Raw genomic sequence first — 44,595 nt, 5'->3', positions numbered from 1 at the left:
GTTCAGCATCGCCATCACATCCGGAATACGCCGTAGGAAACGGGCTCGAGCGGGGCCTGCGCGCACACCGACAGCGCCAGCCCCAGCACGGTTCTGGTGTCGGCGGGATCGATGACGCCGTCGTCCCACAACCGGGCGGTCGCGTAGTAGGGGTTGCCCTGACTTTCGTACTGCTCCCGGATCGGGGCCTTGAACGCTTCCTCGTCCTCAGCTGACCAGGGCTGCCCACTGCTGTCGAGCTGATCGCCGCGCACCGTCGACAGCACCGACGCCGCCTGCTCGCCGCCCATCACCGAGATCCTGGCGTTCGGCCACATCCACAGAAACCGTGGCGAGTACGCCCGGCCGCACATCGAGTAGTTGCCCGCGCCGTAGGAACCGCCGATCACGACGGTGAGCTTCGGCACGCGCGCGCAGGCCACCGCGGTGACCATCTTCGCGCCGTGCTTGGCGATGCCGCCCGCCTCGTAATCGCGGCCGACCATGAAGCCGGTGATGTTCTGCAGGAACAACAGCGGGATGCTGCGCTTGTCGCACAGCTCGATGAAATGCGCGCCCTTCATGGCGGATTCGCTGAACAGCACGCCGTTGTTGGCGACGATGCCCACCGGGTGCCCGTGGATGCGCGCGAACCCGGTGACCAAGGTCTTGCCGTATTCGGCCTTGAACTCGTGGAAGCCGCTTTCGCCCTCGGGTGTGCCGTCGACCAGGCGATGGATCACTTCGCGCACGTCGTAGGGGGTGCGCAGGTCCACCGGCACCACGTCGTAGAGCTCGGATTCCGGCGCGGCGGGCGCGATGACGGGCCTGCGGTCCCACGGCGCCGGCGTGCGCGGACCGAGGGTGGCCACGATCCGGCGCACGATGCGCAGCGCGTCCCGGTCGTCCTCGGCCAGGTGGTCGGTGACGCCCGAGGTGCGCGAGTGCAGTTCGCCGCCGCCGAGTTCCTCGGCCGTGACCACCTCGCCGGTCGCGGCCTTCACCAGGGGCGGGCCGCCGAGGAAGATGGTGCCCTGGTCGCGCACGATCACGGCCTCGTCGCTCATCGCGGGCACGTACGCGCCACCGGCGGTGCACGAGCCGAGCACCGCGGCGATCTGCGGAATACCCTTGGCGCTCATGGTCGCCTGGTTGTAGAAGATGCGCCCGAAGTGCTCCCGGTCGGGGAACACCTCGTCCTGGCGCGGCAGGTAGGCGCCGCCGGAGTCGACCAGGTACACGCACGGCAAGCGGTTCTGCGTCGCGATCTCCTGGGCGCGCAGATGCTTCTTCACCGTCATCGGGTAGTAGGTGCCGCCCTTGACCGTCGCGTCGTTGGCCACGATCACGCATTCGCGCCCGGACACCCGCCCGATCCCGGTGATGATCCCCGCGCCGGGGGATTCGTCGCCGTACATCCCGGTCGCCGCGAGCGGGGAGAGTTCGAGGAACGGGCTCCCCGGGTCCAGCAGCTGGTCCACCCGCTGTCTGGGCAGCAGCTTGCCGCGCGCGACGTGGCGCTCGCGCGCCTTCGCGGGCCCGCCGAGCGCCGCGGCGGCCAGCCGGGCGCGCAGGTCGTCGACCAACGCCGCGTGCGCGGCGCGATTGCCGACGGCCTCTTCGGTAACGGTCATCACGCCATCCTGTCGTCCAGTTAGTCGCCGATAACTAAAATTCAGGTTAGTGTTGATTAACCGAGATGTCCAGATCGGCGGAAAGGATCGCGTGTGACCAGTGCCGAATCCGTCGCGCCCACGCGTCGTGAGCAATTGAAGGCGCAACGCAGGGCGCAACTGCTGGAAGCGGGGGCGCGGTTGATCGCCGATCGCGGCTTCCTCGGCATGCGCTTGGACGACTTGGGCGCCGCCGTCGGCATCAGCGGTCCCGCGGTCTACCGGCATTTCCCGAACAAAGAGGCGCTGCTGGTGGAGCTGCTGGTCGGGGTGAGCCAGCGCCTGCTCGACGGCGGCAAGGCGGTGGTGGCGGGCACGAACTCCGCCGAACGGGCGCTCGCCGGGCTGGTCGACCATCACCTGGACTTCGCCCTGGGTGAACCGGAACTGATCCGCATCCAGGACCGCGACCTGGACAACGTGCCCGCCGCCGCCCGCCGCGAGATCCGCCGCACCCAGCGCCAGTACGTGGAGATCTGGGTGGGTGTGCTGCGCGAGCTGCATCCGGAGCTACCCGAGGAGACGGCGCGGGTACAGGCCCACGCCGCCTTCGGCCTGATCAACTCCACCCCGCACAGCGCGGGCAACGCGACCGCGGCCCGCGCCCGTCCGGTGCTGCGCAAGATGGCGTTGACCGCCCTCGGGTGAGCGCGCCCTCATCGCGCGCTCCACCCGCCGTCCATCGTGTAGGCCGCGCCGGTGACCATGCCCGCCTCCGGCGACGCCAGCCAGCTCACCAGCGCCGCGACCTCCTCCGGCTCCACGAGGCGCTTGATCGCGCTCTCGGTGAGCAGGATCTTCGCTACGACTTCCTGCTCGGGCACGCCGTGCGCCCTGGCCTGGTCGGCGATCTGCTTGTCCACCAGCGGCGTGCGCACGTAGCCCGGGTTGACGCAGTTGCTCGTCACGCCGTGCGGGCCGCCCTCCAGGGCGGTGACCTTCGACAGTCCCTCCAGTCCGTGCTTGGCCGTCACGTAGGCGACCTTGTACTCGGAGGCGCGCAGCCCGTGCACCGAGGAGATGTTGACGACGCGCCCCCAGCCCTGCCGGTACATGTGCGGCAGGGCCGCGCGCACCAGCAGGAACGGCGCCTCGACCATCAGCGTGAGCAGGTCGCGGAACCGTTGCGGCGCGAAATCCTCGATCGGGCTGACATGCTGCACTCCGGCGTTGTTCACCAGGATGTCGACGTCGAGTTCCAGCTCCTCCAGCGCCGCGACGTCGAGCAGATCCACCGCCCACGACTTGCCGCCGAACTCGCGGGCCACGGCCTTCGCGCCGACGTCGTCGACGTCGGCCACCGTGACCGTGGCGCCGCGCGCCGCGAGCGCACGGGCGCACGCCGCGCCGATGCCGCTCGCGCCGCCGGTCACCAGGGCGCTGCGCCCCGCCAGATCGCTCATCGCACGGTCACTTCGGTTCGTGCGCCCAGGCTCGCGGCGTCGGCGTGGTCGATGCTCTCCAAATCGAGCCCCTTCGTCTCTCGTGCGAAGAACACGGCGATCGCGCTCACCGCCGCCGCCCCCGCCAGGTACCAGGCGATCGGCACCGCGGAGTGATAGGTGTTCAGCAGCCGCACCGCGATGATCGGCGCCAGCGAACCGGCCACGATCGAGGTCACCTGATAGCCGAGGGACACCCCCGAATAGCGCATCCGGGTGGGGAACATCTCGGCCATGATCGCGGGCTGCCCGGCGTACATGAAGGCGTGGAAGACCAGGCCGATGATGATGGCGGACATGATGACCACGTTGTGGCCGCTGTCCATCATCGGGAAGGCGAAGAAGCCCCAGGTGCCCGCGGTCAGCGCGCCGATCAGATAGACCGGTCGCCTGCCGAACCGGTCGGACAGGTTGCCCACCACCGGGATCGTCGCGAAGTGCACTACGTGCGCGGCCAGCAGCCACCACAGGATCACTTCGGTGTCGGCGTGCACCTCCACCTTCAGATAGGTGATGGTGAACGTGACCACCAGGTAGTACATGACGTTCTCGCCGAAGCGCAGACCCATCGCGGTGAGCACGCCGCGCGGGTAGCGGCGCAGCACCTCGACCACGCTCAGCGAGGTCGCCTTGATCTGCTCGGCCTCCTGCTGGGCGGCGACGAAGATGGGCGCGTCGGTGATCTTGGTGCGGATGTAGTAGCCGATCAGCACCACCACCGCCGACAGCCAGAACGCCACCCGCCAGCCCCAGCCGAGGAACGACTCGTCCGACAGCGTGGAGGTGAGCACCAGTAGCGCGACCGTCGCCAGCAGGTTGCCCACGGGCACGCCCGCCTGCGGCCAGCTCGCCCAGAAGCCGCGGCTGCGGCTGGGGCTGTGCTCGGCGACCAGCAGCACCGCGCCACCCCATTCGCCGCCGACCGCGAAGCCCTGGATGAAGCGCAGCGTCACCAGCAGCGCGGGCGCCCAGTAGCCGATCTGCCCGAAGGTGGGCAGGCAGCCCATCAGGAACGTCGCGCTGCCCACCAGCACGAGACTGAACTGAAGCAGCTTCTTGCGGCCGTACTTGTCGCCGAAATGCCCGAACACCACGCCGCCGAGCGGACGCGCCGCGAAACCGACGGCGTAGGTGACGAACGCGGCGAGGATGGCGTCCAGATCGCTGGTGCCCTTGGCGAAGAACACTTTGCTGAACACCAGCGTGGCGGCGGTGCCGTAGAGGAAGAACTCGTACCACTCCACGACCGTGCCCGCCATGGACGCCGCCACCACGCGGCGCAGGCCGCTGGTCGCGCCCGCATCCTTCGCCGGTGTCGCTCCGGCGCTGTGCTCCCTCATCGCACTTCTCCTTCGTGCCCGGGGCCACACTTCGGTTCCCGATGTGACAGCCCCCACAATGCTTGGCTGCACCGAGTATTAGTGCAGACGAATCGCGCCGCAATGACCATTTGTGCAGTGCGTCTCTGCAAAGATGCAGATATGCGCCCGGCCACCCCAGGTCGTCCCAGCGCGGACGACCTTCTCGTCCTGCTGGCTGTCGGGCGTTCCGGCCGATTCGTCACGGCCGCCGAAGAACTCGGCATCAACCACACCACCATCTCGCGGCGCATCGCCGCCCTGGAGCACACCCTCGGCGGCCGGGTGCTCACCCGGGTGACCGGCGGCTGGGAACTGACCGATCTGGGCAGGGCGGCGCTGGCCGCGGCCGAGGCGGTGGAGTCGGCGGTGAAGTCACTGGCCGCGGACGCGGGCGGCGACCGGGTGCTGGAGGGCGTGGTCCGGATCTCGGCGACCGACGGCTTCAGCGCCTACATCGCCGCGCCCGCCGCCGCCGAGGTGCAGCGGCGGCATCCGAAAATCTCGGTCGAGATCGTGGCGACCACGCGCCGCGCTTCGCAACAGCGCTCCGGCCTGGACCTCGAGATAGTCGTGGGGGAGCCGCAGGTGCACCGCGCCACCGCCACGCACTTGGCCGACTACTGTCTCGGCCTCTACGGCTCCCGCGAGTACCTGCGCGAACACGGCGCGCCCGCGACGATCGATGAGCTGGCCCGATATCCGCTCGTCTACTTCATCGATTCCATGCTGCAAGTCGACGATCTCGACCTGGCTTCCAGCTTCGTACCCGCGATGCGCGAATCCGTCACTTCGACCAATGTTTTCGTGCATGTGGAAGCCACGCGCGCCTCGGCCGGTCTGGGCCTGCTGCCCTGCTTCATGGCCGACCGCCACACCGATCTCGTTCGCGTCCTGGCCGATTCGGTGACGGTAACCCTCGGCTACTGGCTCGTCGCCCGCACCGAAACCCTCCGCCGCCCGGAAGTGGCCGCCGTCGTCACCGCGATCCGCGCCATGGTGGCCGATCAGCGCGACACCCTCCTCGGCCGCCGTCAGTTACCACCTCCGGGGCGGCTCCTCTGAAGTCTTGATCATGCCGTGCGGGCGAGGGCGTCGAATCGGAGGCGGAAGTGTTCGGCGTCGTCGCCGCGTGTGCGGTTGGCGGCTGTGCGGACAGGGCGCAGTTCGGCCAGGAGGCGTGGGGAGTTGACCGGGCCTTCCAGCAGCGTGAGGGCGGTGTGGGCTTCGGTGATGGCCGAGGTGGTGTCGCCGAGGCCCGCGAGGGCGGCGGCGAAGTAGGCGCGGTACGAAGCTTCGTCGCGGGGGAAACAACTTCCGTGGGCGACGCTCTCGCGGTACAGCTCGGTCGCTCGGCCGTGGTGCCCGAGCATCCGGAGTCCGCGCGCCTCGTGGGCGCGCAATTCGGCCTCGTTGACGTGCCCCAACCATGCCGGGTCGTCCGGGCTGTCCAGCCCACGGTCGGCTTCGCGCCAGACTCGCGCCATCGCGCGGTCGAACTCCTGCTCGTCGCCCACGGCCGCGTACGCGGTTGCCTCCTCGGCGGCCTTCAGGGCATTCATGCGCGCCGACGGTATGTCCTTGACGAGTTCGGTGGAACGCCGTGCGAGGCGGACGGGCTCGGCGAGCGAGGCGGGGAAGGCGGAGAGATTCGCGAGGTCGCCGAGGGCAGCGGCCAATAGCGCGTTGTCACCGCACTGTTCGGCAAGCAGAACCGATTCCGTCAGGTGGCGTCGAGCGATGCCGGGTCGATTACTGTCGCGAGCCAGCCAGGCGACGGTGTTCGACAGCCATCCCGTGGCACTCAGCAATTCGGCGCCGATGCGGTCGCCGTACGACCTGGAGTCGAGTAGACGCCGCACGGAAGCGTATTGCCGCGAGGCGTAGTCGTATATTCCGCCGCCTCCGCGATGGTTGTCGTGCTCCCACAGCCGTTGGGTGAGCACGCGGATATAAGTGACATGCCCGGCGCCGACTCGGAGAGGTTCTGCCGCCCTGGTGGACGGTATGGAGACACCCGCCGCTGCCGTTATGGTCGCTGCCAGGCCGAATTGTCTGCGGTCCACGTCATCGACTCCTTCGCCACCCCCATAGTCGATGGTCCCCGGATCGGGTGTCGCGAGCAAGAGAGGCAGCAACGCAGAGCGGGGGATACCGAGTGCGTCCATGGCGCGGACCAATTCGCGGACGTCGAAGATGGTCCCTACTTCTCCGCGTTCCACCCGGCCCGCGTGGGTGCGGTCCCAATGCAGGAGCGCGCCGAAGTCGGCTTGGGACAGGCCCATTTCTTTGCGGACGAGAGCGAGCGCTTGACCGGGCTGCCCTCGAGCGAGCAATTCGCGGAATCGCGGTGACTTCCACGCGCCGTCGGTCTCGTTGTCGATCACGATCCGCCCCCTCACGAGATCTCCTGTGATGAGCAAACTTTAAGCGCGATCGCGCAGGTGGTGCGGGGCAACCGCAGATATCGCACACCTGCTGTCGCGCGCTTGACAGCGTCGCGATGTTCGGCCCGTTCCTCGAGGCTCGAGATGCGCGCGCCGCCGGGGTGATGCCGTGTCGGCACGGCACTCCGGGACGCGGTGAGCCGCGAACGGTGGCGAAAGCCCCCGGCGGCGGGCGCACCCATCGAACGAGAGGTGATCATGAAGCCGAAAGTGGTCGGGTATCTGCGCCGCGATATCTCCGGGCGTCGTGCGCGCAGGCACGAAATGGAGATCCGCGCGCTGGCGAAGGCGTCGGGTTTCGATCTGGCGCGAACGCTGGTCGCCGGCCCCGCCGCGCCCGCGTCGCTCGACGCGCTGCTCACCGTGATCGGCCGCGTCGGCGCGATCGCGGTGATCACCCCCTCTGTGGGCCATCTGGAAGACCGCGCGGACGTGATCATGGGGGTCCGCGGGCTGATCACCCTCGATTCCAGGCACATTCCACCGCAGGTCAGAGGACGGCCGACCGCACCGTGGCCCGGTCCTCGCACGGGCGGTCGAACGGGCGTCTGAGGTGATCCACGCGCCGTGTGGGTTGGCAAGCTTCGCTTTCTCGCGGTCTGCTGGTACGGTTCAGTTCATTGAATGATCGTTCAATCAATGGAGTGGCGTGGGAAGTCGACGAGAACAGGCGCAGTGGCGGCGCGAGCGCCTGCTCGACGCGGCGTTGGAAGTGTTCGCCGACAAAGGGATCGACGGGGCTTCGGTCAAGGACATCGCGGCTGCCGCCGGGGTCGCGCCCGGCCTGCTGTATCACTATTTCGCCGGGAAAGAGGCGCTGGTGACCGCGTTGTTGCGGGAGCGCGGATTCTCGCGGCAGTTGCGCGAATCGCTGGAGCGGGCGGAGGGCGAGCCGGCGACCGAGGTCTTGCCCCGGGTCATGCGCGAGTTCGACGGCGTGCTGGCCGCCAATGCCAAGCTGATCAGACTGTTTTTCGCCGCCGGGCATTCGCATGAGAACGTGCGGGCGGTGCTGGCGGAATTCGTCGGGGAAGGGCAGGCCGTGATGGCCGAGTATCTGCGCTCCCGCGTGGTCGCGGGGGAATTGCGTGACCATGACGCGCGCACGACCGCGACCGCCCTGTTCGCGACTCTCGCCGTCGGGCGCAGCACCGGCATCCCGGTCGATGTCGCCGAGCTGGTGGGTCTCGTGCTCCACGGACTTGTTCGTAGCGCGCCATTCGAAGAAGGAGAGATCGCCGGTGCATGACATGAACGTGCAATGCTGCGTGGTAGGCGGCGGCCCCGCCGGGATGATGCTGGGCACGCTGCTCGCCCGGCAGGGTGTCGAGGTGGTGGTGCTGGAAAAACACGCCGACTTCCTGCGCGATTTCCGTGGCGACACCATCCATCCGTCCACTCAGGAACTCATCCACGAACTCGGCTGGCTGGACGAATTCCACCGCCTCCCGCACAACACCATGGATCGCGTCACCGTCGCGGTCGGCGGCACGCCCGTGACCTTCGCGGATTTCCGGAAGCTGCCGGTCCGCGGCCCGTACATCGCGTTCATGCCGCAATGGGAATTCCTGAATTTCCTGGCGACCAAGGCCGCGGCCTTCCCCGGCTTCCGGCTCCTGCAAAACACGAAAGCAGTCGATCTGCTCATCGAGAACGATCGCGTCCTCGGCGTGCGGGCGACCACCGACACCGGAAGCTTCGAAATCCGGGCCGATCTCGTCGTGGCCGCGGACGGCCGCCACTCACGCATGCGAGAATCGGCCGGTTTGCGGGCAGCGGCGAGTTCGCCACCGATGGACGTCCTGTGGTTTCGGCTGTCGCGGCGAGCGACGGACCAGGTCGAGTTCTTCCAGGGCGGCAAGGGGGCGATGGTCGCCATCGATCGCGGCGACTACTGGCAAGTGGCGTACACGATTCCCACGAACGCCTATGAAGATCTACGCGCACTCGGCATCGGCGAGCTACGCGACAGAATCAGCGCGCTCGCCCCCGCATTGCGCGACCGCGTTCACGAACTCGGCGATTGGGACGACGTTCATCAGCTGACGGTCCGTGTCGACCGGCTCACCAGGTGGTATCGACCGGGCTTGCTCTGCATAGGCGATGCCGCCCACGCCATGTCACCGGCGGGTGGCGTCGGCATAAACCTGGCCATCCAGGACGCTGTCGCAACCGCGAACATCCTCGGCCCGAAACTGCTCGCGCACAACCTGACCGACGCCGATCCGCCTCGCGTGCAGGCCCGCCGCCAACTGCCCGTCAGACTGACCCAGCTGTTCCAGTTGGCCATTCTGCGCGACCTCTACCCCAAAAATCTGCACGACGACACCGCCACCCACGTCCCGCCGATCTTCCGCCTTTTCCGGCGGCTGCCGGTGCTGCGCCACGCGGTTGGCCGATTCATCGGAATCGGCGTTCGCGCGGAACACATCCGCCCCTGAACGCCGCCCCAGACGAACCCGGGGCGAGATCGAGGTCTCCGTTCTTCGCGAGCGGTCAACAATCGACGGCGGGCGATCGACCGAAAACCGACGATCTGCCGACACTCTTCCCGATCATCTGCCGACGGACTGCCCGACGATCTGCCGATAGTTCCGATCGGCGAATCAGGACCGCCACGGTCACCATGGCGGTCGACTCCGAGGTTGGAAAGCGGACCAGCCATCAGTGGTCGGTGCCCGCGCAACCGCGCCGAGGGGGTCGACCGGTCTGCGGGTGTGGCCGCCGCTCGACCGTGTTCCGGGCTTCCGCCGTGTCTCGGCGACGGCTCGGATCGGAGTGTGACATGTCACCGGCTCCGGGCGGAAAAGGGGTTTCCCGCGCTCTCGATCGGTCAACAATCCATGCGGCGGACCGCCGGTCGGGGGCGCGGACGCCGATGTCGATCGAATTCATTGCCCGGCATGAGGATCGCGCCCGGCCAGGGCGCAGAAGGAGGATAAGTGCGATCCATCCGAGCCGGTCTCATCGCCGTGACGCTCGTTGCCGCCACCGTGGCCGGGGCGAGTTCGGCGCATGCCGATGAGACCCTGCCCGGCGCACCGAAGGACGAGATCATCACGGTGGACGTCAATCTGCTGGGTTGCTCCCTCGGCGCCGGACTCGGCCTCGATCTCCTGCTGGCGCTCACCGCGGGCAACGGTTCCAGCACCACCATCGGTTCCGGGCTGGCGACCCGCCTGCGCGCCGCGGGCTGCCTGCCCTGGCAGCGCTGATCCACAGCGGAATTCGACAGCATGCCCCCTGATCCGCACGTCAGCGGCGGGGGCACGGCTTTCGTCGTTTCACCGGACGGTCGAGAGTGCAGGACTATGGGGACGTGAGTACTCCTGCACCCGGGCCTGTCTTCGACGTGATCGCCGTGCTGAACGGCGTGGTGGACCTGCGCTCCTATCCGCGCCGGAACCTGGTCCTGAGTTCGCCGCTGCGGTTGGAGTTCCGCACGCTGGGGGACAACACGTCCACGGTCTTCGAGCCGGTTGTCCACCTGCTCAATGGCATCGAACTGCTCGAATCCCAGGGTTGGGAGTTGGTCAGTGTGATCGAACGGAGCGTCGACAGCTCGGGCACCAGGGAGTGCTGCGTGATGGCGTTCATGCGCCGCACCTGATCCGGACCGGTCGGCCGGACGTCTCCGGGCCGGCGAAATCTTCCGGAGCAGTGGTCCGACCGCTGATCGGGTGCACGGCCGCGCATGGGTCATCCGGCCTGAGGGTGCGGGCGCGAGTCGATCGTGTCGCGCGCCCGTGCCCACACCTCCTGGGCGTCGAACCGGACGGCCTGCCACGAGTCGGTGGCGAGGCCGACTCGCCCGCGCCACTTCCGCATGATGTCGGCGTGCACCGGCCAGCGCACGAACCGCCGCATGTCCTTTTCGGTCTCCCACACCGAGATGGAGCCGCCGCGCAATTCCGATGGCCGAGCCCACAGCCACAGGCCGACCGCGCCGTGCATCACGGGCCAGTTCCGGCTCAATCGCATCCCCGTCTTGTAGATCTCCTGAACGTCTTCTTCGGAGCCGGCCAGGAAGTCGGTCACGCTGACGAACACCGAATCTGCGCTGTCGTGCCGGGGACCGGCTCGCCAGGGCATGAGCACCGTGCCCTCGGAAAACGGCTGTTCACCTGCCGCGCCGTGCGGGTCGGCGGGTCCCGGTAAAGAATTAGTAAGCATTTGTAGATGATATGCGCCTGCATACTAATTGTGCACCGCTGGTGGTCGGGTGCAGCGAGCAGTGCCAGCTCTAGGCGATTTCTGGGCAGTGACCGGCGAAGGGGCTACGGCCGATTCGGGGTGCTGTCTCGGTGGCGCTCGAGGACGCCGATTGCATAGATAGGTATTGCATAGGCGAATCTACGGATGTGGGGTCGGTACGTATTCGATGAGACTGGTTGCCGTGCGGCAAGCACATCTGAGGTGACAGCGTCGTCACCTGAACCCGCCCTCGACAACGGCGTCGGTAGGCCGACAAGGGAGTCGGCCGCACAGGCGGGAATCCGGACCAACCAAAGACTTGTCCTGATGTCCATCGATCCGTTTCGTCGCGTGTTCTGTGGCCCACCGCGGCCTAGGGTGTGCGGATGGCCTCTCTTTCCGATCCCGAAGTGCGCGATTTCCTCGCCCACGGCACCCGTACCGGCAAGGTGGCGTTCGTGGCCGCCGACGGTAGGCCGGTGGTGACTCCGGTGTGGTTCGTCCTGGAGGGGGACGAACTGGTCTTCAACACCGGTAAGTCGACCGCGAAGGGTAAGGCGTTCGCCCGTGACGGGCGCGTCTCGGTGTGTGTCGACCTGGAGGAGCCGCCGTACGCCTCGGTCCAGTTGCAGGGCTCGGTCACGCTCTCGGAAGATCCCGAGGAGCTGCTGCGCACAGCCACCGAGATCGGCGGCCGGTACATGGGCGCGGACCGCGCCGAGGAATTCGGCAAGCGCAACGGCGTCCCCGGTGAACTCGTCGTCCGCCTGCGCCCCGACAAGGTGATCGCCCACTTCGACGCCACCGCTTGAGCGGTCGGGTCGGCCGAGGAACGCATCTCGCCGGCGGGCAGCGGCAGCGGTGGACATCTCCGGTGTCGCGCTGGACCGCGGTGCTCGGTGCTCGGCGGTCAATACACTCGCGCGCATGACCGTGCACTTCATCGGGGCCGGGCCGGGCGCGGCCGATCTGTTGACGGTGCGCGCGGTGGAACTTCTCCGCGCGTCGCCGGTATGCCTGTTCGCGGGGACATACCTGGACCCGGACGTGCTGGCGCACTGCGCGCCGGATGCCGAGCTGGTCGACACTCAACAGCTGGATCTCGACCAGATCGTCGAGCACTTGGTGCGCGCGCACCGAGCGGGCCGGGACGTGGCCCGCCTGTGCTCGGGCGACCCGTCGCTGTATTCGGCGCTGACCGAGCAGACCCGCAGGCTCGACGCGCACGGCGTGCCGTGGGACGTCACGCCCGGCGTCCCCGCATACGCCGCCGCTGCGGCCGCGCTGGGCGCGGAGCTGACGGTGCCGGAGCTGGTGCAGTCGGTGGTGCTGACCCGCACGCGGGCCCGCTCCACCGCGATGCCGGCGTCCGAGGCGCTGGCGAACTTCGCGGCCACCGGCGCCACCCTCGCGCTGCACCTGGCCATCACGCGCGTCCGCGAACTGGCCGCCGAACTGGCCGCCGAGTACGGCGCGGATTGCCCGGTCGCCGTCGTCTATCGCGCCAGCCAACCCGGGCAGCTGATCCTGCGCGGCACCCTGTCCGACATCGCCGGCCAGGTGGAAGCCGCGAAGCTGCGGCAGGCCGCGGTGATCCTGGTGGGGCGCGCGCTCACGCCCGCGGTGTCGTGCGCGCAATCCCATCTCTACGACCCGGCGCGCGTACGCGGGTCCGCGGGTGCGGAGCGCTGAAGGCGACGGCCCTGCGCTGGGCCCCGGCGGTAATGACGGCAGGCGCCCCAGGCGGCTGTCCTACGTCGGCGCGGAAGTGTCGGAATGGGGCAACGTGACTCATGTGAGAACCGCAACAGCACCCTGGCAAACCCGCTGCAACGCATCTGCCTGCGATGATGTCGGATAGCTATAGAGCATGGTTGGTCGGGTGCCGGAGGCGACGGTAGATTGATCCGGTGATTCGCACAGAAGGTCCCGGCGGAGCCGGTCGGTGGGTCCTGGGCACGGTCGAGCTCATGTAACAAGCCCGGCACGTTGGACAGATAGTTCAAATGAACATTTTTTGCCTGATTTGATGTGAGAACTGAACCTGGAGACGCAGGCGCCACGCTCGGATAGGTGCGCGTCCCCTCCGGGTGTGGTCGGGGAGCGCTTGCGTGGTGTTCCGGAAGCGAGGTTACGGTTGGACCGGCTGGATTTCGGCGGAAACGGCGAAACTGGTGGCGAACAGGCACGCGCTTTGTCTGAGGGAACGCCCCATCTGTCGAGTGCGTTCCCGTTGTCCCCTGCTCAGCTGGGCATCTGGTACGCGCAGCATGTGGACCCGCAGGTTCCGATCAACATCGCGCAGTACGTGGACCTGCACGGCGACCTCGATCTGGAGGTGCTGCGCGAAGCGCTGATCCAGGCATCCAACGAACTGGGTTCGGGCTTCCTGCGCATCATCGAGCACGACGGCCAGCCGTACCAGTACATCGACTACTCCATCCCGGACAGCGACAAGGTCTACTACGTGGACCTGCGCGGTGAGGCCGACCCCGAGGCCGCCGCGATGGCGTGGATGCGCGCCGAATACAGCCGCCCGCTGCGTCTGACCGAAGACCGGCTGATGCGGATCGCGGGTCTGCAACTCGCCGACGACCGCTGGTTCTGGTACCTGCGTTCGCATCACATCGCGCTCGACGGCTTCGGCGCGGTGACCAACGTGAGCCGGATCGCCGAGCACTACACGGCGATCCTCAACGGCACCGAGGCGGCGCCCGCCAAGGCCGTCGATCTGCGCACGCTCTACGACCAGGAGATCGCCTACCGCGACAGCTCTCGCTTCGACTCCGACCGGGCGTACTGGGCCGAGCAGGTCGCCGGCCTGGAGGAGGGCTCCAGCCTGACCGGCCGGTCGGCGCCGCCCGCGCCGCTCAACGGAATCTCCAGCGCCTCGCTGTCCGACGAGCAGAACGCGCTGCTGGAGGCAGCGGTCGCGCGGCACGATTCGTCGCCCGCCGGGCTGCTGCTGGCCGGTTTCGCGGCGTACCTGGCGCAGTGGAACGGCGTCGAGGACGTCATTCTCAGCCTTCCGGTGACCGCGCGCACCACTGCCGCGATGCGCCGCTCCGGTGGCGTGTCGTCGAACATCGTGCCGCTGCGGCTGCACGTCGGCCACGACACGACGGTGGCCGAGCTGCTGCGGCAGGTTCAGGTCGCGGTCTCCGGCGCGCTGCGGCACCAGCGTTACCGCCATGAGGACATCCGCCGCGACGCGGCCGGTGACGGTGTGGTGACCACGGAGTTCTTCGGGCCGTGGGTCAACATCATGCTGTTCCAGAACGAGATCGTGATGGGCCCGGTCGAGGGTCAGATGCACGTGTTGTCGACCGGCAGCATCAGCGATCTGGGCGTCAACTTCTACCAGTCGGTCGCGGGCACGCGCTCGCACATCGACTTCGAGACCAACCCGAACCTCTACACCGAGGACGAGGCGCGCCGCCACCACGGCCGCTTCCTGGAGTTCTTCGACCGCTTCCTCGCCGCCGAGGTGGACGAGACGGTATGGAACCTTCCGGTCACCACCTCCGATGAACGCTCGCTGACCCTGCTGGAGTGGAACGACTCCGAGCAGGAGGTCCCGGAGACCACGCTGGCGGCGCTGCTGGACGCGCAGATGGCGCTGTCCCCGGACGACATCGCGCTCGACTTCGAGGGCGCCACGCTCACCTACGCGGAGTTCGACGCGCGGGTCAACCGGCTGGCCCGCTTCCTGATCGCCGACGGCGTCGGCCCGGAATCGCTGGTCGCGCTGGGCATGCGCCGCTCGCTGGAGCTGGTGATCGGTATGCACGCGGTGCTGAAGGCCGGTGGCGCGTACGTGCCGATCGATCCGGATCACCCGGCCGAGCGCACTGCCTACATCCTCGACAGCGCCGCGCCGGTGTGCGTGCTGACGCACTCGGCCGACGAGCTGGAGTTGCCGGAATCGGTGCGCCGGGTGGCGATCGACACCCTGGACACCTCGGCGTACTCGCCCGCCCCGGTCACCGACGCCGAGCGCCTCGCGCCGCTGCGGCCGGACAACACCGCCTACGTCATCTACACCTCGGGCTCGACCGGCCGCCCCAAGGGCGTGGCGGTCACCCACCACGCGATCGTCAACCAGCAGCTGTGGATGCTCGACGAGTACCGGCTCACCGCGGCGGACGTGTACCTGCAGAAGACCGCGACCACGTTCGACGTGTCGCTGTGGGGCTACTTCCTGCCGTTGCTGGTGGGCGCGAAGCTGGTCATCGCGTCGCCGGACGGGCACCGCGACCCGCTGTACGTGGCGGAGATGATCGCCCGGCACGGGGTCACCGTGACCGACTTCGTCCCGTCCATGCTCACGGTGTTCGTCGCCCACGCCACCCCGGCCCAATGCGCCACGCTGCGCGCGGTTTTCGTGATCGGCGAGGCGCTGCCGCCGGAGACCGCCGCGGGCTTCCGCGCTATCACCGACGCGGGCCTGCACAACCTGTACGGCCCCACCGAGGCAGCGGTCTCGGTGACCTACTGGGAGGCGACGGCCGCCGACACGGTGACCGTGCCGATCGGCATCCCGGAGTGGAACGTCCAGGTCTACGTGCTGGATTCGCGGCTGCGTCCGGCCGCGATCGGCGCGCCGGGTGAGCTGTACCTGGGCGGGCGTCAGCTCGCCCGCGGCTACCGCGGCCGTCCCGACCTGACCTCGGACCGCTTCGTCGCCAACCCGCTGTCGGACAGCGGTGAGCGGATGTACCGCACCGGCGACCTGGTGCGCTGGAACGACGCGGGCACGCTGGAATACATCGGCCGCACCGACTTCCAGGTGAAGTTCCGCGGTCAGCGCATCGAACTGGGGGAGATCGAGACCGATCTGCTCGCCCATCCCGCGGTCAGCCAGGCCGTGGTGCTGGTGACGGACACCGCGACCGGTCAGCAGCTGGTGGCCTACGTGGTCCCGGCTCCCGGCCACACCGTGGACCCGGTTGAGCTGACCAGGTTCGCCGCCGAGAAGCTGCCCAGCTACATGGTGCCCGCATCGATCATGGTGCTGGACGCCTTCCCGTTGAACACCAGCGGCAAGCTGGACCGCAAGGCCCTGCCCGAGCCGGTGTTCAGCGCCGACGCCGGCGATTTCCGCGCGCCGCGCACCCAGGCCGAGCAGATCGTGGCGGGCATCTTCGCCGACGTGCTCAGCCAGGACCGTATCGGCATCGACGACAACTTCTTCGATCTGGGCGGCAACTCGCTGGTCGCCACCCAGGTGGTGGCGCGCATCGGCGCTGCCTTCGGCACCCAGATCGGGGTGCGCGCGCTGTTCGAGACCCCGACCGTCGCCGGGATCGCGGCGCGGGCGGAGAACGCCGCTCCGGTCGGGGATTCGCGTCCGCCGCTGGTGGCCCAGCAGCTCCCGGAGCGGGTGCCGCTGTCGCTGGCGCAGCAGCGCATGTGGTTCATCAACCAGTTCGACCCCACCGTGCCGACCTACAACCTGCCGTTCGTGGTGCGGTTGCGCGGCCAGGTGGACTTGGCGGTGCTGCAGTCGGCGCTGCTGGACGTGGTCGAGCGGCAGCAGTCGTTGCGCACGATCTTCCCCGAGTCCGGCGACGGCGGTTACCAGCAGGTGCTCCCGGTCGACGAGGTCGATCTCAGCATCCAGGTGCAGCCGATCGACGAGGCCGAATTGCGCGGCGCGCTGACCGAGTTCGCCGCGCAGGGCTTCGACGTCTCGCGTGAGCTGCCGATCCGGATGCGGGTGTTCGCGGTCACCGGCGGGCGCGGCAACGGCACCGCCGACTACGCGGTGGCGTTCGTGGTGCACCACATCGCGGCCGACGGCTTCTCCTTCGGCCCGCTGGCGCGCGACGTGGCCGCCGCCTACCTGTCCCGCACCGCGGGCGAGGCGCCCAGCTGGGCGCCGCTGCCGGTGCAGTACCAGGACTTCAGCGTCTGGCAGCGCGAGTTGCTCGGCGCGGAGTCCGATCCCGCGTCCATGGCGGCGCGCGAGATCGCCTACTGGCGCGGGGCGCTGGCGGGCCTGCCGGATCAGCTCGACCTGCCCGCGGACCGTCCGCGCCCGCCGGTGCAGAGCTTCCACGGCAGCCGGGTGAGCTTCGACATCGACGCCGAGCTGCACCGGCGGCTGGTCGCGCTGGCCCGCGCGCAGGGCGTCAGCCTCTTCATGGTGATGCACGCCTCGCTGGCCGTGCTGCTGGCCCGGTTGTCCGGCACCAGCGACATCGCCATCGGCACGCCGGTCGCGGGTCGTGGCGAGCAGGCGCTCGACGACCTGATCGGCATGTTCGTCAACACCCTCGTGCTGCGCTCGGAGGTGGACGGCAGCGAGCCGTTCGCCGAATTCCTCGGCCGCACCAGGGAAACCGACCTGGCCGCCTTCGCGTTCGCGGACGTGCCGTTCGAGCGCCTGGTGGAGGTGCTCAACCCGACCCGCTCGCAGGCGCGGCACCCGCTGTTCCAGGTGATGCTGTCGTTCCAGGAGATGTCGCACGCGACCCTGGAACTGCCCGGTCTCTCGGTCACCGCCGACGAGCTCGAGGTCGACATCGCCAAGTTCGACCTGCAGTGGACGGTCACCGAGGAGCGCGGCGCGGGCGGCGAGCCCGCCGGTATGGGCGCGGTCATCTCCTTCGCCACCGACCTGTTCGACGCCTCGACCGTCGCCGAGTTCGGTCGCCGCTACCTGCGTGTGCTGGAAGCCGCCGTCGCCGCGCCCGGAACCGCCGTGCGCGACATCCAGATCCTCGACGAGGCCGAACGCGCCCGGGTGCTCACCGAGTGGAACCACACCGCGCACGAGGTCCCCGCCGCGACGGTGCTGGACCTGTTCTCCGAGCAGGTGCGGGCCCGGCCCGACGACCCCGCCGTCGTCTTCGACGGCGGCGTTCGCGGCGCGGACGAGTTCGGCGCGCCGGTCGAGCTGACCTACGCCGAGTTCGCCGCGCGCGTGAACAGCTTGGCGCGCAAGCTCATCGACACCGGCGTCGGCCCGGAGACGCTGGTCGCCGTCGGCATCCGCCGGTCGGTGGACATGCTGGTGGCGATCTACGCCACGCTGACCGCGGGCGGCGGCTACGTGCCGATCGATCCCGATCACCCGGCCGAGCGCACCGAATACGTGCTCGACAGCTCCGCGCCGGTGTGCGTGCTGACCACCACCGCCGACGACGTCACCGCCGCGGGCATCCCGGTGCTGGCGCTGGACACCCTCGACCTGAGCGAGTTCGACGACGGACCGGTCACCGACGCCGAGCGCCGCGCCCCGCTGCGCGCCACCAACACCGCGTACGTGCTCTACACCTCCGGCTCCACCGGACGCCCCAAGGGCGTCGCGGTCAGCCACGCGTCGGTGGTCAACCAGATCGCCTGGATCACCGCCGAGTACCGGATCGGCCCGGCGGATGTGATCCTGCAGAAGACGCCGGTCACCTTCGACGTGTCGGTGTGGGAGCTGTTCGGCACGCTGGCCGTCGGCGCCCGCATGCTGATCGCCGCGCCGGACGGCCACCGCGATCCTATGTACCTGTCGGAGATCATCGGTCGGCACCGGGTCACCATGACCTCGTTCGTGCCGTCGATGCTCTCGGTGTTCGCCGGGTCGGCGTCCACGGCCGAATGCGCTTCGCTGCGCGCGGTTCTGGTCGCCGGTGAGGCGCTGCCGCCCGCGACCGTCACCGCGTTCCGGCAGTTCTCCACCGCCGCGGTGCACAACCTGTACGGCCCCACCGAGTTCACCGTGCACGCCACCGCCTGGCACCTCAACGAGGTGGCGCCCACCTCGGTGCCGATCGGCCGCCCGGTGTGGAACGCGCAGACCTATGTCCTGGACGAAGGTCTCGCGCCCGTTCCGGTCGGTGTGCCCGGCGAGCTGTACCTCGGCGGTGTGCAGACCGCCCGCGGCTACCACGGCCGTCCCGACCTGTCCGCCGAACGCTTCGTCGCCGACCCGTTCGGCCCGCCCGGCTCCCGCCTGTACCGCACCGGCGACCTGGTGCGCTGGGTGCAGCCCCGCGATCCCGAGGTGGGCAGCGCGGGCGTGCTGGAGTACATCGGCCGCACCGACTTCCAGGTGAAGTTCCGCGGCCAGCGCATCGAGCTCGGCGAGATCGAGACCGCCCTGCTCGACCACCCGGCCGTCACGCAGGCCGTCGTGCTGGTCATGGACACCGTCGCGGGCGATCAGCTGGTCGCCTACGTGGTCGGCACCGGTGGACCGGTCGACCTGGACAACATCAAGAACGCCCTGCACCGCACGCTGCCCGCGTACATGGTGCCCTCGGCGATCGTGGTGCTCGAGGCGTTCCCGCTGAACGCTTCCGGCAAGCTGGACCGCAAGGCGCTGCCCGCACCGGTGTTCGAGGTGCGCGAATTCCGCGCGCCCACGACGCCGATCGAGGAGATCGTCGCGCAGATCTTCGGCGAGGTGCTCGGCATCTCCCGCGTCGGCGTGGACGACGACTTCTTCGAGCTGGGCGGCAACTCGCTGATCGCCACCCAGGTGGCCTCCCGCCTCGGCATCGCGCTGGACACCAGGGTGCCGGTGCGCATGCTGTTCGAGGCGTCCACGGTCGCGGCGCTGGCCGCGCGGGTGGAATCGCACGCCGGTGACGGCGCGCGCAAGGCGCTGGTCGCCCGGCAGCGTCCGGAGCAGGTGCCGCTGTCGCTGGCACAGCAGCGCATGTGGTTCCTCAACCGGTTCGACACGTCCTCGGCGGTCAACAACATCCCGGTCGCCATCCGGCTGTCCGGCGATCTGGACATCGCCGCGCTGCAGGTCGCCGTCATCGACGTGATCGATCGGCACGAGTCGCTGCGCACAGTCTTCCCGGAGACCAGGACCGGCCCGGTGCAGGTGGTGCTGGACGCCGCCCAGATCGTGCCGGACCTGACCCCGGTGCCGGTGACCGAGCACAACCTGATCGACCACCTGGTCGAGCTGGCCTCGATGGCGTTCGACGTGACCAGCGAAGTGCCGCTGCACGCCCGGCTGTTCGAGATCAGCGAGACCGAGTACGTGCTCGGCATGGTGGTGCACCACATCTCCGCCGACGGCTGGTCGATGGGCCCGCTGGCCCGCGACGTCATGGTGGCCTACGCCGCCCGCACGTCGTGGGAGGCGCCGGCCTGGTCGGCGCTGCCGGTGCAGTACGCCGACTACGCGCTGTGGCAGCGCGAGGTGCTCGGCTCCGAGGACGACCCGAGCTCGCTGATCTCCTCCCAGATCGGCTACTGGACGCGCGAACTGGCCGATCTGCCGGACGAATTGGTGCTGCCCTCGGACCGGCCGCGCCCCGCCGTCGCCTCCTACCGCGGCGGCACCTACCCGTTCGTGATCTCCGGCGAGACCCAGCGCGCCCTCGTCGAGCTGGGCCGCAGGCACAACGCCTCGCTGTTCATGGTGCTGCACAGCGCGCTCGCGGTGCTGCTCGCCCGGGCCAGCGGCACCAGCGACATCGCCATCGGCACCCCGGTCGCCGGTCGCGGCGAGGCCGCCCTGGACGACCTGATCGGCATGTTCGTCAACACCCTCGTGCTGCGCACCGAGGTGGACGGCGCGTCCAGCTTCGCCGACCTGCTCGCCCGCGCCCGCGAAACCGACCTGCACGCGTTCGCGCACGCCGACGTGCCGTTCGAGCGGCTGGTCGAGGTGCTCAACCCGGCCCGCTCGCAAGCGCGGCACCCGCTGTTCCAGGTGATGCTGACCTTCCAGAACACCCGGCAGGCCAGCCTGGAGCTGCCCGGGCTCTCGGTCAACGGCATCGACTACGACGCCCGGCTGGCCAAGTTCGACCTGCAGCTGACCCTGTCGGAGACCCAGGACGAACAGGGCGACTCGGCGGGCATGTCGGCCGAGTTCTCCTACGCGCTGGATCTGTTCGACGAACCGACTGTCGCGGCCTTCGCCCGCCGCCTCGACCGCATCCTCGCGGCCGTGACCGCGGACCCGAACGTGCCGATCGGCGACATCGACCTGCTCGCGCCCGAGGAGCGGGCGCGGGTGCTGGTGGACTGGAACGACACCGGGCACCCGGTGGACCAGCTCGCGACGCTGGTGTCGCTGTTCGACGCGCAGGCGGCGGCCACGCCCGACGCGATCGCGCTGGACTTCGAGGACGAGCGGCTGACTTACGGTCAGTTGCAGCAGCGGGCCAACCGCATCGCCCGGCAGCTGATCGGCGCGGGCGTGGGCCCGGGATCGCTGGTGGCGCTGGCGCTGCGGCGTTCGACCGAACTGGTCGTCGCGATGTACGCGGTGGTGCAGACCGGCGCGGCCTACGTGCCGCTGGACCCGGACCAGCCCGCCGACCGCGTCAACTACATCATCGAGACCGCGCGGCCGCGGATGATCCTGTACCGCTCCGCGGACGGCTTCGGTCTCGACCCGCAGCCCGCGGTGACCGCGCTGTCGGTGGAGGGCATCGAAGGCGTGCCCGGTTTCGCCGCGACCAGCGGCGCGCCGATCACCGACGCCGAGCGCACGCAGCCGCTGCGGCCGGAGAACATCGCGTACGTCATCTTCACCTCCGGTTCCACCGGACGCCCGAAGGGTGTGGCGGTCTCGCACGCGGCGATCGTCAACCGACTGCTGTGGATGCAGCACGAATACCCCATCGGCCGCGACGACGCGGTGCTGCAGAAGACGCCCGCCACGTTCGACGTGTCGGTGTGGGAGTTCTTCTGGCCGTTGCAGACCGGGGCCAGGCTGGTCATCGCGCGCCCGGACGGGCACCGCGACCCGGTGTACCTGTCCCAGGTCATCGCCGACAAGCAGATCACGACAGCGCATTTCGTGCCGTCCATGCTCTCGGTCTTCGTCTCCACGCTGGGCAACGAGAACGGTGACGGCCTGCCCGCGCCGCGGTTGCGGCAGGTCTTCGCCTCCGGTGAGGCGCTGCCCGCGCAAACGGCACAGCGTCTGCGCGAGCTGACCGGCGCCCGATTGCACAACCTGTACGGCCCCACCGAGGCCGCCGTCGACGTGACCTATCACGAGGCGACCGAAGCCGACACGGTGTCGGTGCCGATCGGGCGCCCGGTGTGGAACACCCGCGTCTTCGTGCTCGACAGCCGTCTGCACCCCGTCGCACCGGGTGTCGCGGGTGAGCTGTATCTCGCGGGCGAGCAGCTGGCGCTCGGCTATCTGGGCCGCCCCGACCTGACTTCCGACCGGTTCGTGGCCAACCCGTACGGCGCCCCCGGCACTCGGATGTATCGCACCGGCGACCTGGTGGCCTGGACTCCGAACGGTGAGCTGGACTACTTGGGCCGCACCGACTTCCAGGTGAAGCTGCGCGGTCTGCGCATCGAACTCGGCGAGATCGAGTCCGCGCTGCTGGCGCAGCCGGGCGTCGCGCAGTCGGTCGTCGTGCTGCGCGCCGACGCGCACGCCGGCGACCAGCTGGTGGGTTACCTGGTCTGCGAGCCGTTCGCGACGGTCGACACCGACGACGTGAAGGCCGCTCTGGCCGCCGTGCTTCCGGGTTACATGATCCCGGCCGCGCTGGTCGTGCTGGACGCGTTCCCGGTCAACGCCTCCGGCAAGCTGGACCGCAAGGCGCTGCCCGCGCCGGTGTTCGAGGCGCGGGTGTTCCGCGCGCCCTCCACGCCGATCGAGGAGATCGTTGCGGAGCTGTTCGCCGATCTGCTCGGCGTGCCGCGCGTCGGCGTGGACGACGACTTCTTCGAACTCGGCGGCAACTCGCTGGTGGCCACTCAGGTGGTCGCCCGGCTGAGCGCGGCGCTGAACACCGAGGTCGGCGTGCGCGTGCTGTTCGAGGCACCGACCGTGGCCGCGCTGGCCGCCCGGATCGAGTCGCACGCGGGCAGCGGTGCGCGCCAAGCGCTCACGGCACAGGTCCGTCCCGAGCACCCGCCGCTGTCGTTGGCGCAGCAGCGCATGTGGTTCCTCAACCGTTTCGACGCCGACTCCGCCGCGAACAACATCCCGGCCGCGGTGCGGCTGGAAGGCGCGCTGGATCTGGACGCGCTGCGCGGCGCGATCGCCGACGTGGTCGGTCGGCACGAATCGCTGCGCACGATCTACCCCTCCCGCGACGGCGTCGCCTACCAGCGGGTGCTGAACGCAGGCCGGGCCATTCCGGAGCTGGACGTGGTCGAGGTGGCCGAAGGGCAGCTGCTCGGCGCGCTCTACGAATTCGTCGAGCGCGGCTTCGACGTGACCACCCAGCCGCCGGTGCGCCTGCGCGCCTACCGGCTCGGTCCCGACGACTACGTCCTGGTCGTGGTGGTGCACCACATCGCCGCCGACGGCTTCTCCATGCGTCCGCTGGTACGCGACCTGATGACCGCGTACGTGGCGCGCACCTCCGCGGCCCAGCCGGGCTGGCCGCCGCTGGCGGTGCAGTACGTGGACTTCGCGCTGTGGCAGCGCGACACCCTCGGCTCCGAGGACGACCCGACCTCGCTGATCTCCGAGCAGCTCGACTACTGGCGCGAGACGCTGGCCGGTCTGCCCGACGAACTGCGGCTGGCCGGTCGTCCGCGGCCCGCCGTCGCCTCCTACGGCGCGGGCACGCACCGGTTCCGCGTGCCCGGCGAGTTGATCGAGGACCTGAACCGGGTCGCGCACACGCACGGCAGCACGCTGTTCATGGTGGTGCACAGCGCCTTCGCCGCCCTGCTCGCGCGGTTGAGCGGCTCCGACGACATCGCCGTGGGCATCCCGGTCGCCGGTCGTGGCGAGCAGGCGCTCGACGACCTGGTCGGCATGTTCGTCAACACGCTCGTGCTGCGCGCCGAAGTGGACGCCGCCGAGTCGTTCGCCGACCTGCTCGCCCGGGTCCGCGAGCGCGACCTGCAGGCGTTCGCGCACGCCGACGTGCCGTTCGAGCGGCTGGTCGAGGTGCTCAACCCGGCCCGCTCGCAAGCGCGCCACCCGCTGTTCCAGGTGATGCTGTCGTTCCAGAACCTCGGCCGCACCGCGCTGGAACTGCCCGGGCTCACCGTCTCCGAGCTGGGCATCGACCAGCCGACGGCGAAGTTCGACCTCCAGCTCACGCTCAGCGAGGTCCCCGGCGCCGAGGCGGCGATGGACGCCGAACTCGTCTACGCCACCGACCTGTTCGACGGCGTCTTCGCCGGTACCTTCGCCGAGCGCTTCGTGCGCGTGCTGCGCGGCATCGCCGCCGACCCGTCGGTCACCGTCGGCGACATCGAGCTGCTCGACGACGCCGAGCGAGCCTTGGTGATCGAGCGCTGGAACGCCACCGAGTTCCCGGTCGACGCCGCGCTCACCTCGCCGGTCGGCGACGCCGCCGCGACCCTGGTCTCGCTGTTCGAAGCGCAGGTCGCGCGCACCCCGGACAGTCCGGCCGTCACGTTCGAGGGGACGAGTCTGTCCTACGCCGAGTTCGCCCGCCGGGTGCACCAATTGGCGCGCTGGCTCAAGGTCAACGGCGTGGGGCCGGAATCGTATGTGGCCCTGGGCATGCGCCGCTCGATCGACCTGGTGGTCGGCATGTACGCGGTGAACGCCGCGGGCGGCGCGTACGTGCCGCTGGACCCGGACCACCCCGCTGAACGCATCGACTACATTCTGGAGACCGCGCGCCCGGTGTGCGTGCTGACCTCCGGCTCCGACCTGGAGACCACCGTCTCCCGGCAGGTGCGCATCGATCAGCTCGACCTGGCCGAGTTCTCCGGCGAGCCGCTGACCGACGCCGACCGGCACAAGCCGCTGCGTCCGGGCAACACCGCGTACGTGATCTTCACTTCCGGTTCGACCGGCCGTCCGAAGGGCGTGGCCGTCTCGCACGCCGCGATCGTCAACCGCCTGGTGTGGATGCACGCCGAATACGGTTTGGCGGCTTACGACGTGGTGTTGCAGAAGACCCCTGCCACGTTCGACGTGTCGGTGTGGGAATTCTTCTGGCCTTTGCAGGTCGGCGCGCGCCTGGTGGTCGCGAAGCCGGACGGTCATCGCGATCCCGCGTACCTGGCCCGCCTGATCGTCGACGAGCAGGTGACCACGGTGCACTTCGTGCCGTCGATGCTGTCGGTGTTCGTGGCCGAGGAACGGGCCGACGAATGCACCAGCCTGCGCAACGTCTTCGCCTCCGGCGAGGCCCTGCCCGCGGTGACCGCGCAGAAGTTGCGCGAGCTGACCGGCGCGCGCCTGCACAACTTGTACGGCCCGACCGAAGCGGCGGTCGACGTCACCTTCCACGAGGTGACCGAGGACGACACGGTGTCGGTGCCGATCGGCGCTCCGGTGTTCAACACGCAGGTGTATGTGCTGGATTCGCGCCTGCGGCCGGTGCCGGTCGGCGTGCCCGGCGAGCTGTACCTCGCGGGCGCCCAGCTGGCGCACGGCTACGTGGGCCGTCCCGACCTGACCACCGAGCGCTTCGTGGCCAACCCGTTCGGCGACGCCCAGCGCATGTACCGCACCGGCGACCTGGTGGCCTGGACCGAAGACGGCGAGCTGGAGTACCTGGGCCGCACCGACTTCCAGGTCAAGGTGCGCGGTCTGCGCATCGAGCTGGGCGAGATCGAGTCGGCGCTCACGGCGCTGGACTCGGTGGCGCAGGCGGTGGTCGTGGTGCGCACCGATGAGCGGACCGGTGACCAGCTGGTCGCGTACCTGGTGACCGACCCGGACCGGGTGGTGGACGTCGAATCGGTCAAGGCCGAACTCGGCGCGCGCCTGCCCGGGTACATGGTGCCCGCGGCGTACGTGGTGCTGGACGAATTCCCGCTGAACGCCTCCGGCAAGCTGGACCGCAAGGCGCTGCCGGAACCGGTCTTCGAGGCCAAGGTGTTCCGCGCGCCCGCGACGCCGGTGCAGGAGATCGTGGCCGAGACCTTCGCCGAGGTGCTCGGCGCGGAGCGGGTCGGCCTGGACGACGACTTCTTCGCCCTCGGCGGCAACTCGCTGGTCGCCACCCAGGTGGCGGCTCGCCTCGGCGAGAAGCTGAACACGCAGGTTCCGGTGCGCGTGCTGTTCGAGGCGTCCACCGTGGTCGCGCTCGCGGCGAAGGTGGAATCCGCCGCCGGACAGGGCGGGCGGACGCCGCTGGTCGCCCGGCCGCGGCCCGAGCTGGTGCCGCTGTCGCTCGCTCAGCAGCGGATGTGGTTCCTCAACCGGTTCGACAACCGCACCGCGGTGAACAACATCCCGGTGGCCCTGCGGCTGACCGGTGAGCTGGACGTCGCCGCGCTCGGCGCGGCCATCCGCGACGTGCTCGCGCGGCACGAAGCGCTGCGCACCGTCTACCCCGAGGTGGAGGGCACCGGCTACCAGCGCGTGCTGCCGGTCGGCGAGGTCGGCTTCGACCTGGTGGCCGAATCCGTCGGCGCGGACGAACTGCCCGCGCGGATCGTGGAGCTGGCGAGCGTCGGTTTCGACGTCACCGCCGAGATCCCGTTCCGGGCGAGCCTGCTGGCGCTGTCGGCGACCGAGCATGTCGCGGTGCTGGTGGTGCACCACATCAGCGCGGACGGTTTCTCGTTGCGGCCGCTGCTGCGTGACGTCGTGCTCGCCTACACCGAGCGCGCCCGCGGCGAGGTCCCCTCGTGGGCGCCGCTCGAGGTGCAGTACGCCGACTACGCGCTGTGGCAGCGCGAGGTGCTCGGCGCCGAGGACGACGCGGACTCCGTCGCGGCGCGCCAGATCGCCTACTGGACCGAGCAACTGCGCGACCTGCCCGATCAGATCGAGCTGCCCGCCGATCGGCCCCGGCCGGAGACAGCCTCCAACGCCGGTGGCGTCCACGACTTCTCGGTCGACGCGCAGGTGCACGAGGCGCTCGCCGAGCTGGCGCTCGCCCGTGGCGTGACGCTGTTCATGGTCGTGCACGCCGCGCTGGCCGTGTGGGCGGGCCGGCTGTCGGGCAGCACCGATGTCGCGATCGGCACGCCGATCGCGGGCCGTGGGGAACGCGCCCTCGACGACGTGGTCGGCATGTTCGTCAACACGCTGGTGCTGCGCAGCGAAGTCGATCCGGGCGCCCGCTTCGGCGCTCTGCTCGACCAGGTTCGCCGCACCGATCTGGCCGCCTTCGCCAACGCCGACGTGCCGTTCGAGCGGCTGGTGGACGTGCTCAGCCCGGCGCGCTCGCAAGCGCACCATCCGCTGTTCCAGGTCGCGCTGACCTTCGAGGCCGCCTCGGCGGCCGATCTCGGCGCGGTCGCGCTGCCCGGCGGCCTCGAACTCGCCGCCGTCGAGTTCGACCCCGGCACCGCGAAATTCGACGTGCAGCTCACCGTGGGCGAGGCCGCCGACGGCGGGCTGACGCTGTCGTGGAACTACGCCACCGAACTGTTCGACCCGGAGACGGTGACGGCCTTCGCCGACCGGCTCGTGCGCATCCTGCGCGGCATCGCCGAGGACCCGGAGATCGCGATCGGCGACATCGACCTGCTCGGCGAGAGCGAGCGGCTGGACGTGTCGCAGCGCTGGGTGTCCTCCGGCGCCGAGAGCGTCGCCGGCGCCTTCGCCGATCCGGACATCACGCTGGTGGGGCTGTTCGACGCGGCCGTGGCCGCGCACCCGAACCGGATCGCGGCCCGCTTCGGCGTGGAGACGCTGACCTACGCCGAGCTGGACCGGCGCGCGAACGTGCTGGCGCGCAGGCTGATCAGCGAAGGCGCGGGCCCGGAGACGCTGGTCGCGGTGATCCTGCCGCGCTCGCTGGATCTCGTGGTGGCGCTGCTGGCCGTGGTGAAGACGGGCGCGGGTTACGTGCCGGTCGACCCGACCTACCCGGCCGAGCGCATCGCCTACGTGCTCGCCGATTCCCGGCCCACCAGCGTGGTGCTCGACTCCACGGTGCAGGTCGAGGTGCCCGCGGGGCTGCCCGCCGTGGTGCTGGACGGGTTCGCGGTGGAGACCGGCAACGTCGAGGACGCCGACGACGCCCCGATCACCAACGCCGACCGCAACGCGGCGCTCACGCCCGACAACGTCGCGTACGTGATCTACACCTCCGGCTCGACCGGCCGGCCGAAGGGCGTCGCGGTCGCGCACCGCAACGTGGTGCGGCTGTTCGCGAACACCGACCGCGACTTCGGTTTCGGACCCGACGACGTGTGGACGCTGTTCCACAGCTACGCCTTCGACTTCTCGGTGTGGGAGCTGTGGGGCCCGCTGCTGTTCGGCGGCACCCTCGTGGTGGTCGACTACTACACCTCGCGCTCGCCGGAGCAGTTCCTGGAACTGCTGCGGGCCGAACGCGTCACGGTGCTCAACCAGACCCCGTCGGCGTTCTACCAGCTGGCCGAAGCCGACCGGAACGCCGCGCCCGGCGCCGCGCCGCTGGCGCTGCGCTACGTGGTGTTCGGCGGCGAGGCGCTGGAGCTGCGCAGGCTGTCGGACTGGGTGGCGCGCCACGGCGACGGCACCGGTGCGACGTCCGCGACCGCGCCGTTGCTGGTCAACATGTACGGCATCACCGAGACCACGGTGCACGTGTCCTACCGCGCGCTGGACGCCGCCACCATCGCCGCCGCTTCCGGCAGCGTGGTCGGCCGCGCCATCGCCGGTCTGCGGGTGTACGTGCTCGACAGCAGGCTGCGGCCGGTGCCGGTCGGCGTCGCGGGCGAAATGTACGTGGCGGGCCCGCAATTGGCCCGCGGCTACCTCGGCCGCCCCGATCTGTCCGCCGCTCGTTTCGTCGCCGACCCGATGGGCGACGCGCCGGGCGGGCGGCTGTATCGCTCCGGCGACCTGGCGCGCTGGAACCGGTTCGGTGAGCTGGAGTACCTGGGCCGCGCCGACGACCAGGTGAAGGTGCGCGGATTCCGCATCGAGCTCGGCGAGATCGAGTCCGCGGTCCTCGCCCAGCCCGGCATCGCCCAGGCCGCGGTGATCGTGCGCGAGGACCAGCCCGGCGATCAGCGGATCGTCGCCTACGTGGTGTCGGAGCCGGGCGCCGAGCCGGTGCTGGACGCGGTGCGCGACGGCGCGGCCGCGCAGCTGCCCGCCTACATGGTGCCTTCGGCCGTGGTGCGGCTGGAGTGGATCCCGCTGACCGTCAACGGAAAGCTGGACCGTCGTGCGCTGCCCGCGCCGACGGCGCAGGCGCGCGCCTTCCGCGCGCCGGTCACCCCCGTGCAGGAGACCGTGGCGGCGGTGTTCGCCGACGTGCTCGGCCTGGAGCGGGTCGGCGTGGACGACGACTTCTTCGATCTCGGCGGCAACTCGCTGATCGCGACCAGGGTGGTCGCCCGCATCGGCGCCGCGCTGGGCACGACCGTCGCGGTGCGCACCCTGTTCGAGGCCTCCACGGTGGAAGCGCTCGCCGCGCGGGTGGAATCGCACGCCGACGGCGCGGCCAGGGCTCGCCTGGTCGCCCGCGAGCGGGCGGCAGGCGAACTGGTGCCGCTGTCGTTCGCGCAGCAGCGCATGTGGTTCCTGAACAAGTACGACACCGCCTCGGCGGCCTACAACCTGCCGATCGCCATCCGGCTCACCGGCGCGCTGGACGTCGAGGCGCTGCGCCTGGCGGTGGCCGACGTGGTGCGCAGGCACGAATCGCTGCGCACCCGCTACCCGGAGCACGGCGGCACGCCGGTCCAGGTGATCGTGCCCGCCGAGGACATCGCCCTGGACCTGCGTCCCGTGGCGGTGGACCCGGCGCGGCTGATCGAGACGGTGACCGAGTTCGTGACCAACGGATTCGACGTGGCCGAAGAGGTTCCGCTGCGCACCCGGCTGTACGCGGCCGGGCCGCAGGAGCACGTGCTCGTCGTCGTGGTGCACCACATTGCCGCCGACGGCTTCTCGATGGGCCCGCTGACCCGCGACGTGATGGCCGCCTACACCGCGCGCAGCGCCGGCGCCGCCCCCGGCTGGGCGCCGCTTGCGGTGCAGTACGCCGACTTCGCGGTCTGGCAGCGCGAGATCCTGGGCGCGGAGGACGATCCCGGCTCGCTGCTGGCGAAGCAGGTCGAGTACTGGCGGCGCGCGCTCGACGACGTCCCCGACGAGCTGACTCTGCCCACCGACCGGCCGCGTCCGGCCGTCGCCTCGCACCGCGGCGCGACGCTGCACCGCGAGCTGTCCGGCGAGCTGGTCGCCGCGCTGGAAGACCTCGCGCGGCAGCGCGGCGCGTCGCTGTTCATGGTGCTGCACGGCGCGCTGTCGGTGCTGTTGTCGCGCCTGTCCGGCAGCGACGACGTCGCGGTCGGCACCCCGGTCGCGGGCCGCGGCGAGGCCGCGCTCGACGATCTGGTCGGCATGTTCGTCAACACGCTGGTGCTGCGGACCGGCATCGAGCCGGGCGAGTCGTTCGCCGATCTGCTCGACCGGGTGCGCCGCACCGACCTGGACGCCTACGGCAACGCCGACGTGCCGTTCGAGCGGCTGGTGGAACTGCTCGCGCCGGAGCGCTCGCAGGCCCGCAACCCGCTGTTCCAGGTGATGCTGGCGTTCCAGAACCTGGAGCGCACCACCCTGCAGCTGCCCGGTCTGTCGGTGTCCGCGCTGGACCTGGAAGAGAACGTCGCGCGCTTCGACCTGCAGTTCACCCTCGCCGAGCGGGGCGAATCCGGTTCCGGCGGCATGGCTTTGGCGCTCACCTACGCCACCGAGCTGTTCGACGAGGCGACCGCGGCGGCCATCGTGGACCGCTGGGAACGGGTGCTCGCGGCCGTCGCGGCCGATCCGTCGGTCACCGTCGGCGCGATCGACGTGCTCGACGCCGCCGAGCGGGCCGATCTGGTCGCCCGCACCGGCGCGCCCGCCACGCCCGCGCGGACGCTGCCGGACCTGATCGCCGAGGCCGCGGCCATCGACCCGGAGGCGCCCGCCGTGGTGTTCCAGGGGCGAAGTGTGTCCTACGGCGAGCTGGACGCGCGGTCGAACCGCCTGGCCCGCCTGCTGATCCAGCGCGGCATCGGCACCGAGGATCTGGTGGCGGTCGCCGTGCCGCGCTCGGACGAGTCGTACTTCGCGGAGTGGGCGGTGTCCAAGTCCGGCGGCGCGTTCGTGCCGATCGACCCGACCTACCCGGCCGACCGCATCGCGCACATGGTCACCGATTCGGGCTCCCCGATCGGTCTGACCGTGGCGTCGGTGCGCGCCGAACTGCCCGAGTCGGTCGAGTGGCTGGTGCTCGACGAGCTGGATCTCGACGGCTTCGACGAGGCCGCGGTCACCGACGCCGACCGGGTGCGCCCGGTGCGGCCGGAGCATCCCGCGTACGTCATCTACACCTCCGGTTCCACCGGTGTGCCCAAGGGCGTCGTGGTCACCCACGCGGGCCTGGCCAACTTCCGGGACGAGCAGAACGCGCGCTACGACGTCGATTCCGACACGCGCGCACTGCATTTCGCCTCGCCCAGCTTCGACGCCTCGATCCTGGAATTCCTGCTGGCGATCGGCCGCGGCGGCGCCCTGGTGGTCTGCCCGCCCGGCGTCTACGGCGGCGAGGAGCTGTCCGAGCTGATCCGCGCCGAGCGGGTCACGCACGCCTTCATCACCCCGTCGGTGCTCGCCTCGCTGGATTCGGCGGCGCTGGCCGGCATGCGGGTGATCGTGGCCGGTGGCGAGGCCGTGCCGGCCGACCTGGTCGCCAAGTGGGGTGGCGCGCCGGACGGTTCCGGTCGCCGCTTCCACAACGGTTACGGCCCGACCGAGACCACGATCATGACCAACATCAGCGACGCGCTCGCGCCGGGCGACCGGGTCACCATCGGTGGCCCGACCCGGGGCATGCAGTCGCTGATCCTGGATGCCCAGCTCAGGCCCGTTCCGGTGGGTGTGGCAGGTGAGCTGTATCTGTCGGGCGTCCAGCTGGCGCGCGGCTACCACGCCCGCCCGGGGCTGTCGGCGGAGCGTTTCGTCGCCAACCCGTACGTGCCCGGCGCGCGGATGTACCGCACCGGTGACGTCGTGCGCTGGACGCGGGTCGGGCACTCCGCAGGCTCCGCGCCCGCAGGAGGAGTCGAGTCGCTTGTCGTCGAATACGTAGGCCGCTCGGACTTCCAGGTGAAGGTGCGTGGTTTCCGCATCGAACTCGGCGAGATCGACGCCGCGCTCGCCTCGCACGAGACCGTCGACTTCGCCGTCACCGTCGGCCACAAGAGCGCCGCGGGCGCGGTGTCGCTGGTGTCGTATGTGGTCGCCGCGCAGGGACAGTCGATCGACGTGGCGGCGTTGACCGCGCATGTCGAGGATCGCCTGCCCGCCTACATGGTGCCCTCCTCGATCATGGTGATCGACCACGTGCCGCTCACCCCGGTGGGCAAGCTGGACCGCAAGGCGCTGCCGGAGCCGGTGTTCGCCACCGAGGTCGTGTTCCGCGCGGCGCGCACCCCGGTGGAGCAGACCATCGCCGAGGTGTTCGCCGAGGTGCTCGGCGTGGAGCGGGTCGGCGTGGACGACTCCTTCTTCGCGCTCGGCGGCGACAGCATCGTCTCCATCCAGCTGGTCTCGCGGGCCAAGGCGCGCGGCGTGGTGTTCACCCCGCGGCACGTCTTCGAGCAGCGCACCGTGGCCGGGCTGGCGTCGGTCGCCGAGACCACCGAGGCGGCGGAGGCGTCGGCGACGACGCTGGCCGAGCCGCCCGGCGGCGGCATCGGCGTCATGCCGTTGACGCCGGTGGTCCGGTTCATGGCGGAGCGGCGCGGCTCGTTCGGCCGGTTCAACCAGACGCTGGCGCTGGAACTGCCGGTCGGCATCGACCGGGCGGGCATCGCAGCGACGGTGGGCGCGGTCATCGATCGGCACGACATGCTGCGCGCGAGCCTGCGCCGCGACGGCGACGACTGGGTGGTCGAGACCGCCGCGCCGGGCACGGTCGAGGTGGACGCGCTGATCGACCGCACCGAGTTCGCCGCCGACGTCACCGATGCCGAACTGCTCGAGATCGCCTCGGCCGCCCTGGACGAGTCGCTGGACCGGCTCGATCCCGCGGCCGGCGTGGTCATCCGGTTCGTGTGGCTGGAACCCGATTCCGCCGAGCGCGCCGGACGCCTGATCGTGGTCGCCCACCACCTGGTGGTGGACGGCGTCTCCTGGCGCATCCTGGTGCCGGACTTCGTCACGGCCTGGGGTCAGCGCACGGCGGGGCAGACCCCCGAGCTGGTCGCCCCGGCCACGTCGATGCGCGCCTGGGCGCACGCGCTGGAGCGCGAGGCCGCCAGCGCGGAGCGGGTGGCCGAACTGGACTACTGGCTTTCGGTGGTCGGCACGCCCGATCCGCTGCTGACCGAGCGTCCGATGGACCCGGCCGTGGACACCTCCGGCGAGATCGCCAAGCATCGGGTCGAGGTGTCCGCCGAGGTCACCAAGACCCTGCTCACCACGGTTCCGGCGCTGTTCCACGGCGGCGTGAACGACGGCCTGCTCACCGCGCTGGCGCTGGCCACCGCGAAGTGGCGGGCGCGGCGGGTGGCCGCCCGGGGCGAGGATTCGCTGCTGCTGCGCCTGGAGGGTCACGGCCGCGAGGAAGACGTGGTGCCGGGTGCGGATCTGTCGCGCACCGTCGGCTGGTTCACCGCGATCTACCCGGTCCGGTTCGACCTGTCCGGGATCGATGTCGACGCCGCGTTCACCGGCGGCCCCGCGCTGGGCGCTGCCGTCAAGGCGGTCAAGGAGCAGTTGCTCTCGGTGCCGGACAAGGGCATCGGCTACGGCCTGCTGCGCTACCTGAACGCCGAGACCGCCGCGCAACTGCCGCGCGAGCTGCCCGGTCAGGTGAGTTTCAACTACCTCGGCCGAGTCTCCGAGGGCGACGTGCCGGAATCGCTGCGCGGCTTCGGCTGGATCCCCGCGCCGGAACTCGGCGCGCTGGGCGGCGACTACGACGCGGACATGCCCGCGATGGCGCCGCTGGACGTGAACGCGATCGTGGTCGGCGACCAGCTGACCGCCAACATCGGCTACCCGTCGACCCTGTTGTCGGCCGCCGACGTGCGCGAATTCGGCGAACTGTGGATCGCCGCGCTGGAAGCGGTGGCCCGGCACGCCAATTCGACCGGCGCGGGTGGGCACACTCCGTCGGACTTCGCGCTGGTGCGCAGCACGCAACGCGATATCGACGCCTGGGAGCGGCGCTTCCCGGCGCTGTCGGACGTCTGGCCGCTGTCGGCGCTGCAAGCCGGTCTGCTGTTCCACGCCCGCCTCGCCGCGACCTCGGTCGACGTGTACACCGCGCAGGCGGTGCTGACGCTCACCGGCCGGGTGGACGCCGCCCGGCTGCGTTCGGCGGCACAGGCTCTGGTGGACCGCTACGAGAACCTGCGCACCGCGTTCGTCAGCGACCACGACGGCAACCCCGTGCAGATCGTGCTGGACAGCGTGCGCGTCGCGTGGGCCGAGCACGACCGGACCGAATCCGGCTCGGCCGACGACCTGATCGAGGCCGACCGGATGCGTCGCTTCGACCTGGCCGCGCCGCCGCTGATCCGCTTCACGCTGATCCAGGTGGCAGACTCTTCGGCGGAAGGAGAGGCCCGCTGGCAGTTCGTGGTGTCCAACCACCACATCCTGCTCGACGGCTGGTCCATGCCGCTGCTCATGCGGGACCTGCTGGTGCTCTACGCCGTGCACGCGGACGCCGCCGCATTGCCCGCGGTGCGCTCCTACCGGCACTTCCTGGCCTGGACCCGGCAGCAGGACCACGCGGCGTCGCTGGCCGCGTGGGCGCGCGCGCTGCGCGGCGTCGGCGAACCGACCCTGCTGGCGCGCCCGGACGCCGGTCGCGAGATCACCTCGCTGTCCGGCGAGTACTTCTTCGAGCTGGACGAGGCGACCACCGCGCGGCTGACCGCGCTGGCCGGCTCGCTCGGCGTCACCCCGAACACCGTGTTGCAGACGGCGTGGGGCATCCTCGTCGGCCGTATGACCAGCCGCGACGACGTGCTGTTCGGCACCACCGTCTCCGGTCGTCCCGCGCAGCTGCCGGGCGTGGAGGCGATGGTCGGCCTGTTCATCAACACCGTGCCGGTGCGGGTGCGCTTCGACCCCTCGGAGTCGGTGCGCGAGCTGCTGGTCCGCACCCAGGGCGAGCAGGCCGATCTGCTGGACCACCACTACGTGGGCCTGGCCGACATCCAGGCGGTCGCGGGCGTCGGCGGGCTGTTCGACACGCTCGTGGTGTTCGAGTCCTACCCGGTCGACGCCGCGGGCTTGCAGGCGCAGGCCGCCGACATCGACGGCATGGCGGTGGTCGGCCTGGACGCGGCCGACGCCACCCACTACCCGCTGACCCTGATCGCGCAGCTGGATTCGCGGCTGCGGGTGCGCGCGGGCTACCTGCGCGACCTGTTCGACGAGCAGACCGTGCGCCGCATCGCCGACCGCCTGATCCGGGTGCTCACCGCGATCACCGCCGATGCCGGCGCGGTCGTCGGCGACATCGAACTGCTCGACACCGCCGAGCGCGAGCTCGTGGTGTCCGGCTGGAACGACACCGAGTTCGATGTGGACGCGGCCTTGCCGGGTCGTTCCGCGGGCTCCGCTCCCGGCGCGACTCTGGTGTCGATGTTCTACGACCAGGTCGAACGCACCCCGGACGCGACCGCGATCACGTTCGAGGGGACATCTCTGTCCTACGCCGAGTTCTCCTGGCGGGTGAACCAGCTGGCGCGCTGGCTGATCGCGCGCGGCGTCGGCGCGGAATCCTATGTGGCGCTGGGCATGCGCCGCTCGATCGATCTGGTGGTCGGCATGTACGCCGTCGCCGTGGCCGGTGGCTCCTACGTGCCGCTGGACCCGGACCACCCGGCCGAGCGCACCGAATACATCCTCGGCACGGCCGATCCGGTGTGCGTGCTGACCTCGGGCAGCGATCTGGACATCGACACCGCGCAGGTGCGCATCGATCTGCTGGACCTGAAGGGCCTGTCGGAGGCGCCGGTCACCGACGCCGACCGGCGTGCGCCGCTGCGTCCGGCGAACACCGCGTATGTGATCTTCACGTCGGGTTCGACGGGTCGCCCGAAGGGTGTGGCGGTGTCGCACGCGGCGATCGTCAACCGTTTGGTCTGGATGCAGACCGCCTACCAGCTGACGCCTGCCGACGCGGTGTTGCAGAAGACCCCCGCCACGTTCGACGTGTCGGTCTGGGAGTTCTTCTGGCCGTTGCAGATCGGCGCTCGGCTGGTCGTGGCCAAGCCGGACGGTCACCGTGATCCGGCCTACCTGGCCGAGGTCATCAGCGCCGAGCGGGTGACGGTCACCCACTTCGTGCCGTCGATGCTGGCGGTGTTCGTGGCGGATGCCGCCGCGGCGCGGTGTGATTCGCTGCGGTTGGTGTTCGCTTCCGGTGAGGCGCTGCCGCCCAAGCCCGCGCACCGCTTGCGTGAGCTGACCGGTGCGGCGTTGCACAACCTGTACGGTCCGACCGAAGCCGCGGTCGACGTCACCTTCCACGAGGTGGTGGACGCGGATACCGAGACGGTGCCGATCGGCGCTCCGGTGTTCAACACGCAGGTGTTCGTGTTGGACGCGCGGTTGCGTCCGGTTCCGGTGGGTGTGGCGGGCGAACTGTATCTGGCCGGCGCCCAGCTGGCGCGCGGTTATGTGGCGCGTCCGGACCTGACCGGTGATCGTTTCGTGGCCAACCCGTTCGGGGAGCCCGGTGCGCGGATGTACCGCACGGGTGACTTGGTGGCCTGGACCGAGCACGGTGAGCTGGAGTACCTGGGCCGTACCGATTTCCAGGTGAAGTTGCGTGGTCTGCGTATCGAACTCGGCGAGATCGAGTCCGCGCTGACCGGCCTGGACGAAGTCGCGCAGTCGGTCGTGGTCGTGCGCTCCGACGCGCACGCGGGCGATCAGCTGGTCGCGTACGTCATCCCCGCGCCGGACGCGGCCGTGGACACCGACCTGGTCCGGGAGGACCTGGCGCGGCAGTTGCCCGCGTACATGGTGCCGTCGGTCGTGATCGTGCTGGAGGAGTTCCCGCTCAACGCCTCCGGCAAGCTGGATCGCAAGGCCCTGCCCGCGCCGGTGTTCGAGGCCGCGGTGTTCCGCGCTCCCACCACGCCGGTCGAGGAGATCGTCGCCGCCACCTTCGCCGACGTGCTCGGTCTGGAGCGGGTCGGCCTGGACGACGACTTCTTCGCCCTCGGCGGCAACTCCTTGTCGGCCACCCAGGTCGCCGCGAGGCTGTCGGCCGCGCTGGACACCGACCTCGGGGTGCGCGAGCTGTTCGAGGCCTCCACCGTGGTCGCGCTGGCGGCGCGCGCGGAGACCAAGGCGGGCGCGGGCGGCCGCGCGCCGCTGACGCCGCAGCAGCGCCCGGAGCTGGTGCCGCTGTCACTGGCCCAGCAGCGCATGTGGTTCCTCAACCGCTTCGACCCCGATTCGGCGGTGGACAACATCCCGGCCGCGGTGCGGCTGTCGGGCCTGCTCGACCGGCAGGCGTTGCAGATCGCCGTCGCCGACGTGCTGGCCCGCCACGAGTCGCTGCGCACGTTCTACCCCGAGGTGGACGGCGCCGCGCACCAGCAGACCGTGGCCACCGCGAAGGTCATTCCCGACCTCACCCCGGTCGACGTCACCGAAGCCGAACTGCCCGAACAGCTCGCGCGGCTGATCGGCACGGCTTTCGACGTCACCGCCGAGGTGCCCTTCCGCGCCCGGCTGTTCGAGATCAGCCCCACCGAACACGTGCTCGCCCTGGTGGTGCACCACATCTCGGCCGACGGCTTCTCCATGGGCCCGCTCACCCGGGACGTGATGACCGCCTACGGCGCGCGCGTCGACGGCGGCGAGCCCGCTTGGCGTCCGCTGGAAGTGCAGTACGCGGACTTCGCGCTGTGGCAGCGCCAGGTGCTCGGCGCCGAGGACGACCCGAATTCGGTGATCTCCGAGCAGATCTCGTTCTGGTCGGACACGCTGCGCGGGCTGCCCGAGCAACTGGACCTGCCCGCCGACCGGCCGCGCCCCGCGGTCGCCTCCGGCCGCGGCGCCACGCACGTCTTCGAGATCGACGCGCAGACCCACGCCCAGCTCACCGAGCTCGCCCGCACCAGGGGCGCGACGCTGTTCATGGTCGCGCACACCGCGCTGGCCGTGCTGCTGTCGCGGTTGTCCGGCGAGGACGACATCGCGATCGGCACCCCGATCGCGGGCCGTGGCGAGCGCGCGCTCGACGACCTGATCGGCATGTTCGTCAACACGCTGGTGTTGCGCACCCCGATCGAGCCCGCCGCGACCTTCACCGAGCTGCTGCGTTCGGTGCGCGCCGCCGACATCGCCGCGTTCGGCCACGCCGACCTGCCGTTCGAGCGGTTGGTGGAGATCCTGAATCCGGCGCGTTCGCAGGCCCGGCACCCGCTGTTCCAGGTGATGCTGTCGTTCCAGAACACCGGCCAGAACAGCCTGGAACTGCCCGGTCTCACGGTCAGCGGTGTCGACCTGCCGATCGACGTCGCCAAGTTCGACCTGCAACTGGTGCTGTCCGAGCGCGACGCCGCCGACGCGGCCGTCGGCGCGGGCGCTGCCCCCGCGGGCATCGCCGCCGAGCTGATCTACGCCACCGACCTGTTCGACCCGGCCACCATGGCGGAGTTCGGCGTGCGCTTCGGCCGGTTGCTGAAGGCCGTCGCGGCCGAGCCGGACCGGCCGATCGGCGACATCGCGCTGCTGGACGAGCGGGAGACCGCGCAGGCGCTGCGCGGCTGGAACGACACCGCCCGCGACCTCGGCACAGCGCGCACGCTGGTCGAGGAGTTCGCCGCGCAGGCCACGGCCACCCCGGACGCGGTCGCCGTGGTCGACCCGGCCACCGGAACCTCGCTCACCTATGCCGAATTCGCCGCTCGCGTGCGGCGGCTGGCGCGCCGCCTCGTCGAGGCGGGCGTGGGCCCGGAGACGCTGGTCGCCCTGGGTATGCGCCGCTCGGTGGACCTGGTCGTGGCCGCCTACGCGGTGCACGCCGCCGGCGGCGGCTACGTGCCGCTGGATCTGGACCAGCCGGCCGACCGCGTGCACTACGTGCTCGACTCGGCCGACCCGGTCTGCGTGCTGACCACCGCGCGCGACGCGTTCGACGGGGCGGGCCGCGCCACGCTGCGCATCGATGAGCTGGAGCTGTCCGGGTACTCGGACGCGCCGATCACCGACGCCGAGCGCATCGCGCCGCTGCGTCCGCAGCACCCGGCGTACGTGATCTTCACCTCCGGCTCTACCGGACGCCCGAAGGGCGTCGCCGTGCCGCATGCCGCGGTCGTCAACCAGATCCGCTGGATCACCGGTGAATACGGCATCGGCGCCGACGACGTCGTGCTGTTCAAGACCCCCGCCACCTTCGACGTGTCGGTGTGGGAGCTGTTCGGCCCGCTGAGCACCGGCGGCCGGATCGTGGTGGCGAGCCCCGACGGGCACCGCGACCCGCAGTACCTCGCCGAGGTGATCGCCGCCGAGCGGGTCACCATGACCTCGTTCGTGCCGTCCATGCTGACCGTCTTCGCGGCCGGGATCGACCCGGCCGACGCGGACGCGCTCGCCTCGCTGCGGACGCTGTTCGTCGCCGGTGAGGCGTTCACAGCCGACGCCGTCGTCGCCATCCGGCGGGTGAGCGACGCCGCGCTGTACAACCTGTACGGCCCCACCGAGTTCACCGTGCACGCCACGCACGGTCCGGTGGACGAGCGGGTGGACGGCGCCGTGCCGATCGGCCTGCCGGTGTGGAACGCGCAGGCCTACGTGCTGGATGCGCGCCTGCATCCGGTGCCGCCGAACGTCGCGGGTGAGCTGTACCTCGCGGGCGACCAGCTGGCGCGCGGCTACTTCGGCCGCGCCGACCTGACCGCGGATCGCTTCGTGGCCAACCCGTACGGGGCGCCCGGCGCACGGATGTACCGCACCGGTGACCTGGTCACCCGGAACGCCACCGGCGCCATCGAATACCTGGGCCGCACCGACTTCCAGGTGAAGTTGCGCGGTCTGCGCATCGAGCTCGGCGAGATCGAGTCCGCGCTCACCGCCCACGAATCGGTCGCGCAGTCGGTGGCGCTGGTGCGCTCCGAGGCGCACACCGGCGATCAGCTGGTCGGTTACGTGGTGCCCGCCGCAGGCGCGACGGTGGACGTCGAGGCGCTGCGCGCGCACTTGGCCGCGCAGCTGCCGTCGTACATGGTGCCCGCCGCGATCGTGGTGCTCGACGCCATGCCGCTGAACCCGAACGGCAAGCTGGACCGGCGCGCGCTGCCCGAACCGGTCTTCGAGGCGCGGGAATTCCGCGCGCCGTCGACTCCGGTGGAGGAGATCGTCGCCGACGTCTTCGCCGAGGTGCTCGGCTTGGCGCACGAACGCGCGGTCGGCCTGGACGACGACTTCTTCGAGCTGGGCGGCAACTCGCTGATCGCCACCCAGGTGGTCGCCCGCCTCGGCGCTGCGCTGGACACCAGGATTCCGGTCCGCACGCTGTTCGAGGCGCCGACGGTGGCCGCACTGGCCGTCCGGGTCGAGGCGCATCAGGGCACCGGCCGCCGCCGCGAACTCGTGGCGGGCCCGCGCCCGTCGAAGATCCCGTTGTCGCTGGCCCAGCAGCGCATGTGGTTCCTGAACCGGTTCGACAACCAGACCGCGGTGAACAACATCCCGCTCGCGGTCCGGCTCACCGGCACCCTGGACACCGAGGCGCTGCGCCAGGCCGTCGCCGACGTGGTCGACCGGCACGAGGTGCTGCGCACCGTCTACCCGGAGACCGCCGACGGCCAGGGCGTGCAGGTCGTGCTGCCCGCTGGGCACAGCGCCATCGATCTCACCCCGATCGAGGTGTCCGAGGCCGAGATCTCCGAGCGGATCAGCGAACTGGTGCTGACGGGTTTCGACGTCACCGCCGCCGTTCCGGTGCGGGCCGAGCTGTTCCGCATCGCGGGCTCGATGGACGGCTCGCAGCCCGACACCCACGTGCTGGTGTTCGTGGTGCACCACATCTCCGGCGACGGCTGGTCGGTGCGCCCGCTGGCCCGCGACGTGATGGTGGCCTACTCGGCGCGTTCGCGCGGCGAGGCGCCCGCCTGGGCTCCGCTGCCGGTGCAGTACGCCGACTACGCGCTGTGGCAGCGCGAGACGCTGGGCTCCGAGGCCGATCCCGGCTCGCTGATCGCCCAGCAGGTCGCGTTCTGGTCCGACACCCTGGCCGGGCTGCCGGATCAGCTCGACCTGCCGTCGGACCGCTCGCGCCCGGCTGTCGCGTCCAATCGCGGTGGCGTGTACGAGTTCTCGCTCGACGCGCCGCTGCTGCGCGAACTGAACGCGCTGGCCCGCGCGAACGGCGCCAGCCTGTTCATGGTGGTGCACGCCGCGTTCGCCGCGCTGCTGGCGCGGTTGTCCGGCAGCGACGACATCGCCATCGGCACGGCGGTCGCGGGCCGTGGCGAGGCGGTGCTCGACGACGCGATCGGCATGTTCGTCAACACGCTGGTGCTGCGCAGCGCGGTCGATCCCGCTACGTCGTTCACCGACTTGCTGGCCAGCACCAAGGACACCGACCTGTCGGCGTTCGCGCACGCGGACCTGCCGTTCGAGCGGTTGGTGGAGATCCTGAACCCGGCGCGCTCGCAGGCGCGGCACCCGCTGTTCCAGGTGATGCTGTCGTTCCAGAACACCGGTGAGGCCGCGTTCGAGCTGCCCGGGCTCGAGGTGGCCGGTGTGCCGCTGGACGTGGTGACCGCCAAGTTCGACCTGCATCTCAACCTCGCCGACCGGTTCGACGCTTCGGGCGCGGCCGACGGCATGACCGCCGAATTCGCCTACGCGGCCGACATGTTCGACGCCGACACCATCGCGGGCGTGGCGGCGCGCCTGGTCCGGATGCTGACCGCGGTCGCCGCGGATCCGTCCGTCACCGTCGGCGACGTCGAGTTGCTCGACAGCGTCGAGCGCACCGAGGTGATCGAGCGGTGGAACGACACCGCGCACCCGGTCGACCCGGCCGCCACCCTGGTGTCGATGTTCGCCGCGCAGCTCGCGCGGACCCCGGACGCGCCCGCGGTGACGTTCGAGGGGACGAGTCTGTCCTACGCCGAGTTCGCCTTCCGGGTGAACCGCTTGGCCCGGCACCTGATCTCGCTGGGCGTCGGCCCGGACTCGATGGTCGCCCTCGGTATGCGCCGCTCGATCGACCTGGTCGTCGGCATGTACGCGGTGACCGTCGCCGGTGGCGCTTATGTGCCGCTGGACCCGGATCATCCGGCCGACCGCACCCGGTACGTGCTCGACACCGCCCGGCCGGTGTGCGTGCTGACCACCTCGCGCGACGAGTTCGACGCGGGCGCCACCCGGGCGATCGAGATCGATGTGGTGTCGCTGGGCGACTACTCCGACGAGCCGGTCACCGACGCGGAACGTCGTGCGCCGCTGCGTCCGTCGAACACCGCGTACGTGATCTTCACTTCCGGTTCGACCGGCCGCCCGAAGGGCGTGGCCGTCTCGCACGCCGCGATCGTCAACCGCCTGGTGTGGATGCAGGACGAGTACGGCCTCGACGACACCGACGTGGTGTTGCAGAAGACCCCGGCCACGTTCGACGTGTCGGTGTGGGAATTCTTCTGGCCCTTGCAGGTCGGCGCGCGCCTGGTGGTCGCCAAGCCCGACGGCCATCGCGACCCGGCGTACCTGGTGCAGGTCATCACCGGCGAGCAGGTCACCACGGCGCACTTCGTGCCGTCGATGCTGTCGGTGTTCGTGGCCGAGGAACGGGCCGACGAATGCACCAGCCTGCGCAACGTCTTCGCCTCCGGTGAAGCGCTGCCCGCCGCCACCGCGCAGCGGATGCAAGAACTCACCGGCGCTCGCCTGCACAACCTGTACGGCCCGACCGAAGCGGCGGTCGACGTCACCTTCCACGAGGTGACCGAGGACGACACGGTGTCGGTGCCGATCGGCGCTCCGGTGTTCAACACGCAGGTGTATGTGCTGGATTCGCGCCTGCACCCGGTGCCGGTGGGTGTCGCGGGTGAGCTGTACCTCGCGGGCGTGCAACTGGCCCGCGGCTACGTCGCGCGTCCCGATCTGACCTCCGACCGGTTCGTGGCCGACCCGTACGGGGAGCCCGGCGCTCGGATGTACCGCACCGGCGACCTCGTCACCTGGACCGACAAGGGCGAACTGGAGTACCTGGGCCGCACCGACTTCCAGGTGAAGCTGCGCGGTCTGCGCATCGAGCTGGGCGAGATCGAGTCGGCGCTCACGGCGCTGGACTCGATCGCCCAGGCGGTGGTCGTGGTGCGCTCGGACGATCGGCTGGGCGACCAGCTGGTCGCCTACGTCATCGCGACCGCGGGCCGCTCGGTGGACATCGAGGGCGTGCGCGCCGAACTCGGCGGCGAGCTGCCCGCCTACATGGTGCCCTCGGCGTTCGTCGTGCTGGACGAATTCCCGCTGAACGCGTCCGGCAAGCTGGACCGCAAGGCGCTGCCCGCTCCGGTGTTCGAGGCCAAGGTGTTCCGCGCGCCCTCCACACCGATCGAGGAGATCGTGGCGGGCACCTTCGGCGACGTGCTCGGCGTCGCGCGGGTCGGCCTGGACGACGACTTCTTCGAACTCGGCGGCAACTCGCTGCTGGCCACCCAGGTGACCGCGCGGCTGGGCGCCGCGCTGGACACCAGGCTCGCGGTGCGCGACCTGTTCGAGGCGTCCACCGTGCTGGCGCTGGCCGCCCGGGTGGAGCACAACGCCGGGTCCGGCCGGGACCGGCCGCGCCTGGAGGCGGGGGAGCGCCCGGCGCACATCCCGCTCTCGCCCGCGCAGCAGCGGTACTGGTTCCTCAACCAGTTCGACACGGCCACCTCGGCGGTGGACAACATCCCGCTGGCCGTCCGGCTGTCCGGCACGCTCGACGTGGCCGCGCTGGAACAGGCCATCGGCGACGTCTTCACCCGGCACGAGGTGCTGCGCACCACCTATCCGCGCTCCGCGGACGGGCCGCACCAGGTGATCCGTCCCGCCGACCGGTCCGCGGCGGCGCTCACCCCGATCGAGGTCGCCGAGGAGGATCTGCTCGGCGCCGTCATCGGCTTCGCGCTGACCACTTTCGACGTCACCGTCGAGGTGCCGCTGGCGGTGGCGCTGTTCCGTATTTCGGACAACGACCATGTGCTCGCGTTCACCGTGCACCACGTCGCGGCCGACGGCTCGTCCATGGGCCCGCTGGCCCGCGACGTGATGGCCGCCTACGTGGCTCGCGTGCAGGGCGAGGCGCCGCAGTGGCAGCCGCTGCCGGTGCAGTACGCCGACTACGCGCTGTGGCAGCGCGCGGTGCTCGGGTCCGAGGACGACCCGGAATCGCTGGCCGCACGGCAGGTGGCGTACTGGACGGCGGCGCTGGCCGATCTGCCCGACCAGCTGGAGCTGCCCGCCGACCGGCCGCGCCCGCCCGCGCAGTCGTTCCAGGGCAAGGCGATCCGCTTCGAGATCGACCCGCAGCGCCACGCCCGCCTGCACGAACTGGCGCGCGCGCACAACGCGTCGCTGTTCATGGTGGTGCACGCGGCCCTGGCGGTGCTGCTGTCGCGGCTGTCGGGCACCGACGACATCGCGGTCGGCACTCCGATCGCCGGTCGCGGTGAACGCGAACTCGACGACCTGATCGGCATG

15 protein-coding genes are annotated in these 44,595 nt (G+C 70.4%); 10 read left to right on the top strand and 5 right to left on the bottom strand.

The window, feature by feature from the left end:
- Positions 1–14: 14 nt before the first annotated feature.
- Complete coding sequence (locus tag ON27_RS24825) at positions 15–1,613, bottom strand: carboxyl transferase domain-containing protein (protein ID WP_043732663.1); 1,599 nt, start codon at positions 1,611–1,613, stop codon at positions 15–17.
- Between the two features lie 93 nt (positions 1,614–1,706).
- On the opposite strand from ON27_RS24825, the gene ON27_RS24820 reads away from it, so the two are divergent.
- Positions 1,707–2,300: an SACE_7040 family transcriptional regulator gene (locus ON27_RS24820; protein ID WP_043732660.1), complete on the top strand. Its 594-nt coding sequence runs from the start codon at positions 1,707–1,709 to the stop codon at positions 2,298–2,300.
- A gap of 8 nt (positions 2,301–2,308) precedes the next feature.
- Here ON27_RS24820 and ON27_RS24815 read toward each other — a convergent pair whose 3' ends face one another.
- Together ON27_RS24815 and ON27_RS24810 are read right to left on the bottom strand one after the other, a co-directional pair.
- A complete protein-coding gene (locus tag ON27_RS24815; RefSeq protein ID WP_043732658.1) occupies positions 2,309–3,055 on the bottom strand; it encodes a 3-hydroxybutyrate dehydrogenase in 747 nt (248 codons plus the stop codon).
- The gene (locus tag ON27_RS24810; RefSeq protein ID WP_043732656.1) at positions 3,052–4,434 is read right to left on the bottom strand and encodes an MFS transporter; all 1,383 of its coding nucleotides are present in this window, start codon (positions 4,432–4,434) and stop codon (positions 3,052–3,054) included. Before ON27_RS24810 ends, ON27_RS24815 begins: the two co-directional genes overlap by 4 nt.
- 141 nt (positions 4,435–4,575) lie before the next feature.
- Here ON27_RS24810 and ON27_RS24805 point away from each other — a divergent pair, with 141 nt between their 5' ends.
- Positions 4,576–5,517: a LysR family transcriptional regulator gene (locus tag ON27_RS24805; protein WP_245560092.1), complete on the top strand. Its 942-nt coding sequence runs from the start codon at positions 4,576–4,578 to the stop codon at positions 5,515–5,517.
- An 8-nt stretch (positions 5,518–5,525) separates the two neighbouring features.
- Here the strand turns inward: ON27_RS24805 and ON27_RS24800 are convergent, their stop codons facing one another.
- Positions 5,526–6,854 (bottom strand): helix-turn-helix domain-containing protein, encoded by a 1,329-nt coding sequence (locus tag ON27_RS24800; protein ID WP_043732652.1) that lies wholly within the window; start codon positions 6,852–6,854, stop codon positions 5,526–5,528.
- A 243-nt stretch (positions 6,855–7,097) separates the two neighbouring features.
- Between ON27_RS24800 and ON27_RS24795 the strand changes: the two genes are divergently transcribed.
- From ON27_RS24795 to ON27_RS24775, 5 genes are all read left to right on the top strand, one after another.
- Positions 7,098–7,451, top strand: a complete 354-nt coding sequence (locus tag ON27_RS24795) for a hypothetical protein (RefSeq protein ID WP_157227330.1) — start codon at positions 7,098–7,100, stop codon at positions 7,449–7,451.
- A 97-nt stretch (positions 7,452–7,548) separates the two neighbouring features.
- Positions 7,549–8,148: a TetR/AcrR family transcriptional regulator gene (locus ON27_RS24790; RefSeq protein WP_051046972.1), complete on the top strand. Its 600-nt coding sequence runs from the start codon at positions 7,549–7,551 to the stop codon at positions 8,146–8,148.
- Between the two features lies 1 nt (position 8,149).
- Positions 8,150–9,340 (top strand): FAD-dependent oxidoreductase, encoded by a 1,191-nt coding sequence (locus ON27_RS24785; protein ID WP_043732649.1) that lies wholly within the window; start codon positions 8,150–8,152, stop codon positions 9,338–9,340.
- A 501-nt stretch (positions 9,341–9,841) separates the two neighbouring features.
- Positions 9,842–10,114, top strand: coding sequence for a hypothetical protein (locus tag ON27_RS24780; RefSeq protein WP_039804007.1), 273 nt, complete (start codon positions 9,842–9,844; stop codon positions 10,112–10,114).
- Positions 10,115–10,218: 104 nt separating this feature from the next.
- A complete protein-coding gene (locus ON27_RS24775; RefSeq protein WP_157227329.1) occupies positions 10,219–10,509 on the top strand; it encodes a hypothetical protein in 291 nt (96 codons plus the stop codon).
- Positions 10,510–10,598: 89 nt separating this feature from the next.
- Here the strand turns inward: ON27_RS24775 and ON27_RS40060 are convergent, their stop codons facing one another.
- Complete coding sequence (locus ON27_RS40060) at positions 10,599–11,072, bottom strand: hypothetical protein (protein ID WP_157227328.1); 474 nt, start codon at positions 11,070–11,072, stop codon at positions 10,599–10,601.
- A gap of 407 nt (positions 11,073–11,479) precedes the next feature.
- Between ON27_RS40060 and ON27_RS24765 the strand changes: the two genes are divergently transcribed.
- From ON27_RS24765 to ON27_RS24755, 3 genes are all read left to right on the top strand, one after another.
- On the top strand, positions 11,480–11,905 hold the full coding sequence (locus ON27_RS24765) for a PPOX class F420-dependent oxidoreductase (protein WP_043732671.1): 426 nt from the start codon (positions 11,480–11,482) through the stop codon (positions 11,903–11,905).
- A 115-nt stretch (positions 11,906–12,020) separates the two neighbouring features.
- Entirely contained in the window at positions 12,021–12,785 is a 765-nt protein-coding gene (cobM, locus tag ON27_RS24760) for a precorrin-4 C(11)-methyltransferase (RefSeq protein ID WP_043732668.1), read from the top strand.
- A 445-nt stretch (positions 12,786–13,230) separates the two neighbouring features.
- On the top strand, positions 13,231–44,595 hold a 31,365-nt coding region (locus tag ON27_RS24755), incomplete at its 3' end, for a non-ribosomal peptide synthase/polyketide synthase (RefSeq protein ID WP_043732665.1).

It is taken from the genome of Nocardia asiatica NBRC 100129, assembly GCF_000308415.1.
Taxonomy (GTDB): Bacteria; Actinomycetota; Actinomycetes; order Mycobacteriales; family Mycobacteriaceae; genus Nocardia; species Nocardia asiatica.
The sequence above is the reverse complement of the archived record's forward strand: the minus strand, read 5'-3'. Positions and strand labels throughout refer to the sequence as shown.

What these genes read in the sequence shown, in the direction of transcription:
- ON27_RS24765 (WP_043732671.1), top strand. Translation starts at nt 11,480, where the DNA reads ATGGCCTCTCTTTCCGATCCCGAAGTGCGCGATTTCCTCGCCCACGGC.
- ON27_RS40060 (WP_157227328.1), bottom strand. Translation starts at nt 11,072, where the DNA reads ATGCTTACTAATTCTTTACCGGGACCCGCCGACCCGCACGGCGCGGCA.
- ON27_RS24785 (WP_043732649.1), top strand. Translation starts at nt 8,150, where the DNA reads ATGAACGTGCAATGCTGCGTGGTAGGCGGCGGCCCCGCCGGGATGATG.
- ON27_RS24825 (WP_043732663.1), bottom strand. Translation starts at nt 1,613, where the DNA reads ATGACCGTTACCGAAGAGGCCGTCGGCAATCGCGCCGCGCACGCGGCG.
- ON27_RS24815 (WP_043732658.1), bottom strand. Translation starts at nt 3,055, where the DNA reads ATGAGCGATCTGGCGGGGCGCAGCGCCCTGGTGACCGGCGGCGCGAGC.
- ON27_RS24810 (WP_043732656.1), bottom strand. Translation starts at nt 4,434, where the DNA reads ATGAGGGAGCACAGCGCCGGAGCGACACCGGCGAAGGATGCGGGCGCG.
- ON27_RS24795 (WP_157227330.1), top strand. Translation starts at nt 7,098, where the DNA reads ATGAAGCCGAAAGTGGTCGGGTATCTGCGCCGCGATATCTCCGGGCGT.
- cobM (WP_043732668.1), top strand. Translation starts at nt 12,021, where the DNA reads ATGACCGTGCACTTCATCGGGGCCGGGCCGGGCGCGGCCGATCTGTTG.
- ON27_RS24805 (WP_245560092.1), top strand. Translation starts at nt 4,576, where the DNA reads ATGCGCCCGGCCACCCCAGGTCGTCCCAGCGCGGACGACCTTCTCGTC.